Origin of the sequence: Fibrobacter sp., assembly GCF_045131395.1 — a bacterium.
GTDB lineage: Bacteria > Fibrobacterota > Fibrobacteria > Fibrobacterales > Fibrobacteraceae > Fibrobacter.
The window spans coordinates 1-44946 of record NZ_JBGUQY010000051.1; the positions used below are offsets into that span (position 1 = coordinate 1).

General features: G+C 48.5%; 65 protein-coding genes. 36 read left to right on the plus strand and 29 right to left on the minus strand.

The annotated features are described in order from the left end of the window. The first annotated feature begins 15 nt into the window (after positions 1 to 15). From ACJMNB_RS13975 to ACJMNB_RS14085, 23 genes are all read left to right on the plus strand, one after another. Entirely contained in the window at positions 16 to 1053 is a 1038-nt protein-coding gene (locus ACJMNB_RS13975; RefSeq protein WP_405343497.1) for a major capsid protein, read from the plus strand. Positions 1054 to 1062: 9 nt separating this feature from the next. Then, on the plus strand, positions 1063 to 1407 hold the full coding sequence (locus ACJMNB_RS13980; RefSeq protein ID WP_405343499.1) for a hypothetical protein: 345 nt from the start codon (positions 1063 to 1065) through the stop codon (positions 1405 to 1407). Beyond that, complete coding sequence (locus tag ACJMNB_RS13985; protein ID WP_405343501.1) at positions 1404 to 2036, plus strand: hypothetical protein; 633 nt, start codon at positions 1404 to 1406, stop codon at positions 2034 to 2036. The genes ACJMNB_RS13980 and ACJMNB_RS13985 overlap by 4 nt, the downstream gene beginning before the upstream one ends. 3 nt (positions 2037 to 2039) lie before the next feature. Beyond that, positions 2040 to 3848: a hypothetical protein gene (locus ACJMNB_RS13990; protein WP_405343503.1), complete on the plus strand. Its 1809-nt coding sequence runs from the start codon at positions 2040 to 2042 to the stop codon at positions 3846 to 3848. Between the two features lie 11 nt (positions 3849 to 3859). Further along, positions 3860 to 4237 (plus strand): phage tail tube protein, encoded by a 378-nt coding sequence (locus ACJMNB_RS13995; protein ID WP_290956971.1) that lies wholly within the window; start codon positions 3860 to 3862, stop codon positions 4235 to 4237. 135 nt (positions 4238 to 4372) lie between these two features. Continuing rightward, positions 4373 to 4624: a phage tail assembly protein gene (locus ACJMNB_RS14000; RefSeq protein ID WP_405343506.1), complete on the plus strand. Its 252-nt coding sequence runs from the start codon at positions 4373 to 4375 to the stop codon at positions 4622 to 4624. A 253-nt stretch (positions 4625 to 4877) separates the two neighbouring features. After that, the gene (locus ACJMNB_RS14005) at positions 4878 to 5339 is read left to right on the plus strand and encodes a hypothetical protein (protein WP_405343508.1); all 462 of its coding nucleotides are present in this window, start codon (positions 4878 to 4880) and stop codon (positions 5337 to 5339) included. 59 nt (positions 5340 to 5398) lie between these two features. Beyond that, positions 5399 to 7045 carry a hypothetical protein gene (locus ACJMNB_RS14010; RefSeq protein ID WP_405343510.1) on the plus strand — a complete coding sequence of 549 codons (1647 nt, stop codon included), beginning with the start codon at positions 5399 to 5401 and terminating at the stop codon, positions 7043 to 7045. Then, positions 7045 to 8274: a DNA circularization N-terminal domain-containing protein gene (locus ACJMNB_RS14015; protein ID WP_405343512.1), complete on the plus strand. Its 1230-nt coding sequence runs from the start codon at positions 7045 to 7047 to the stop codon at positions 8272 to 8274. The genes ACJMNB_RS14010 and ACJMNB_RS14015 overlap by 1 nt, the downstream gene beginning before the upstream one ends. Beyond that, entirely contained in the window at positions 8271 to 9341 is a 1071-nt protein-coding gene (locus tag ACJMNB_RS14020) for a phage baseplate assembly protein (RefSeq protein ID WP_405343514.1), read from the plus strand. The genes ACJMNB_RS14015 and ACJMNB_RS14020 overlap by 4 nt, the downstream gene beginning before the upstream one ends. Continuing rightward, the gene (locus ACJMNB_RS14025; protein WP_405343516.1) at positions 9338 to 9886 is read left to right on the plus strand and encodes a phage baseplate assembly protein; all 549 of its coding nucleotides are present in this window, start codon (positions 9338 to 9340) and stop codon (positions 9884 to 9886) included. Before ACJMNB_RS14020 ends, ACJMNB_RS14025 begins: the two co-directional genes overlap by 4 nt. Positions 9887 to 9889: 3 nt before the next feature. Further along, a complete protein-coding gene (locus tag ACJMNB_RS14030) occupies positions 9890 to 10135 on the plus strand; it encodes a hypothetical protein (protein ID WP_405343518.1) in 246 nt (81 codons plus the stop codon). 61 nt (positions 10136 to 10196) lie between these two features. Continuing rightward, on the plus strand, positions 10197 to 10655 hold the full coding sequence (locus ACJMNB_RS14035; protein WP_405343520.1) for a phage GP46 family protein: 459 nt from the start codon (positions 10197 to 10199) through the stop codon (positions 10653 to 10655). Then, positions 10645 to 11796: a baseplate J/gp47 family protein gene (locus ACJMNB_RS14040; protein ID WP_405343522.1), complete on the plus strand. Its 1152-nt coding sequence runs from the start codon at positions 10645 to 10647 to the stop codon at positions 11794 to 11796. Before ACJMNB_RS14035 ends, ACJMNB_RS14040 begins: the two co-directional genes overlap by 11 nt. Further along, on the plus strand, positions 11796 to 13004 hold the full coding sequence (locus ACJMNB_RS14045; protein ID WP_405343524.1) for a putative phage tail protein: 1209 nt from the start codon (positions 11796 to 11798) through the stop codon (positions 13002 to 13004). The genes ACJMNB_RS14040 and ACJMNB_RS14045 overlap by 1 nt, the downstream gene beginning before the upstream one ends. A gap of 6 nt (positions 13005 to 13010) precedes the next feature. Next, complete coding sequence (locus ACJMNB_RS14050) at positions 13011 to 15983, plus strand: hypothetical protein (RefSeq protein WP_405343526.1); 2973 nt, start codon at positions 13011 to 13013, stop codon at positions 15981 to 15983. A 57-nt stretch (positions 15984 to 16040) separates the two neighbouring features. Continuing rightward, positions 16041 to 16997, plus strand: a complete 957-nt coding sequence (locus tag ACJMNB_RS14055; RefSeq protein ID WP_405343528.1) for a hypothetical protein — start codon at positions 16041 to 16043, stop codon at positions 16995 to 16997. 20 nt (positions 16998 to 17017) lie between these two features. Next, on the plus strand, positions 17018 to 17266 hold the full coding sequence (locus ACJMNB_RS14060; RefSeq protein WP_405343530.1) for a hypothetical protein: 249 nt from the start codon (positions 17018 to 17020) through the stop codon (positions 17264 to 17266). A gap of 97 nt (positions 17267 to 17363) precedes the next feature. Then, positions 17364 to 17834, plus strand: a complete 471-nt coding sequence (locus ACJMNB_RS14065) for a hypothetical protein (protein ID WP_405343532.1) — start codon at positions 17364 to 17366, stop codon at positions 17832 to 17834. Between the two features lie 2 nt (positions 17835 to 17836). Beyond that, positions 17837 to 18232: a DUF5675 family protein gene (locus ACJMNB_RS14070; RefSeq protein ID WP_405343534.1), complete on the plus strand. Its 396-nt coding sequence runs from the start codon at positions 17837 to 17839 to the stop codon at positions 18230 to 18232. 110 nt (positions 18233 to 18342) lie between these two features. Further along, positions 18343 to 18843: a hypothetical protein gene (locus tag ACJMNB_RS14075; protein WP_405343536.1), complete on the plus strand. Its 501-nt coding sequence runs from the start codon at positions 18343 to 18345 to the stop codon at positions 18841 to 18843. 13 nt (positions 18844 to 18856) lie between these two features. Continuing rightward, the gene (locus tag ACJMNB_RS14080; RefSeq protein ID WP_405343538.1) at positions 18857 to 19192 is read left to right on the plus strand and encodes a hypothetical protein; all 336 of its coding nucleotides are present in this window, start codon (positions 18857 to 18859) and stop codon (positions 19190 to 19192) included. Then, positions 19192 to 19428 (plus strand): hypothetical protein, encoded by a 237-nt coding sequence (locus ACJMNB_RS14085; RefSeq protein WP_405343540.1) that lies wholly within the window; start codon positions 19192 to 19194, stop codon positions 19426 to 19428. Before ACJMNB_RS14080 ends, ACJMNB_RS14085 begins: the two co-directional genes overlap by 1 nt. A 111-nt stretch (positions 19429 to 19539) precedes the next feature. Here ACJMNB_RS14085 and ACJMNB_RS14090 read toward each other — a convergent pair whose 3' ends face one another. The 29 genes from ACJMNB_RS14090 to ACJMNB_RS14230 all read right to left on the minus strand — a co-directional run bounded on the left by ACJMNB_RS14090 (position 19540) and on the right by ACJMNB_RS14230 (position 33010). After that, positions 19540 to 20631: a tyrosine-type recombinase/integrase gene (locus ACJMNB_RS14090; RefSeq protein ID WP_405343542.1), complete on the minus strand. Its 1092-nt coding sequence runs from the start codon at positions 20629 to 20631 to the stop codon at positions 19540 to 19542. Positions 20632 to 20954: 323 nt separating this feature from the next. Then, positions 20955 to 21146 carry a hypothetical protein gene (locus ACJMNB_RS14095; protein WP_405343544.1) on the minus strand — a complete coding sequence of 64 codons (192 nt, stop codon included), beginning with the start codon at positions 21144 to 21146 and terminating at the stop codon, positions 20955 to 20957. 4 nt (positions 21147 to 21150) lie between these two features. Continuing rightward, on the minus strand, positions 21151 to 21399 hold the full coding sequence (locus tag ACJMNB_RS14100; protein ID WP_405343546.1) for a hypothetical protein: 249 nt from the start codon (positions 21397 to 21399) through the stop codon (positions 21151 to 21153). Positions 21400 to 21423: 24 nt separating this feature from the next. After that, positions 21424 to 22083: a hypothetical protein gene (locus ACJMNB_RS14105; RefSeq protein ID WP_405343548.1), complete on the minus strand. Its 660-nt coding sequence runs from the start codon at positions 22081 to 22083 to the stop codon at positions 21424 to 21426. Between the two features lie 123 nt (positions 22084 to 22206). After that, a complete protein-coding gene (locus tag ACJMNB_RS14110) occupies positions 22207 to 22689 on the minus strand; it encodes a hypothetical protein (protein ID WP_405343550.1) in 483 nt (160 codons plus the stop codon). Further along, complete coding sequence (locus ACJMNB_RS14115) at positions 22689 to 22973, minus strand: hypothetical protein (RefSeq protein ID WP_405343552.1); 285 nt, start codon at positions 22971 to 22973, stop codon at positions 22689 to 22691. The genes ACJMNB_RS14110 and ACJMNB_RS14115 overlap by 1 nt, the downstream gene beginning before the upstream one ends. Positions 22974 to 23099: 126 nt before the next feature. Beyond that, positions 23100 to 23354: a hypothetical protein gene (locus ACJMNB_RS14120; RefSeq protein ID WP_405343554.1), complete on the minus strand. Its 255-nt coding sequence runs from the start codon at positions 23352 to 23354 to the stop codon at positions 23100 to 23102. Positions 23355 to 23410: 56 nt separating this feature from the next. Beyond that, complete coding sequence (locus ACJMNB_RS14125; RefSeq protein ID WP_405343556.1) at positions 23411 to 23671, minus strand: hypothetical protein; 261 nt, start codon at positions 23669 to 23671, stop codon at positions 23411 to 23413. 1 nt (position 23672) lies between these two features. Further along, positions 23673 to 24032 carry an ASCH domain-containing protein gene (locus ACJMNB_RS14130; RefSeq protein WP_405343558.1) on the minus strand — a complete coding sequence of 120 codons (360 nt, stop codon included), beginning with the start codon at positions 24030 to 24032 and terminating at the stop codon, positions 23673 to 23675. Further along, a complete protein-coding gene (locus tag ACJMNB_RS14135; RefSeq protein ID WP_405343560.1) occupies positions 24025 to 24171 on the minus strand; it encodes a hypothetical protein in 147 nt (48 codons plus the stop codon). The genes ACJMNB_RS14130 and ACJMNB_RS14135 overlap by 8 nt, the downstream gene beginning before the upstream one ends. Before the next feature lie 15 nt (positions 24172 to 24186). Beyond that, entirely contained in the window at positions 24187 to 24495 is a 309-nt protein-coding gene (locus tag ACJMNB_RS14140; RefSeq protein WP_405343562.1) for a helix-turn-helix domain-containing protein, read from the minus strand. Between the two features lie 11 nt (positions 24496 to 24506). Continuing rightward, on the minus strand, positions 24507 to 24698 hold the full coding sequence (locus ACJMNB_RS14145) for a hypothetical protein (RefSeq protein ID WP_405343564.1): 192 nt from the start codon (positions 24696 to 24698) through the stop codon (positions 24507 to 24509). Then, complete coding sequence (locus ACJMNB_RS14150) at positions 24695 to 25006, minus strand: hypothetical protein (protein WP_405343566.1); 312 nt, start codon at positions 25004 to 25006, stop codon at positions 24695 to 24697. Before ACJMNB_RS14150 ends, ACJMNB_RS14145 begins: the two co-directional genes overlap by 4 nt. Before the next feature lie 3 nt (positions 25007 to 25009). After that, positions 25010 to 25225 carry a hypothetical protein gene (locus ACJMNB_RS14155; RefSeq protein ID WP_405343568.1) on the minus strand — a complete coding sequence of 72 codons (216 nt, stop codon included), beginning with the start codon at positions 25223 to 25225 and terminating at the stop codon, positions 25010 to 25012. Between the two features lie 120 nt (positions 25226 to 25345). Continuing rightward, a complete protein-coding gene (locus tag ACJMNB_RS14160; RefSeq protein ID WP_405343569.1) occupies positions 25346 to 25777 on the minus strand; it encodes a hypothetical protein in 432 nt (143 codons plus the stop codon). Positions 25778 to 25969: 192 nt separating this feature from the next. Then, complete coding sequence (locus ACJMNB_RS14165; protein WP_405343571.1) at positions 25970 to 26149, minus strand: hypothetical protein; 180 nt, start codon at positions 26147 to 26149, stop codon at positions 25970 to 25972. Position 26150: 1 nt separating this feature from the next. Beyond that, on the minus strand, positions 26151 to 26339 hold the full coding sequence (locus ACJMNB_RS14170) for a hypothetical protein (RefSeq protein ID WP_405343573.1): 189 nt from the start codon (positions 26337 to 26339) through the stop codon (positions 26151 to 26153). Positions 26340 to 26342: 3 nt separating this feature from the next. Next, entirely contained in the window at positions 26343 to 27095 is a 753-nt protein-coding gene (locus ACJMNB_RS14175) for a hypothetical protein (protein ID WP_405343575.1), read from the minus strand. After that, positions 27088 to 27771, minus strand: a complete 684-nt coding sequence (locus ACJMNB_RS14180) for an HNH endonuclease signature motif containing protein (RefSeq protein WP_405343577.1) — start codon at positions 27769 to 27771, stop codon at positions 27088 to 27090. Before ACJMNB_RS14180 ends, ACJMNB_RS14175 begins: the two co-directional genes overlap by 8 nt. Then, entirely contained in the window at positions 27771 to 28094 is a 324-nt protein-coding gene (locus tag ACJMNB_RS14185; RefSeq protein WP_405343579.1) for a hypothetical protein, read from the minus strand. Before ACJMNB_RS14185 ends, ACJMNB_RS14180 begins: the two co-directional genes overlap by 1 nt. Further along, entirely contained in the window at positions 28087 to 29826 is a 1740-nt protein-coding gene (locus tag ACJMNB_RS14190) for a ParB/RepB/Spo0J family partition protein (protein WP_405343581.1), read from the minus strand. Before ACJMNB_RS14190 ends, ACJMNB_RS14185 begins: the two co-directional genes overlap by 8 nt. Positions 29827 to 29841: 15 nt before the next feature. Continuing rightward, positions 29842 to 30387 carry a 3'-5' exonuclease gene (locus tag ACJMNB_RS14195; protein WP_405343584.1) on the minus strand — a complete coding sequence of 182 codons (546 nt, stop codon included), beginning with the start codon at positions 30385 to 30387 and terminating at the stop codon, positions 29842 to 29844. Beyond that, entirely contained in the window at positions 30380 to 30613 is a 234-nt protein-coding gene (locus ACJMNB_RS14200) for a hypothetical protein (protein WP_405343586.1), read from the minus strand. The genes ACJMNB_RS14195 and ACJMNB_RS14200 overlap by 8 nt, the downstream gene beginning before the upstream one ends. Next, on the minus strand, positions 30610 to 30900 hold the full coding sequence (locus tag ACJMNB_RS14205; RefSeq protein ID WP_405343588.1) for a hypothetical protein: 291 nt from the start codon (positions 30898 to 30900) through the stop codon (positions 30610 to 30612). Before ACJMNB_RS14205 ends, ACJMNB_RS14200 begins: the two co-directional genes overlap by 4 nt. Before the next feature lie 12 nt (positions 30901 to 30912). Next, positions 30913 to 31077: a hypothetical protein gene (locus ACJMNB_RS14210; protein WP_405343590.1), complete on the minus strand. Its 165-nt coding sequence runs from the start codon at positions 31075 to 31077 to the stop codon at positions 30913 to 30915. A gap of 9 nt (positions 31078 to 31086) precedes the next feature. Next, the gene (locus tag ACJMNB_RS14215; protein ID WP_405343592.1) at positions 31087 to 31497 is read right to left on the minus strand and encodes a single-stranded DNA-binding protein; all 411 of its coding nucleotides are present in this window, start codon (positions 31495 to 31497) and stop codon (positions 31087 to 31089) included. Positions 31498 to 31504: 7 nt separating this feature from the next. Further along, the gene (locus ACJMNB_RS14220) at positions 31505 to 31993 is read right to left on the minus strand and encodes a hypothetical protein (protein ID WP_405343594.1); all 489 of its coding nucleotides are present in this window, start codon (positions 31991 to 31993) and stop codon (positions 31505 to 31507) included. Continuing rightward, positions 31990 to 32889 carry a hypothetical protein gene (locus ACJMNB_RS14225; RefSeq protein ID WP_405343596.1) on the minus strand — a complete coding sequence of 300 codons (900 nt, stop codon included), beginning with the start codon at positions 32887 to 32889 and terminating at the stop codon, positions 31990 to 31992. Before ACJMNB_RS14225 ends, ACJMNB_RS14220 begins: the two co-directional genes overlap by 4 nt. After that, positions 32873 to 33010 (minus strand): hypothetical protein, encoded by a 138-nt coding sequence (locus tag ACJMNB_RS14230; protein ID WP_405343598.1) that lies wholly within the window; start codon positions 33008 to 33010, stop codon positions 32873 to 32875. Before ACJMNB_RS14230 ends, ACJMNB_RS14225 begins: the two co-directional genes overlap by 17 nt. Positions 33011 to 33169: 159 nt before the next feature. Here ACJMNB_RS14230 and ACJMNB_RS14235 point away from each other — a divergent pair, with 159 nt between their 5' ends. The 13 genes from ACJMNB_RS14235 to ACJMNB_RS14295 all read left to right on the plus strand — a co-directional run bounded on the left by ACJMNB_RS14235 (position 33170) and on the right by ACJMNB_RS14295 (position 44854). Further along, positions 33170 to 33598: a hypothetical protein gene (locus tag ACJMNB_RS14235; RefSeq protein ID WP_405343600.1), complete on the plus strand. Its 429-nt coding sequence runs from the start codon at positions 33170 to 33172 to the stop codon at positions 33596 to 33598. 44 nt (positions 33599 to 33642) lie between these two features. After that, entirely contained in the window at positions 33643 to 34527 is an 885-nt protein-coding gene (locus ACJMNB_RS14240; RefSeq protein ID WP_405343602.1) for a hypothetical protein, read from the plus strand. 276 nt (positions 34528 to 34803) lie between these two features. Beyond that, the gene (locus tag ACJMNB_RS14245; RefSeq protein ID WP_173475490.1) at positions 34804 to 35082 is read left to right on the plus strand and encodes a helix-turn-helix transcriptional regulator; all 279 of its coding nucleotides are present in this window, start codon (positions 34804 to 34806) and stop codon (positions 35080 to 35082) included. A gap of 15 nt (positions 35083 to 35097) precedes the next feature. Then, a complete protein-coding gene (locus ACJMNB_RS14250) occupies positions 35098 to 35391 on the plus strand; it encodes a hypothetical protein (protein ID WP_405343604.1) in 294 nt (97 codons plus the stop codon). Beyond that, the gene (locus tag ACJMNB_RS14255; protein ID WP_405343607.1) at positions 35392 to 35709 is read left to right on the plus strand and encodes a hypothetical protein; all 318 of its coding nucleotides are present in this window, start codon (positions 35392 to 35394) and stop codon (positions 35707 to 35709) included. A gap of 286 nt (positions 35710 to 35995) precedes the next feature. After that, positions 35996 to 36766, plus strand: coding sequence for a hypothetical protein (locus tag ACJMNB_RS14260; RefSeq protein WP_405343609.1), 771 nt, complete (start codon positions 35996 to 35998; stop codon positions 36764 to 36766). A 999-nt stretch (positions 36767 to 37765) separates the two neighbouring features. Further along, complete coding sequence (locus ACJMNB_RS14265; RefSeq protein WP_405343612.1) at positions 37766 to 38479, plus strand: hypothetical protein; 714 nt, start codon at positions 37766 to 37768, stop codon at positions 38477 to 38479. Beyond that, positions 38479 to 40365, plus strand: a complete 1887-nt coding sequence (locus ACJMNB_RS14270) for a phage terminase large subunit family protein (protein WP_405343615.1) — start codon at positions 38479 to 38481, stop codon at positions 40363 to 40365. Before ACJMNB_RS14265 ends, ACJMNB_RS14270 begins: the two co-directional genes overlap by 1 nt. Then, positions 40362 to 41027: a hypothetical protein gene (locus ACJMNB_RS14275; protein ID WP_405343617.1), complete on the plus strand. Its 666-nt coding sequence runs from the start codon at positions 40362 to 40364 to the stop codon at positions 41025 to 41027. The genes ACJMNB_RS14270 and ACJMNB_RS14275 overlap by 4 nt, the downstream gene beginning before the upstream one ends. A gap of 61 nt (positions 41028 to 41088) precedes the next feature. After that, positions 41089 to 41316: a hypothetical protein gene (locus ACJMNB_RS14280; RefSeq protein ID WP_405343619.1), complete on the plus strand. Its 228-nt coding sequence runs from the start codon at positions 41089 to 41091 to the stop codon at positions 41314 to 41316. A 5-nt stretch (positions 41317 to 41321) separates the two neighbouring features. After that, on the plus strand, positions 41322 to 42872 hold the full coding sequence (locus ACJMNB_RS14285) for a phage portal protein (RefSeq protein ID WP_405343621.1): 1551 nt from the start codon (positions 41322 to 41324) through the stop codon (positions 42870 to 42872). An 8-nt stretch (positions 42873 to 42880) separates the two neighbouring features. After that, complete coding sequence (locus ACJMNB_RS14290) at positions 42881 to 44179, plus strand: S49 family peptidase (protein WP_405343623.1); 1299 nt, start codon at positions 42881 to 42883, stop codon at positions 44177 to 44179. Positions 44180 to 44182: 3 nt separating this feature from the next. After that, positions 44183 to 44854, plus strand: coding sequence for a hypothetical protein (locus ACJMNB_RS14295; RefSeq protein ID WP_405343625.1), 672 nt, complete (start codon positions 44183 to 44185; stop codon positions 44852 to 44854). Positions 44855 to 44946 lie beyond the last annotated feature (92 nt).

Below are 44946 nucleotides of genomic sequence, written 5' to 3' on the forward strand. Positions count from 1 at the left end.
AAAGGAGTGTAAACAATGCCTGAAGCAATTACTCTCGAAAATCGCCACGAACTGACGAAGCTCCTTGGCGAAAGTTTCAAACCCTCGCAGTTCTTCCGCAAGATGTGTGCGACAGACCTGCACAAGACCAAGAACCTTATTCTCCAGCAGGAAAAGCAGACACGCCTCATCGCGCCGTATGTCTCTGACGATGACGAAGATGGCAAGGTGATGGGTCGCGATGGTTACGAACGCCTGGTCGTGACTGTCCCTACGCTGCATCCGAAACGCAATCTGACTCGCCGTGACGTCGAGGTTGCCGCCAATGCCGAACAGGTATTTACCTACGGCAACGGTGGTGCGACTCCGGAAAAGATTCAGTTCCAGAAGCTGATGAAGGATACTCTCGAACTTCGTCAGTCCATTGAATGTCGTGAAGAACAGCAGATTGTCGAAGCCATGACGACCGGCAAGGTGGAGGTGATTTTTGATGGCGGCAAGCGCACCATCAATCTGAACATTCCTGGAGCTAATTTGACTCCTGCTGCTGCAGCTGACAAGTTTGACGCAAATGATTCCAACCCGATTACTTACCTTCTTGCTCAAAAACGTCTTCTTGCCAAAAATGGTGGTGGCCGTGGATTCCTTTGCGTCATGGGTTCCGATGCCTATGAAGCCTTCATCAAGAACAAGGCTGTCATTGATTACATGGACAACCGTCGCATGAACTTCGGCGAAATCGAACCGGGTGAAATGGATACCGATTACGTGACCCGCATGGCTCACATTCTCGGCATGGACATCGTCACCTATGACGATTTCTTCTATTCCGAATCGGAAAAGAAGGATGTCGAAATGTACCCGAAGGACAAGATCACGATTATCGGTGCCGGGGCTGGCTTCAAGATGCACTACGGTGCCATCGCCGACGGCACTGACGGTTCGCTGAACGTGTGCCAGTCCTACGCCTATACTTGGATCAAGGACGGCAAGTCCAAGATTCTCGAAGAAGAATCTTGTCCGTTGTTTGTCCCGCAGGTCGGCGGCGGCATCATCTCCCGTAAGGTGGTGTAAGGATTGCCGATGTCTTTCAAGGACGACCTCATGCAAGACCTCAACGATTCGTTCTTTAACGAGGACGAATTCGGCGAGTTCGTGACCCTGACTCGCGGTGGCGCAAGTTACCAGATGAAAGGTCTTTTCGATACGCCGGGGGTGTCCAATGAAAGCGTTGGTGAAGTTTCGGTGATTGCCCATGCTCCGCGCCTGTTTGTGCGGTCTTCGGATCTCCCTGATTCGAAACCGCGCAAGGGCGACGTGTTTACGTTGGGCTCTACGCCGTTTCATCGTGCGATGAAACTTTCTGCTATTGATTTTGTGTTTGAAAAAGACGGGACCGTTGTCTACAGCCTGGAGGAATCGAAATGAGCGTGACGCCAAGGACTTTGAATTGCATCAAGGCTTTTCGCCATGCTGTTGTAGATTCTTTAAAGGCTGCGAACCTTTTCGGTATAGGCCAGAATGTTTCTGCGTCTCGCGAAATGAAGGCTTATCCGGATGAAGAATCGTTTATCATAGTCAATGTGCCGAACATCGATTTTGATGACAAAAGTACGAGTCCCCGTTTTTATTTTGCAAAATCGGAACTGCGTATCGATATTTATGCCCGTAGTTTTTTGGACTGCGAAAGCAATATTGAAGGCGTTAGTTCCGGGTCTGATTTGAATGATTTTCTGGACGATACCATGCATGCTGTTGCTGCAGTGATAGACCCTTGCCCGTATTGGGATGGACCCTATCAAGGACTTGTGACGAAGTGCGTCTTGCGTTCTTACGTTAATAATCTTTCGGTTCGCTCTGAAACTACAAGAGGTGCGGCGACGATTACCTTTGAAGTTTCTTTCACTGCGAAAATCGACAGGTCTGCCGCGACGAAAGATTTCTTGCGTGCGAATAACTCGATTAAAACTGGTAGTCAGTCTATGGATTTTCAAACTGTGCTGAGACCTGGCGAACAGGCCGAAGCCGAAACAGCGGATATTTCCGCAGGGAATTAAGAAATGAGTATTTCTTTTGAACAAATTCCTGCCGATAACATGTATCCAATCTTCTCGACGGAATTCGGCGGCTCCATGTCTGCCAAGTCCGGCGCGATGCCTTGGAAAAACCTGATTATTGGCCAGCCGCTCCGCTCCAAGATGAGCGAGAACGGTTCACTTACTCTCATTACCAGCGACGAACAGGCTGACGCCTTGTTTGGTTCTGGCTCGCAGCTTGCCTTGATGTGCAAGGCCTTCCGCAAGAATACAAAATCGAGCGAACTTTGGGCTCTCCCTGTGGCGGATGATTCGACCGCTGATGCGGCCGAAGGTTCCTTGACTTTCGAAATCGAAGGTACGGAAGAAACTCCGAAACTTGCTGCCGGCGGAACGATTCGCCTGATGATTTCTGGACAGCCTTGCCCGGTGAATGTCTCTGCAGGTGATTCTGCCGGTGTTGTTGCCAGCAAGGTTGCGACAGCTATCAATGCGAAGACAAGTCTTCCGGTAATTGCAACTTCAGATCCTGGGGCAAAGGCTAAGTATTCTTTCGCTGTGAGTGCCTATACGGCGGCAGATGACAAAACGGCTACATTGACTGTCGGTTCCTCGGTCTATACCGTAAATTTGTCTTCTTCGGATTCTACGATTGCGTCCGTGCTTTCGAAGATTGCTACGGCTGCTGCGGGCAATTCAAAATTCAACGTTACAGCTGATACTGAGAACAACAAGCTTGTTATCGAAGCGAAGGCTGTTGGTACGGATTCTACGACGGTAACGTTGGAATCTACCGCGACTATCACCATTGGCAACAAGGTTGTCGATGTTGCCGGGTCTAATCCTGGCAATGTTGTCACTCTTACTGCCAAGAACCTCGGTGCTTGCGGCAACGGTCTTGACGTTCGCTGGAACCATAACCAAGGCGAAGTCCTTCCGGATGGCCTGAGTATCACTCTTTCCGCTATGGCAAACGGCGGTGCGGATCCGCTTTACGAAGACGCACAAGTCAAGGAAACCTGTTCCGGAAACTGGTTCAATATGGTCGTTATCGGCTCTGCAGATACCGACAACATTAACTACATCAAGGAAATGCTTGACGAACGCTGGACGGCGGTTGTCCAGCAGACCGGTGTGATGTGCTTCAGCCTTAACGGCGGCGTTGAATCTGATTACACCGATAAGGCGAATGCGCTGAACTCCCAGGAAATTGTTCTTGCTGCCTTGCCGAAGTCCCCGACTTCCGGTGCCGAAAAGGCGTCCGCGCTGTTCGGTTGCGTGGCTCCCAAGGCCCTGAATGACCCTGCGAAGCCGCTGCACAATTACGCTGTCGCTGGCGTGGTCGCCCCGAAGCGTGATGACCGTGAGGACTTTTACGGCAACAATCGCCTTCTCAAGTCTGGTTGTGCACTGATGGTCGCTGCCGAAGACGGTAGCGTGTTTACCAGCCGCATTGTGACGACTTACAAGCGCAATGCCCAGGGAGTCCAGGACAAGAGCTATTTACAGCTCGAAACTGTTTTTACTCTCAGTTACCTGCGTTGGGACTGGAACAACTATCTCGCCCTGAAGTATCCGCATGCAAAACTTGCCCCGGATGGAAGCAAGTTTGGCAAGGGCCAGCAGGTAATGACCCCTTCTCTCGGTAAGGCTGAGCTCATCAAATGCTACAAGGTCTGGGAAGAGAAGGGCCTCGTTTACGACAGTGCGGGTTTTGCCGAAAATGTCGTCGTTGAGCTTGATCCTGAGAATGAATATGCGATGAATTTCTTGATTCCGGCACACCTGATCAAGCAGTTCTTTGTTTCGAAATCCAAAATTGTTCATGACTAAGGAGGATTACGATGGACGAAATTGAAGTTGTCGGCGGAGAGTACGAATTCAAGATAAATGGTTTCATTTACAACTTGAAGGGTCATCCGAATATTGAATATGGTGGCAAGCACTATGAACCGATTATCGGTCCTGGTGGAGTTGTCAACGGTTACAAGTGCGTGGGCGAAAACCCGAGCAAGATTTCTGTCACCTTGACTGATACGAGCGATCTTGACATTGTTGAACTTCAGCAAATCAAGAACGCTACAATCACGCTCAGAAAGCCTCAAGGAAAGACATTCGTTATGACTGGTGCAAGTTGCAGCGCTCCCATTACCGAGTCTTGCGAAGAAGGTGAAGTGACGGTTGAATTCTCCGGAAAACCGGCGGATGACCAAAAGTCGTAGTTCGATGCCTTATCTACGGCTTATATCCGCGTTACTTGGGGGCGGATTGCGGCGAGCTTGATTGCTAACCGCATTCCGGCGGGGATTGAGGCCCCGGCGCGGCTTACCAACTAAACCCATAAAAGGAGTAAAAATATGGAATACAAACTGATTACGCCGGTTACCAAAGCTGACGGCACAAAAATTGAAACCGTGACCGTGAAGGAGTCTTTTATTGGTCGTGACGTCCGAGCTGTTTCGAACAGTAAGGGTGAAGGAGATGCGCAGATTAAGCTTGTTTCTTGCGCGACAGGGCTTTCTGAAAGCGTTGTCGACAATATGGATGCCCGTGACGTCCGTGCTCTCGTGAAGGTAATCAAGCCTTTTTTCGAACCTGGCGAAAATTAGGTCTTGATGACGGTTTTGCGACGTTGGCTGGGGTTTTTCACTGGTCGTATGATCAAATAATGAACCTTAACGCCGAAGAGTTTAAATTCAGCTTGACGGCTGCCGAAAAATTCGCGAAATGGATTAGCACGAAAAAGTGACCTGCTGGTCACTTTTTTTATTACAACTTGGAATAAGAATAATTCAATTTTTACGTAGTTTATTGATTTTTGACATGATTTTTGTATATATTATAGGTGTAGGGAGGCTCAAAATGAAAACGGTAAATGACATGAATGTGGACGCTGTTGGAAAGGCTGTCTTGAAACGCAAAATTTTTATGCTTTGCGCTGTCATTCCGTTCGTTCTGTTTTTGGTGGGTGTTTTGGCTCCTGTATGGACCGACAATTTTATTGTCTATGTGTTCGCTATGCTCCCGTATTATCTTTACACGTTCTATGTGAGTAATGACTGGATTGACGGTAAGCGTCTTTACGACACTAAAATTGGCGAGTATGCGTCCAGTGTGTGGGTGGTCGGTATAGCCGTTTGCGCATTTTTTAGCCTTTTCTTGGCGGTGATGTTTTGGGATCGTCCGGAATCTTTCTTTTACGGGGTATCTTGGATAGCATTGGTAAATTGCGGCCCTGGTTTTGCTTGGGCTTTTTGGACGATGTTCCTTCATAAAACTCGCTATTCTAGGTGGCCAGTTTTGTTTGCGCCTCCTGCAAGCTGAGTTAAAAAAAGTTGTTCCCAAAATAAGTTTTTTAATGGTCGTGCAATTATTTTTGTTGCATGGCCATTTTAAACGTATCTATAAATTTATTATCTAACAATACCTTTGTGAAAACGTCCAATGGTGTCAAGCTACTTAACTCAGAGCTTGGAAAAACGGGCGGAGTGTTAGATAGCCTTAAAAATAAAATAGATTTTTCGCAAAAACTAACGGGATTGGCTTCGGCGTCGACTCTTTTTTCCAATTTCACTTCTGGCGTGAAACGAGTCGTGGATGGCTTTGGAAGTCTTGTCGGTGCCGTTGAAACTTACGCATCTGAAGGTGACAGGATTGCGAAGACGTCACGTTTGGTCGGCTTATCTGTTAAGGATTACCAGGCTTTTGACGATGCTGCACGGCACGCTGGAATGTCTACAGAGGAAATGGATGGAGCCCTTAAACGCTTCAATGTAAATCTTGGTAAGGCCCGTGCTGGAGATGCGAAGGCGTTTAAGGTTTTTGATTCCATTCTTGGGGGGCAAGATCTTTCGAAATTCAAGGATTCTACTTCTCTTTTAAAAGAAATTGCCAATGGTTATAATAGACTTGGTTCTGCTGAAGAAAAGGCTTTTGTTTCGCAAGAATTGTTTGGCAAGTCTGGTCTTAGAATGTCGGAATTGCTTGGTGAAGGCGGTGAATCTTTGCAGAAAAAATTGGATTCTGCTAGAGCAGGATATTCCGAACAGGGGGCGAAAGATGCTGAAGCTTTCGAAGACGCTTTACAAGACGTAAATGGAACTATCAAGTCTATAAAAATTTCGTTGATGGAAGACTTGTTTCCTGTGTTCACGAATTTGTTTAAAACTGTAGAAGGTTTTATAAAAGACAATGGCCCTGAGATAAAAAAGCAGGTCGGTTTTATCATTACGTCTATTTCTGATTTTATTAAAGGGGGACTTCCTTATATTCCAAAAGTATTGAACGTCGTTGTCGGTCTTGTTGATATGATTGGTCCAGGAACGTTGGCAATCTTGGGTGGTGTTACAGCCATTGTTGGCGCTGTAGTTCCGTTGGTGCCTGCATTGATTGCTGCTGCAGGAGTTATTTCTGGTCCTGTTGTGTTGGGTGTAGGCGCGGTATTGGTTGGAATAGTAGCCTGGAAAAATGCGATTTACAGCATTATTGATAATTTAGATATGCTTAAATCATTTATTGTCGACGATGTGTGGGGTGCAATCAAGGATTTTGGAAAACAGTTTGTTGCTGTAGCCGGATGGATGTGGGACGGGTTTGTTTCGATTTTTGTTGATCCGTGGCTGAATTTTTTCAAAGTTTTGCCCGCTGCTATTTCAGATTTGTGGGAAGGGTTCAAGACGGGAATTTCTGAAATAGGAAACCTTCTTTATGACACTTTCATTGGCAGCGTAAAATCGGCTGTTTCCGGAATAAAATCAATTTTAAAAGGTGTTCCTGTTTTGGGAAATCTTCTCGGTGACGACGACCAGCCTTCAATCCGTGACATTTCTTCGGCTTCTTCCGCTCCTGAATCGTCTTCTTCGTCTTCTAGCCTTGGGGCTTCTGTTGCACAGACGATTCGCGAATCCCGCACGACCACTACCAGCCGCTTTGCTGTTGATTTCAAGAACATGCCTCGCGGCGTCCAGGTAACTCCGCCTGAACAGGGTGATTTTGACTGGTCGCGTGGCTATGTGCTGGGAGGTGTCTGATGGCTTGGCGTAACGAATATGCAGACTCTCTGCACAAAGTTCTTATCGATACTCCTAGCGGTACTATCGAGTGTGTCGGCGGTTCCTACGCCGGAGTTCCGTTTTTTGTGGAGGAAACCGCAAGTTCCGGCGGTCGCGAAGTCGTGACCAAGCCGTTGCCTTTTTCTGATGGTCATGTAAACGAAGATGTCGGTAAAAAGGTTCTTTCGATTTCTTGCAACATTTACCTGACTGGAACTGATTGCGAAACCAAGCGCGAACGCCTGGAAGAGGCGTTGAACAAGGAAGGCGCTTTCGAGTTCGTTCATCCGCATTATGGCCGCATGAACGCTCGCTGCACGGCGTACAGCTTTTCTTTCAAAAAGGCTGAGCAGGAATTCATTTCAGGCGAAATCACGTTTGTTCCGGAACAGAATGTAGAGAAGCAGGCGCAAAGTGTTGCGGATCTACGCGGGTCGGCAATAGGTAAATCTGATTCGACGTTGAGTTCTTCTAAGTCGATGTTTACCGAAGTTTTCAGTATTGCGGGCAAGGCAAAATCTGTTGTTGACTCGGTGGCGGCTTCTACCACCAAGATGCTTGACAATATTGAAAATGCGCGTGGTTCTATTCGTAGTGTTTCTGCGTTCGTCAATACGCTTTCGAGAATTCGCGAAAACATTCGGCTAATTATGATGTCTCCAGCAGACTTTGCGAATCGTATCCAAAATCTGTTGACGTTGACTAAAGAAACGGTGTCTGACGATGACGCTAATGGATACGTAAACGAAAGCCTGATCGTGATGCAATCAATAATGGCTAAGCGAAGAGGCTCCGCCTATTCTTCGGCAGATGAATTGAATTCTGAAGTTGACCGATTGGCGCTCATGAGCGCTGCGGCAATGGCGGCCCGATCTGTGGTGGATTGCTCTTTCAAAAGTGTCGAAGAAGCCCGTGAAATGCAAGATTTGCTCAGTTCAGTTTTTGATGATGCGGCCGAACAGGCTGGGTCTGTCGAAGATTACGCAACTCTAATGGATCTGCAAGCGACGGCACTCAAGTATCTGCGTGACGAAATGTCGAAACTTGCAGTGGTCGTAGAATTGCCGTTGAACGGGACTAGAGATATTCTTTCGGTATGCTTTGATTGTTACGGTAACCTGGACCGTGTTGACGAAATCATGGAACGTAACGATGTCGGCGACCCGTTGGTAATGACCCGCGAAAAGTTGAGGGTGCTATCCAAATGATCGAGGTTTTCGCCAACGGCCGTAAGTTTTCGGAGTGGACGGATGCCCGCGTGGTTCGTTCGCTTGACCATATTGCGGCGGCTTTTTCGCTCACCTTGGTTGCCAGAAATTCGGATGGCGACCGTGTGCGTCTTTTCCCTGGGGATTCTGTCGAAGTGGCCGTCAACGGGACCAAGGTGATTTCCGGGTTCGTGGATCGCCTTTCAACCTCGTTTTCGGCCGGTTCGCATTCGGTAAGTGTTTCCGGTAGCGAATGTTCTGCGGATATCGCCGATTGCTGTATTGATAACCCGCTGGAGTGGGAAAATAAGAAAATGGACGAAATCATCCGTATTGTCTGCGCTAATTTCGGTCTTTCTTTTTCGAATCGCATGGGCGTGGATGTTGGCGGCCCGTTCCAGAAGTTTTCTGTCGAGCCTGGAGCCAAGGCGCTTGACACAATCACGAAGCTTTGCAAAGAACGCGGAATCCTGTGCTGTTCCGACGGCATGGGCAAAGTGTATCTGCTAAAGCCTGATTCGTGCCCGCGTGGGCCGGCTTTGAAGCAAGGTGAAAACCTGATGGCGGCGAGCGTGGATTTCTCGCTTGTTGACCGTTTTTCGACCTATACGGTTTACGGAACCGGCAAGGCGAAAAATAAGGTTGTAGCGACATCTTCGGATTCGGACGTTGCCCGAAACCGTCCACTGATTGTCGTGGATTCCAATGCGGTTGAAAAAGACAAGGTGCAAGCCCGCGCGGATTGGGAGTGCCGTGTTCGCAGGGCTAAATCGATGGGATTCAGGGCGACGGTCCATGGTTGGGAACATTCGTCGGGTCTTTGGGTTCCTGGAGTGATTTGCTCCTTTGAAGCCCCGGAGCTTTTTGTTGAGACTCCGATTGATTTGCTTGTGTCTTCTGTAGAATATTCCTGGGGATCTTCGGGTGAAATGACGAATTTGACGCTAGTCCCACCTGAAGTTTTTGAGCCTCAGCCGGAATCCAAGAAGGTCAAGGCGGTAAAATCCGTTAAAAGTCCTAAAGCAGATCCGTGGAAGTCTATCAAGAAGGCGGTGCAAGGGAAATGAATTTCGAGTCTTTGATTGAACCGTTGATGGCGAAACTCCGCCTGATGGTGGGCCGTTGCGTGATATCGGCTAGCCGTTACAAAAACGGTGAGCTGTTGGCTGATATTGAGCTTGTTGCAGGCGAGCGACGCCGAAATGTTGAATTTTTGCAACAGTTCGGCTTTTCTAGCCGTCCAAAGGGAGATGTTGAAGGGGTGGCCCTTTTTATCGGCGGGTCCCGCGACAACGGTGTGGTTATATCTACTCGGGGCGAATGCCCGGACCTGAAAGAAGGCGAAGTGAGGGTGCATTCCCCGTTTGGATCCAGCATTACCTTAAAAAATGACGGGTCTATTGTTTCTGTGCCGGCTTCCGGGAAAAAGTTTATTGTGGCGTCTGATTTGCTTGTTCGTGGAAAAATGCTTGGCACTGGTGATGTTGTTGCTGGCGTTAATGAAGTTGCCGAAGAAGTTGTCGAAACTGGCGGCATAAGTCTTCAAACGCACATGCATCCGACTGCTGTTGTTGGTGCTCCGAGTACGCCTACACCAATTACAGGAGGTTAGTAAATGGCTCTTGACAAGTCGGCGCTCAAGGCGTCTCTTATTGCGATAATGACAACGAAAGGCAACACGCCTGAATCTGCTGCGGAGTCGCTGGCAAACGCCATCGATACCTATGTGCGTGGGGCCGAGGTGACGATTACAGCGCTCCCGAACGAAGTGTCTGTGGTGGGCTCTCCATCTGCACAGGCCAATGCCGTACCGTTAACTTTGAAGGGTGGTGACGCCACCCATACCGGCGGGCTTTCGTAGCTAAAAAAATCTTGTGTCAAAATCGGCCTTTACTATGTAAGGGCTGTTTATTTTTATTGCGATGAGCGACCTTGCTTTGTATCGCAGAAGTTCCGGTGATTTTGACCTTGCCTTCGATGAAGTCAAAGGTGATTTGCTGACTTCCGACAGTCTTGAAAATGCGGTCGTGATATCGATTGGAACTTACGCCCGCGAACGAAAACTTGGTAAAGTTGCGAATATTAAGCCGAATGTCGGTGGATGGTGGGGTGATGCCCTTGACGAGAAGGGAAATCTTGGCGGCTACCTGTATGAAGCTTTTCCTGGAAAACTGACAGAAGTGACGGCACGATCGGTTGAAAACCTGATTTCCGAAGCTCTGTCGTGGATGGTTGAGGATGGCGTTGCTAAGTCTGTCGGCTGTAAAGCTAAAATCGCCGATGAAGAAACGATGAATATTACAGTCACTATTGAACGTCCTGATGGCGGTGATAACGCTTATACTTACGAAATAAAGTGGATGGCTACTGATGGAATTTAAGAGCTTGCAGGAACTTGTCCGTATCGTCGAAAATGCCTTGGCGGTTCAGTTTTTCGGCCAGTCTACAGTGTTGCGCAAGACCGTGCTGAAGGTGCTTGCGCATGTGCTTGGCGGGGCCTTGTACATGGTAATTTTGATTGCAAAACGGATCTGGAAAAATCGTTTCGTCTCTACTTGCGATGTGTCGGCTCTTGAAGGCTTTGGTGCTGAATACGGAATCCCGCACAAGGTGCCGTTGAAATCTTCCGGAACGGCTGCTGTTACTTTGGAAGAAGGTGTTTCTACGGTCACGATTCCGCAGGGGACTGTTTTGGTCGATGAGGAGTCGGGGATTGAGTATGAAGTGCCTAATGATGTTATAGTTGATTCTGAACATGTCGGTATCCCTGTTGTTGCGTTGGATGTCGGTAAGGACTCTGACCTGGGCAATGGCGTGCCTTTGGTGTTTAGGGATGGTGCAGTTGCTGGCGTCGCTTCTGTTGTGTCCGAGTTGATATCCGGTGGCGTTGCGGATCCTGTTGAAGTTGATGGTGATATCCAGGTGTGGGGTGAATTGGCGGAAGACTATCGTGCCCGCCTTTTGAATCGAATCCAAAATCCTGTGCATGGCGGTGCCGCGAACGACTATTATGGTTGGGCGACAAGGTTTTCTTTCGTTACGGATGCGTTTATTTTCCCAAATCAGCCTGAAACCAACTCAGTAAGCGTCGCTTTGGCGAATTATAATTCAGCAAACATCGTGCCGACGGAAGATCAAGTTGCTGAAGTGAAGTCTTATATCGAAGATGATGCCCGTAGACCGGTCACTGCCGATGTGCGTGTGTTTGCGGTGACGCCGGTTCCCGTTACGATTACCGCCTCGGTAGCTCCTTACAATCAGTATGTCCGCGAAAGCGTTACGACTGCGATTAAACAGTATTTGCAAAAAATGCAACCTGGAACTTCTGTTGATTTCGAAACGTTGCGGTTGCATGTGCGGTCGAACTCTGCTGCGAAAAATTTCTTTATTCAGTCGGTGACAAAAAGCGGTTCCCAGGTCCAGGTGCTTGAAATGGATTTGGATTTCTCTGGCGAAAGTCCGGTTGCCGAAGTTTCGAAAATTGAAGCTGGTGGAATCAATCTTCTGAACGGAGATGTGTAGTGCTTTCGGTTCAGCAAATAAGTCCGCTGCGTGTAAACCAAGGTGGCTCGGTCTATGTCTTTGGATCGGGCTTTGATTACAAGTGCAAGGTTTTGGCTGGCAACGGGACTCCTTCTCAGATTGCCGAACTATCCATTCTTAATTACGACGAAGCGTCTCTTGAATTTGTTGCGCCGAAAGAATCAGGCTCTTACGATGTACTTGTCGTTCGCGAAAATATCTTGTTTGGTCGATTCGCGCTTACTGTAGTTGCTCTGCGAGAATTGAATGTTTGGAATGTTGCTCGGCGTGATAATGTCGTGCGTGACGGTGTTGATTACGAAAACGAAGAATTTCGAAGCGCCCTTTTGGGATTGCTACCGCGCGGGTTCGCCTGGTTTAAGGGCAAAGCTGGAAACTGGTGGAAACTTTTTGCAGGTTTTTCTCTTGGCTTTTCTGCGGTGTACAAAATTTTGCGAGACCTTGTCTTTGAATCTAGCCCTGCAAAAACGACGTCCTATGAAACATGGGAACGTGAGCTGGGACTCCCGATTAAGGGGGCTGAACGGGATTCTGCGTCTGGAAAACTTGCCGAAATTTATCGTGTATCGCGCAAAAAAGGCGGCGTTACAGTCTCGTATTTTAAAAGCCTTTCGTCACTTTTTGGACTGAATGTTAGTATCTACGAGTATTGGAAAGGTGAAGACCGTCCTAAGTTTGAGGGCGTTGACTTTGGTGATGACGATCCAAATTTTTACTGGATGATTGAAATTGAGGCTGAATCCAGTGATTGGCATTATTGCACTTGTAATGACACGTGCAACGATTATTTGCAGTTTTGGTGGAATGAACCGGTAGAAACTCTGTATGATACGATTAAACCAGCGCATACGAAATTGCTGTATGCTTACAAGGAAGTTGAACGCGAACTTGTTGTTGTTGATGACAGTAATAATGTAGTCGTGGTAAATGATAATACGCCTATTGTAGCATCTGTTCTTAGCGGCCATATTGTGAATCCTGTACCTATAGAGCTGCCGTCTGGCGAAAAGGTACTTGGCATACGAGTCAAGGACCTGCCGGACGCACAGAACGACGAAGCCTACATGTTGCGCGACAGCGACGTGGGCGGCACCACGAAGGCTGCCGGAGTCGGAGAATCCGCATTCGACAACTTGTGGGAGAACACCCCTGCCGACCCTGCCGAAACCGAAAGTGAAGGAGATTAGTGTACCATGGCCGTGAACCCAGACAAGAATATCGTCGAGCAGTCCTTAATCGCTCGCCTCATCGGCAAGATCAAGCGAATTGCGATTGACATCTCCGATGATGTATCCGCAGAAGAAACGAGAGCCATGGCCGCAGAAGCCGCCGCCAAGACCGTTGTCACGGCTGGCGAGAACTGCACGGTGGATAAGACCATCGCAGCGGACGGCCACGATGTGTACACCATCAACGCCGACGGAAAACCGCAGATTCCCGCTGATTGGGACCAGCAAGATTCCAGTAAGCCTGACTTCATCAAGAACAAGCCAAACCTCGCGCTGAAAGAGGACGTCGCAAACAAAAAACAGTCCATCGACCCGACGTCCACGACGGAGTTCGGATCCAGCAAGGCTGTCGCGGATTTCGTCAACTCCAGCGTGGCGACCAATACGGCAAACTTTCTCGGCAGTTTCAGCCTATCCGATTTGAGCCTTACTTACCCTGCCACGGACGTGCAGATAGCCGCTGCGCTCAATAGCCACACGTGGCCTTCGGGCGTCACGCCTACTAACAACGACTACGTTTATGTCGAAATCCAGAACCCGCAGACTACGGGCGTCGATGACAAGGTGGAGCGTTTCAAGTTCTCCGAACTGCTGGAATCGTGGGGCTACGAATACACCCTTAACAACAGCTCTTTTACTGCCGCCGAAATGGCAACGCTCGAAAGCGGCGTCACTGCCAGCGACAAGACCGCTTGGAACAGCCACGTAAGCAACACCAGCAATCCGCACAACGTGACTACTGCACAGATAGGTGCCGAGCCTTCTTTCTCCGTGCTCCCGATTAACAAGGGCGGAACGGGCAAGACTAGCGGTAATGCTGCTACGAACAACTTGTTCTCGGACATTAACAGCGTAAACACCGACCCCGATGATACCGCTAGAATAGTATTCAAGTACGGCACTCCATCTGATAGTAACGGAATTTTCTTCGCAAGAGCCATTACAAATCTTTGGAACTACATCAAGGGCAAGATTAGCTCGGTGCTAGGATTGTCGGAAAACGGCTACACGGGCAATGCAGCGACGGCGACCTCGGCTACTACCGCTACCAACTACGCAAGCGGTGGCGGTATTGCGGACGCATTGGCGAACAAGCAAGATTCTCTCGGTATCAACAGTTCTAGCGGAGACACGGGCAAGTTCCTTAACGAGCGTGGTGTATTTGCTACGCCTAGCTACCCTAGCGTCCCGTCCGTAGTCAATAGTCTTACTTCTTCTAGTACAACAGATGCCCTTAGTGCTGCAATGGGCAAGTCGCTGGATGATGGAAAGTTAGCTAAAGCTGACGCATCCATATCTGTAGATGGTTTATCCGGCTATCGGTGGTATAAGGTTGCCGAAACAAGTTTTACAGGTGCTTATGGCAATAAGTCGGCTGCTTTTGAAATAAATTACACAGATTCAGATTGGAAAATTACTACACTACTCATTGATTTCAACATACGCTCACAGAATGCAAATAAGCCTTACGCAGTATCTATGACTGCTGTAGCAACAAAAGTCTTGTCGGAATGCGATGTTCGCATCGTATCTCGTGGTGCTATATCAAGCAGAAAAGTTGAAATTTGGGTTAAGTGCGGTTCTTCAGAATCAAGAAGCTCTGCTTTCATTGGCGAACACGCTTCGGGTGGGTATCTGTACAATACAACAAGTACGTTTACATACACATCATATTCAGCTACAGCAGGGCAGGTAGAGCCTACGACTGACGAGCCTAATAATGTATATGTGTACACACCGACGATAGTGTCATTTGATTTAACACGTGCCGCATCATGGATAAACAGCGGCACGTTTGACGTGGCGAGAATTCCGACAGCAAGTTCCGTTACGAACGACGCCACGAGGGTTCCGACGAGTCAGGCGGTGTATAATTATGCGTGTCCTGCACCACGACCGAGAGAATTATTGACGGGTCACACAGACTCATTCCTTATATATCGTGAGGCCACAGGAAATGTATATCGTTGCCAGAATTTCAGATTATACTCTGATGCGCAAAATGGATTCATTTTTATAGCAGGTGATGACTCGAATACTTCTGGATTCGGTAATAATAACCGAGTGGTGTTTAGATTATATAGGAATGGCGGTAAGCTGACGACGCTAAGAAATACTGCACCATCAACAGATGCTGATAATACACTTACGTTACCATCGGTAGCTTCTGGTTATTTACCAGTTGCGGATGCTAATGGCGTAGGCTCCACATCCATTCCCGTGTACGTTGATTCAAACGGGGAAGTCAAGGCTTGCGACCCGTCTCAGATGAGTGTCGGCAGCGCATCATTCGCAACTAACGCAGACTATGCTGCAACATCTTTAGCAATGGTTGATGGTGGCGGTGCACATCTCAATACAGGCGGTTACAATGTACCTGTTTACTTTAACAACGGGGTTCCTACTCCTTGTACTACGATTCCTCATGTATTGAACGGCAGCTTTGCTAGAGAATCGGGCAGCACACTAGACTTTACCCATAATCTTGCACGTCTTAATGGTGCGGGGACAAGTCCTCTTTCGTTCCAATTTTGGGTGTACAATCTTAACAACAAAGTTATTGTCCGTGTGTACACGAATCTTGGTGGAGCTAAAAACTCGCGGTACGCTGGGCAACCTATCAAGGGTGTTGTTTCTATAACTTGCAGAGACCAATATCAAGGTTTAGACAACAAGCTAACCGTAGAGGATGTTGATATAGCTTCTCTCGGCTCCACTATCTCAGGTTCCAATACATACAGCGACATTTTTGAATACCTTTTGAGTAGCGGCCACAAGTGCGACTGCATGATTAACGGACTACTGAAAGTAGGAAACATCAATGGGCGAACATTCATGTGGAAGTTTGACATTACAGCACAAAAGCCATCTTCTAGCACAACTGTGACCTTCATTGTTCGTTCAGAAGTGAAATTGAATTGGGCGTATGAAAACTAATTGCCCAACTTGCAAGGCGTCTATTGACGTATGGAAATTCTTATAGGAGAAAGGCAAATGAAAAGAATATCTACACCGACTGCAGTCAATAACATGTTCGTTGATGGCAACAGGACTCTTGGCCGAAAGGCGACCCAGTTCAGTTCTGAGTGGTGCAATCAAGTCCAGGAAGAGCTCTGTAATGCGATCGAATCGATTACAGGTAGTCCTGTAACCGGCATGTCTGATCATGAACTTGCCGATGCCTTAAAAGGTGACCGCGTTTTTGTGTCCGTAACTATCGGAGCGAATGGTGGGCTGCTCCGAGTCGTGCAGGGCACTGGCCCCACGATCTCGAACTTTGCAGTAATTTCCGCAGGCATCATCGAGGCCCTACAGAAGTTCGTCGTCGGTAACTCGAAATGGGAGCACGGAACGCATGGCGATTCGATTACCAACCTTGTCGGAATGGAGTCCGCTACAGTCTCCGCTGACAAGCTGGCCGAAAAGACCTCGGGCGGCAATATCCAGGTGCTGAACAAGCTGGTGGGCGACAGCGACGATACTGACCCGAAGGTTCAGATGGGCGCTGTGGCCGCCGACTCGCTAGAAGTGAGCGGCGGAGCGTCTGTTGGCGGCGATATGTCTGTTACTGGAGATGTGTCTGCTGAAGACATGATTGCGACAGGCAAGGTTACTGCCGACGGAGGCGTGGAAACCAGCAATGGCGACATCAAGTCCGTCAACGGAGAGGTGTCCGGCAACACTGTCAAGGCGACGGGCAAGCTGACGCTTGGCGACGCACTGCGATTTGTTATCGACGAAACTTCGGGTCACACGGCGTCAGATGCGGAAACATGGCTTGCCAGCACAGCCCCTGCAAACTCAGTTCTGTGCGTAATCAATGAAAATACTTCTGGTGTCGTGTTGTGGAGCGGAACAACAAAGCAGACGAGTATCATTGGCAAGTGCGCGCTGCTGGTAATGAAGTTCGGTAATAACGTTTATCCCGTAATTGCAAGCCCGAATTACTAATTGGATGTGGGAGTTTTAGAATGAAAGAGTTCTTTAAGTTGCTTGCGCCTTACGCCACGACTATTGCGTCCGCGATTGCACTTTATGCGTCGTTCCAGACGCGTCTTGGCGTGCTTGAATATCGAACAGACGCTATCGAAGAGCGGTCTACCAATTTGCAGAACGACATTGGAAGCATAAAGGATTTGCTTTATAGCATCGATACGAAAATCGGTGTTTATGCGGCAATTCTTGACGAACGTACATCAAAGAATATGAGGCGCAAATGAAAGCTTTGTTGACGATTTCTTTTGTCATGGTGGTTATATTTGTCGGCTGTTGGCTTTTTGACGCCGACGATTGGGGCGAATTGTAGCGGGGTAGTGCATGGCAAGCAAAGTTGTTCTTGAAAGAGCGACAATCATCAAGCCTTTGGCCGTTAGCCAGGCAAAGATTGGCGATGACATTGTCTATCCGTTTGAACGGCAATTCCAAATGGAATTGTTTACAAACGTTGGAAATTATCTGTGGACAGTAGAGCCTGGTTATGTAAGCAACTGCGGTTCGATTCCGTGGCTCGGTCAAAAGCTGCTTCGGGTTAAATCCTACGATCCAAAGAATCCTCTGCAGAACGCTTTCTTTTTTCTGCATGATGACCTTTATCAAAAAAAAGGTTACGATATATTTAGTCGTGATGATTCTGATGCGCTTTGCCGTGGCGGTCTCCGCGAAGCTGGATGCAGCCGGTTCCAGGCGTCGACTATCGACTTCTGCTTGATGATCGGGGCTTGTGGCCATTGGGGTGATAACTCATACGGTAATTTTGACTTTTTGAGCAAACTTGAAAAGGTAGGGTAGTTGTGAAACCTGAACTTGTTTTAATTCGTACTGGTTTGACTGAAGACAAAAAAGGCGTATTTGGCGAACTTTGCCTGAATAATCATTTTATCTGCTGGACATTAGAGAATCGTTCGAAATTGATTCCTGTAGGTGGTTATTGTGTAAAGAACTCGCAAAGTCCGAAATTCAAGCGGGAACTTCCTTTGTTGTACAACAAATCTGTTCCGTCGTCTCGCGGAATACGTATTCATGTTGGAAACGATGCGGTCAAGGATTCGCGGGGTTGCGTCCTTGTCGGCATGATGCGCGACGAAAAAAAACTTATGGAGTCTGCGCCGGCTGAAACAATGGTCGCAATGTTATGTCGGAATTGCGATTATCTTTTAATCGTCGAGCCTTATTCTTTAACAAACTAAATTTACACAAATTTTCCTAAAATACGATTCGAGCCGAATCTTCTTTTAGCTTTGATGTAGACCGCTGGGAAACTCCCGGCGGTTTTCATTTATCCCAAAAGGAGATTGTTATGGCTACTTACGAAAACGATAGCTACGCCAGCAAGGGCGTGGGAACCGCCGGTCTTACTCTCGGCGTTATCGGCACGGCACTTGCTAGCGGCGTGCTCAACGGCAACGGCATCGGAGGCCTTTTTGGCAACCAGAACCCGACAGCTAACCCGGTTTACCAGTTGGCCCAAAAGGACAACGAAATCGCTCAGCTCAAGTCCGAAAAGTATGCTGACGCCAAGGTTGCAGCACTGACCGAACGTGTCGCAAACCTTGAAGCTCGCGTTCTCGCCGACGAAAAGACTGACCCGCTGCGCGACCAAATCCTGGGTGACCGCATCGCCGGGCTTTCTGCAATCGTGAACCGCATCAGCGCTCCGTTCGTGCCGAACTACGCTGTCGCTCCGGGCTGGGGGCCCGCTTTCGTGTCCCCGTTTCCGCCCGTCCCTCCCGTCGCCGCCGGTAGCGGAACCGTCACCCCGACTCCCGCCACTTCCACCAGCACGTCGCAGGCTGCGTAAAAAGAGGTAGCTTATGCATATTTCTCTCGAAAAGGCTGTTGACGGCTTCATTGGTTTCATGGCTGACCAGGTGGCAATGATCCCGAAAATGGGTGACCGTTTTCTGGGCTTCGCCGCTCTTGGCGCTCTTAAGAGCAATCCAGCTGCACTTGTATCCAAGGTCAAGCCCTGGATGGAAATGTCCGGGATTCTTGATGCCGACGGCATGGTGAACTTGGATTCCGCCAAAGCTGCTCTCGACATGGCTTTCGCCAATGTGCCGAAAGTAAGCTATTTCGGATTCTCGTTTACCAACGAAGACGTTCCGGTCCTTCTTGCGAAGATGCAGGGCACCACGGAGGTTGCGTAATGAATGAACGCGTGAAAATGGTCCTGGAGCGTACCGAAAAAACGCTTTGCCGCCACCTTGAAGACCTGAATGATCAGGTGGAACAGGATGGCGGTCGAATCAAGGATCACATGGTTCTCGATGGCTTCAAGGATTCTGTCAAGACTCTTCGATGCATCAATGAACTGATGGATCATGGCAACGGTGAAACTGTTGCTTCCAAGATGGCAGCAAAGACTGTGCCCGGCATTGTCTAGTAGCCAATCTTTCCTTCAAGGCGGCTCGCGTCGGTGCGGGTCGCCTTTCTATGTATAAAAATTCTCGATTTTTATACATTATGTTTAATTCGTGTCTAAAAATTGCAAAAATTATAACTCTGGAATTGCATCGACGGCCTTGCGTCTGCCTTCGTCAAGAACCTTTGCGTAAATCTGCGTTGTCGTAATTTTGGTATGGCCCAAAAGCTTGCTGACTGTAAACAAATCGGCCCCGTTTGCCAGCGTCAATGTAGCGAATGTGTGGCGGGCGACGTGAAAAGAAATGTGCTTTGTGATTCCAGCTTTTTCGGCCCATTCACGGATTTTGCGGTTGTGCCATTCTTCGCAAGTGGGGTGGTCATGGAAAACTCGGTCGTTCCCAGGGATTTTTTTCGGCATAAATCGTTTGGCGTTCGAGTTCAGCGGGATCTGAACGATTTCCTTGGTCTTTTGCTGCCGTAAAAAAATTACGTCGTTATCGATGTCCGACCATTTCAGGTTTCGAACGTCTGAAAGCCGGAGACCTGTGAAGCATGAAAAAAGAAATGGCCTTTTGACCCGTTCCCACATTTCGGCGTCTTTTTCAAATTTCACACCGGCCATTGCTCTCAGCTCGTCGATGCTAAGAAAATTACGCTTGCTTTGTATCTTGGCAGGGGTGAGACCGGAAAAGTCTGGCATCATGGCTATCACGCCGTCAAGCTTTGCTATGTGCAGAATTGCCTTCAATACGTTGCATCGATGCAGAATCGTATTATTGGCGTATTTCTTTTCGTCTTCCATATGCTTGACAAAATCGCGGTAAACATCGCGGGTAATGTCTACAACGCGGAGTCCTGGTCTGAATTCTTCAAAACCCACCAGCAATTCCATTCGGGCGTGCTTTAGACCATCCGTCTTGGCGTCGTCGATAGTCTTTTTTGCGAAATCACGAAAAAGGTCGTGGCGGCTCTTGGCGATCTGGATGCCGTGGTCTGCCTGGTCCAGTTCGTCAGAACGTTTCCTTGCGATGGCTTCTGCCAGCGCAAACGTGTTCATATTTTTTATCTTTGTGGCGGAATTTTTGGCCGGCTCTAGAAAAAGATTCAACGCCTCCCGATGACGCTTTCCGTCGATGCGGTAGTTTAGCCAAAGACTGCTGCCGCCATTTTTCATGGGCCTTTCAAATACCGTTACCCGGCGTTTCTGCGTGCCTGATGCCATAAGACACTACTCCTAAATTTTGCGGTCACGCGTGACCAAGGTGTGACCGAAAACTTAGCAAAATGTATGCAAACGCAACGTTTTAAAATGTGGCAGGCTTTGATTATTAGTTGATATTATGCGGTTTATTGCGTTTTAATTTATTTCATTACGTTAATAGCGCCATGAGTCCCTTTGGCACTATAAAAAGCAAGAAAACGGCTTCAATCCCTTTATTTAAGCGGGTTGGAGCCGTTTCTGTTTTTATGTAAAAATGTGTACGCGTGACCAAAACGTGACCAAATTCCGAAAAAAAGGCCCTGACATAACAAAAAAGACGCTTTTTAGCGTCTTTTGAAATTGGTCACTTGTCTTGGTCTGAGGGCCAAATAGTCTCGATCAACGTGATTTGCTTTTGGAAACTTTTTAAAATCGTTCAGAATTTCATTTGCGGCTTTTCTGACAGACGGTTTTATTCCTTCCATCAAATATCCTTCCATTACGGCTAATTCGGCTTCTCTTACTATATCGTGCATGATTTTAATCCTGGAAATGGTTGATTAAAGGCTCGAAATCTTCTTCAATTTCAATTGTGCGTTCGTCGCTGACGCTGGCAAGAGCTTGAATCGTCTTTGCAGTTTCTTCGCTAAATCCGCGAAGCTGCATTAATCGACTTTCAATTTTCTCTTCATCAAAGATTTTCATTTCTTGCTCTCTGTAATCGGCGGCAGAAATGCCACCTGCTATAAATAACTCGTAGAGGTCTTTAAGTCTTTGGGCAGTGTTCATGATTTGGAATATAGTTAAAAGTTTTTATTTTTTTCCCGGATGACCGTCGAAAATTTTTCCGTATTCGCGGCCGAGGATGTCGTTGAATGCGTTGGCGAGGATCGTCGCTGTATCGAATTCGCCTTTGTAGCAGCCTTTCTGCTTGCGAATTTCAATCGATTCGTTTATTCCCCTGGCTAACCACAAAAGACGCTCCTGGAGCCGATTCTGAATGATTTCTGCGATTTCTTTCCGGACGTCCTGGAAAGCGCTGTTTTCGTCGATGCTTATCAAAGAATGGTTGACAAGGTAGTCCTGGATCCCTTTGAGATCGTTGAATCGGTCGCGGGTGTAGTGCAGCTGTGTTGACGCAAATCCGGCTTCGTCTTTTTGAAGGCTTTCGAGAATGGCATTATAGCTTCTGTTTAGGTGTTCAAAGTGTTCGTTCATTTTCGTCCTTATAGTGGTTTTGTTCGCCGCCTTTGAATCCGGCGATATAGTACGATTGTCGCCAAGTCCCATAAGATCAACCCCTTCTCCGCATACGACGCAATTTCTTCCTATCCTTACCGGGCTTACTTCCTCCAAGGCGATGACCTGCCACGCTCCGCATTTTCCGCAACGGCCATCCTTATTCGTTGGTGTAGGGTCTTGACCGCACTTAGGGCATGGCGTGAATAATTTTACAAACGGCTTTTCGCTCATTTCGCCTCCTTGATTACATTACCACAATGATAACAGCGGTGGCGACAATCACGGCGGCGGCCATGATTCCGAACGCCTTTGCGTCCTGGCGCAGCTCGTACATGATGTGGTCTACATGTTTTTTCATTTCACCTCCGGTGCTTCCGGCAGCGGCAGCCAAAACTTATATTCGTCTACATCATAAAAGACTTCGTCAACATTCCAAGTATAGTCGTACATTAGAGCGCCTACCATTCTAACAAAACCGTCACTAATAAGGACGCTTGCTCCAACGGCAGGAAATCCCTTGCTTACATTGATCCACCTAGTAGCCTCGCGGAGTTCGGCGTTGTTCTTACGCAGCAAGGCGTTATCGTCTTCAAGCTGGGCGATTCTTGCTTTGAGTTCCGATATTTCGTCATACATCGCATTAACTTTTCCCCATGCGATGTCTGTTTGCTTTTGAATTTCCTCGTTCTTGTCCTTGAGCTCCCCGATGGCATCGTCAACATCTTCCTTAATGTAGACTCTAGTGCATGACGTCACTTGCCCATGCTTCGCATTCTTAACGCGTTCATCGTCTATTGCTTCAATGTCTTTAATGTCGTAGTGTTTCAGTTCTACCATTATTTTTCTCCAAACGGGTCGAGGAATTCCTTGGCAAGCCATTTCCCGGTTCTTGCGCGGTGGATGTAGTTTTCTGCCTTCATTAGGTCAAGCTCGATAGGAGTGTCGGCTTTTGCACCAAGACGAGGGGATGGGTACTTTAGGGCTGCAACGACATCGTATGCCGTTTTTGGGGCAACCCCGTTCTTTATGAGCGATTCGGTCATAAATTCGAGATAATCGATAGTTTCGATTTTACCGTCGTAATATTCGCCGGTTGCTGTTTTGTTGTTCGGTTGACTCATTTCCCTCTTGTGTTTTAAAATACTTGTTTATGTTCTCGCATTTTTTACAGAGCCAGCGGTGATGACCGTCAACAGATGTCTGTAAAACCTTCTTCTGTTTATCACAGAGCCAGCATATCCCCAGCTTCATCGGGTTGCCTCCGTTTCAGCCATTTCCTCGTCGATTTCCTTCATGCAACGTTCACAGAATACTCCGAAGCTGTTGTCTGCGGCGGAATACGGGTAGTGACGGACGATTTTAAGACTGCGGCAATGGTTGCATACGCCCTTAAACGGAGACGTTGGGGCTATGATAATGCCTTTGCCTAGACGGCCTCCCTGTTTTGAATGGTCGCGGCGCGTAATGAACATGTAGTCGTCATTCCAGTAAATAAATGTCATAGTTTGTGTCTCAGTGCCTTTTGGTCTTGGCATGCAATATTGTTGCTTAAGGCATATTATTTGTCCTTAGCCATTTTTAATCCAATGAGAAGTCCGCTGCAGAAGTTATACAGGGTTTCTGATCCGAATTCTTTGCGCATTTCGCGCTCTTTTTCGGATTCGGAAACAATGATTGTTCGGCTATCTTTATAAATATTTAATACTCTGGAAAGTTCGTTTTTGAGGCTAAATTCTGGTATTACGGGTCTAGCGAATGAATTAGCCATTGCGTCTATAAACGGATCTTGAATGTGTTCGTTTGAATCTGATTTATGCATTTCAATTCTCCCATGTGATAACGAAATAAATTATGCCAGGTACCGCGCCCCATTCGGGCTTGCCGAAATCGTAGCGGGCTCTTGGATTCTTGAATCTTATCTTTGGCGCGTTCTTGGCGTAACCGTTTCGGAATTCAACAAAGTCGTATCGACGCATCTTTTGAATAGCCAGGTGGTTGACGCCTCCGATGATGTTACCGCCGTAAATCAGGTCGTAAGAGTCTTTTTCCTGATCTTCGGTCTGGCAAATAAGTCGTGACTGATAATAAGGTGTATCGTCGCGGTATTCTTCCGTCTTGATGCCAGCTTTTATTAAATCAAACCATTGCTTTTTAATCGGTAAACAAAGTGTCTTAGGCATTTGCGACGGCCTCCACCAAATACCATACAATTGCGGCGAGAATTGCCATTATTACAAAGACTTTCACGAATGCCTTTATAGCGTTCCAAAGCAGGCTGCAGATGACGATCAAATCAAAGCTGTTGAAAGTTTTGCTCATTGGCCATTCTCCGGGTTACCGGTTGTTTGCAGCGCTTTCGAGCTCTGCAGAGCTGCTGACGCGGTGCTGGAAAAGGTAGTTGTCAAGGTCTGCTTTCAAGAACTTCGGTTCCTTGCCGAAACGGACATGCGGGATTTCCTTGGCGCGGACAAGGTCGCCCAGCTTGCGCGGCTTTACGCCGATATAATCGGCAGCGGCTTTCAGCGTGAACGTTTGCTTTTCGGCCTTTGCGGATTGCGGTGCCTTGAGCTTTGCAAGAAGGCGCTGCTCGAATTCGGAGAACATTTGGGCTAAGTCTCCTTTAGTTGCGAGTTCTACGGTCATGGAGGTCTCCTTTACCAGATCCAAATGATGGTTATGATAGCTGCGAAAAGAACGTCTAGCGTTGACGCTGCGGTCACGGCGATGTCGCGTTCGGTAGGCTTGAGCTTTTCGATGGTGGTATCGTCGCGGGTCCAGGCGAAAATCTGGGTGACGGCGATGAAAACAACGATGATTGCGAGCGGTAAAACTGCGGATTCTGTCATTGTTCCTCCAGTTCGGTTTCGATGATTTCCATCACGCGCATGATTGCGGCTCCGCTTTCGGCGAATTCCTTAAGCGCTTGGTTTTTGCTGCCGATTTTGTAATTGTTCATGGCGCTTGCAATTTTTCCGAAAAGAATGTTTTCGGCATAAACCGGCTGCATCTCACTGCTTTTCATGATGGGAACAATTTTTTCCCAGCTTGTCGCAGTGTTCACGATTTTGTCGCAGAATCGCGGGTCCTTTTCTTCAGATTCCCTGGCGGCATTCAGGAATCTGTCGATGATTTTGAATTTGTGAATGTCGGTCATTGTTTACCTCTTTTTAAATTCGTTGATGTGGCGAATGATTCGTTTAATCTTGTTGTGGAAAAGCTGTTTATCTCGTTGATAGAGTTCTGCGATTCTGATGCATTCCTTTTGACAGATGTCGAGCTTTCGCTTGAGCGCGTCATATTCTGCTTTGGGTACTGTTGCATAGAGCGGTGCGGGGTGGTGGTTGGGTAGAAGGTGCTGTTTATCGATTGCCATAGGTGTTTGAATCTCGGGAAATTGCCGTGGTCGCAGGCGTAGCAGATGAACTTTTTGCCGTCCTCCCTGCAGAACTTCGTGAGCTTGCAGGTCGAACAGATGACGTATTCTTTATACTCCTTATGAAACAACGCCATTTTTCTTTTTCCATTCGTTCAGGATCTTCTTGAATCTTTCCGGAACGTCTTCAGGCTTAACCTTGCCGCTGTTTAAACGAGTGAGCCAGTAAAGCCAAGAATTCAGCTTGCATCCGTATTTTGTTTCAAATTTTTCCTTGTACCTTGCGACATATCCCTTGGCCCGTTCTGGGTGATTTTGGTAGTATTGTCGGCAGCTCTTGCGGTTGTTGGCCTTTCCCTTTTCGGTGTGATAGTAACGGTTGACGGCTTCGCGATTCCTTTTCCTGGTGTTTTCGCTAGTCTTGAATTCGCCAGCTTCGCGGTCCAACTTTTTCGGCATCTGGCGCTCGATAGCCTCGTCTGCAAGCCTGGCCATCTTTTCGCGCAAGAGTTCGTTAAAGCTTTTCTTTTTCGGTCTGCCACGTTTTGCCATGTTGTTCTCCGTTAAAAGTTTGCCCTCCGGCGGCGGTTTTGCTTGTTTACGGTTTAGAAGAAGAAAGTTTTGGGGTTTCACTTTCAGTTTATGCTGCCATCGGGCTAAAGGGTTGCCTGCGCACGGTTGTTATCATAGGGGAGTATTTACCGTTGTGTTGTGGTAAAATGCGGCCGTGCACGGGCTTAAGGTCTATTCGTTTGTTTCGTTGATTTTGGCAAGATGCCTTCTAAACTTATTTCTTGCGATTCCGCGTGGGAAACTGTATTGTTCAGACAGCTCTTTCATTGTTTCTTCCATAGCCAAAGCGATATTATCTATTGGCGTAGAGTCTTCCAGGTTGTACAGGCTTTTTGCGCATGTGGGATTCATTTTATTTTTCTCCTTTTGCAGATTCTTCTTTAAGAACTTTGTCAATCCAATTGGACGCTGCTGCAACTCCGTGAATAAGAATTCCGGTTTGGTCTTTCCCGAGTAAAAAAGGACCGACAGCGTTGAAAACATCTTTTGCGTTTTTAAGACATTCAATAACGTCTTCTTGGTGGTTTGTTGGCAATGGCATGGTTTAGTCCTCGTTTTTGTCTTCGGTGGATTCGTTGTCTTCGGGCTCTTCGATGTGGGTTTCGGTTACTTCCAATCCGCTTTCGTGTTCTTCAGGATCCTTTTCCGGAGCGAAGCGGATTGCGTTGTAGTAATCGGTGTCAGTCGGCATTTCTTCGAGGTTTTCTTCCGGGATGTGTAGCGGAACGAGGCCGACGATCAGGCGGCTGTAAAATGCGAGGTGAAGGCCGGGACGTCCCTTCTTGTTCTTCTTGCCGTAAAGGCGGATTGCAACAGAGTTGCTTGTGTTTTGCTCCATTGCAGTGACTACCTTGTCGATGGCGTTGAGCCCGCTGGGGATAAATACGGCCCCGGTTTCGGACACGTGCTGCAAGCCTTCGGCCTTCGGCAAAATGTTTTCTACGTTCGGATAATCGAAAGTCTGATTCGGATCCAACGTGTCGAGCATTCCCTGGCCGCAATTACTGATGAAGAATTCCTTTTTCTTTGCCGAAATCAAGGCGAAACCGTTGGCGTATTCAATCGCCTGCATGTCTGCATAGAAAGCGAGTTCTTCGATTTCCTTATGTTCCATGTGGCCGTTCAGGTCGAGAATTGCGAGCCGGTGACCGTCACAAGCGTAAGCCAGCTGAGTCTTGAAGCTTACGAAAATTGCGGTGAGTGCAGCGCGGCCGAACTTGACCTTGGCGGTGCATTGTTTGTTCATTGCCTTCAAAGTGTTAGCAAGAATTTCGAATTCAGTTTTTTCTTTAGCCATTTTTAGCTCTCCTTGAGTTCCACATTTTTTCCATTCTTTTCTTTTTGAGTTCTGGGTCGATTGTTTCGTTGATTTGAGTGTTTAGCCTCCCGAGCGCGAGTGCTGCGAGGCATTGCGCACGGTAAAGCGGGTCTTCGGCATAGCGCTTGCGGCTTTGCTCATTCGGCGTCATGCACACCAGGTTTTCGACGTCGAGATTGTACTTGTTGCCGTCCTTGAACGTCACAATCATGCGGCCGTTGATTGGCCCGTGTGCGCGTTCGTAGATCAACCGTGCGAGACTCTCGCGTTTTCCGGTCGTGCATCTCCAGTAGTAACCGGAATCATGCCAGGCGTAGTTCCTACCTTCAAACACTATGGTTTCGTTGCGTTTTGCGACGGAATCTGGGTTCACCTGGATGCCGGCTTTCCTTGCGATATCCATTACCGTGGTGTAGGATATACCGTACATCCTGGCGGTAGCCCGCACCTTACCCGTCTTCTGCAGTTCCCTGATGACGGAGCCCGTGACGTAGGCGGCCTGGGCACGCTGCGCCTTGAAGGACTTCTTCGTGACCGGGCAAAAGCTGATTCCGAGGCGGAATGCCTTGTTGTTGGCGCTGTAAAGCGTCCTTCCTTCCGGAAGGATGTTGTTGCGCAACATGGCGATTTCAGCATCTGTCCACTTGTTAATCATCAGAATTCTCCGCTTGCGCGATTGGAGGGAAGAAGCGTACATCCTTTAGCTTCCAGGCGGACTTTCTGCTCTGCAAGAGCTTCGCGGGTTACCTTCGGTTCGATGTCGCGGAAAGTGGATCCAAAAGCGCTGTCTGTCGGAATCATTCCAGTTGCACGGACGAAGTTCGTGGCTTCGCGGGCCATGTCGGTGATGCCCTTGCCGAGCAAGGCAATGGAATTCGCCTCCTGCGGGGTGATCTTCTTTTCCTTGAGGTCGCGCATGGCTTCGAGCATCATCGAGGTTGCCTGGAACATGGGGGAGCTGGATTTCTCGTTACTCATCATCGTCCTCCTTGTTTTCGGAATCTTCGTTGCTGCTTTGGTTGTTTTCTTCGTTTTTCTTTTCGTGAATGCGCTTGATTTCGTCTTCGACCTCATCGTCTACGGGTTCCGCGTCTTTCGGATTTCCATACGTGATGATGGAGTACATTTTCCTGAGGGTGTCTATTTCGTACATTCTTTTGAGAATGTGTTCGACACTTCCGAGAATGGCGTCGTGGATATCGCAAGGCCTTACTTGGTCGTCAATGTCGGAAAAGCCTATGCATTCATCTATGTTTTTCTTGATTCCCAAAACATCGAATTGCGATTCGTGAATGGTGTCGTCGAGGTCGTAAACGCAGAATAAAAGCAGTGCAATGATGTCGTCCTTATCTCCGTCTTTTTCAATCTTTGCCTTGATAGCTTTGCGGATGCGTGACTTCGTCATGTCTTCTTTGGTGCTTCGGAATTGAAAATCCTTTCTTTCTTTTTCTTCTTCGGCCTTCCGTTCTTCCTCAGTTTCTTCGTGGTAATCGGGCAGGTCGCGCTTGTCGTAATACTTAAGGACTTTTGCAGTCTTGCTGTCAACGATGGCACGCTGATTGATCCCGGATTCCTTAGCTTTTTCAAGTTCTTTTTTTTGCCAACTCTCGATTCTATAATTGTATGCTTCGTCATCGTAAGTAATGTGGCCGTTTTCCATCTTTCCGATTCTAGCATTCATGCCTTCGGCCTGCAATTCCTTAACCTTGCCGTTTGCTGCTGCCCTTGTCTTTTTAGCCCAGCAATTCGGATCCAGACAGTAGGCTTTCGGTTCGTCCTCGAAAAGGTCTTTCTGGCAAGCACTGCACTTTGCACACTTGAGACATTCTTCGTGTGCGAAAGGGGCACGGCTTAAATCCTTGTGGTAACGTTCCAAAACTCCGTCAACAAAGTATTTGTCGGTGCGGTAGCAGCTGGTCATTTCCTTCTTGAAGACGTCATCGGGCAAGTCTGCAAGCCTTGCAGCTGCAGCGAGTTCAATTGTGCCTTCCTTGACTTTATTCAAAACCTTATCGCCGGCGTCCGCGAGCTTCTTGCGTACCAAAACCCAGCGGAGAGTGCGGCCAAACTTGCGGGCGATCTGCTGCACCGTATTCTTCTTGTTTACCAGGTTCTTGACTGCCTTGCATTCTTCGTAAGGCGTCATGTTGATGCGGTTCACGTTTTCGCTCAGGGCGATTTCCGGGGTTTCGTCGTTGCCTTCGATTACGTGGCAGGGAATCTTTTCGATTCCGAGCTTCTGGGCTGCGGCAAAACGGCGGAAGCCTGCGACGATGTGGAATACGCTGGGCATTCCGGGCTGAGGCGTGACGGTAATCGGGTTGATGATGCCGAGAGCCTCGATGCTTGCGACCAGGTCAGAAATATCGTTGACGGCCCTGATGTTGTTGCCGTTCAGGATCTTGTCGGCAGAGATAGTGCGGAAGCTGTAGGAGCGTTCCTTGCCCTGTTTCGGTTTTTCAGGCTTTGCATCCTTGATGCTCGCCGTGATGGTTTTGTTTTCCTTTTTCATTTCGATGCCTTTGGATTGGGGTGAATAGCGTTCGTCGAGCCTTTCGATGAGTTTGTTGTTTTCGTCGATGACTTTCTTGCCAGGGAAATCGATTCCGTTGCGCGTGCAAAAAACTCGGCAAGCCCTGACGGATCTGTTCTGCGGGAGAATGCCCATCTTGATAAACTTGATGTCAATCGTTTTCCAGGGCTTATACATCGGCGGTCAACTCCTCTAAATTCGGTTTTCGACCATCTTGTAAAATGCCCGGAGCCCGCGCATCTGAGCCTTGGCGTCTTCTAGCGCGGTGTGCTTCAGGGTGTTGCCTTCTTCGTTCTTGATGATAGGGAACACGTTCTTGATGGTACGGTAATCGTACTGGTCCCAGAATTTCCAGGGGAATGCAAATCCATAGACGCGCATGAATTCCTGGAGGATGGGGAAATCGAAATCAAGGCCACAACACCATACGCGGAATCCGCTGAACCTGTCGGTGTTAAAATTGTCGTAGAACCACTTTTTAAAGTTGCAAAGACCTTCTTTAGGGTCCACGGTGCCGCCAAAAGCTTCGGTGTATGCGGCGTTGCTTTGCTTGTGCCACCATGCCATCGTGGACGGATCGTCGGTGAATCCTGTTTCGCCCATCTTCTTTTCGTCGAAGCGCACGTAGAATTCTACCTGGTTGCCGTTCTTGTCGAAGCCAAATGCTCCAAGAGTGAGTACTTTGCATCCGGGCTTCTGTCCTGTGGTTTCGATGTCTATCATGAGTTCGTTAATCATTGGTGTAACCTCTATATTCGTTATGCTTGGCCATCGTGAGCTTGATTGCCTTGATGGATTCGTCGATGAGTTTCGTGTGGGAATTGGCAAGAGTGTTGCAGATTTCGGTGACGCTCGGGTGCGGCTTGCCGCTGACATCGATTTTGTAAATCTTGCCGAGCATCTCGGTAACGCTCACCACGTAGGTCCCGAAGCTGGTTGCTCCTTTCAGTCTTGTGACGCTCATTTTTCTTCCTTCTTCCATTCGGGTGGGTATCTTAAATCTTCGGCTCCCTGCTTGTCGGAGGGCTTCAGCCTTGCGTTGAAAATCGGGTTAGGGCAGCGGTGGACATCGTAATTGAATGCCAGGAGTCTGACCATCTTTTTCTTGAAATCGGCGATCTGGCTGATGGTCGCGTCGGGATTGCGACGGCGGATATACCAGAAAAACTCCCTGGTTTTTCCGACCTTGGCACAGAGCATTTCGAGTGCCAGGTTGAAGTTCTGTCGTTTCACAATCTTGTCGGCGTCCATCGTTGGCCTCTTCTATGCCTTCGCCTTGTGGGCTTGCTTGGGCGATACGCGCTGCATCTGGAGCGCGGGGTGGCCATGGTCCCACGCCCAGCAGATAGCGTCGGTGCGAGTCATGATGCCGAGCGGTTCCCATTCGCCACGGTTGTTCTTGAATTCCACGAAATACTTGTTGGCCATATTTCCTCCTTAGAACGGCAAGTCTTCGTCGACTGCGGTGTTTGATTCCGGATTGGTAGCGGCGGCACCTTCCTGTGCAGCCTGGTTCTTGTCGGTGGTACGGTGGCCCGTGAGTTCGATGCCGGTGCAGTTCAGGGCTCCCGTCGTGCGCGGAATGCCGTCGTTGTCGGTCCAGTTGTTGATTTCCCAGCGGCCCGTGACACACACCTTGTCTCCCTTGCCCAGGTGGACCTTGCGGGCGTAATTTGCGGAACCCCAAATGACGACCGGGATCCAGTCGGTGGGGCGGCTGCCGTCTTCGCGCTTGTAGTTGCGATCCACGGCGATGGAAAAACGCACGCGTTCCTTGCCGTTCGGCATGGTAGTGATTTCCGGGTTGTCGCCGAGGCGGCCGACAAAAGTGCATACATTCGTTGACATAAAACTCCTATGCGGTGATTGCGTTAGAAACTTGGTTGATGATTGCCTGGGCCTCGCTCATGACGGCCTTGCGGTCGACTGGAGGGAGTATTTTCTTGCCGGCCTGGATAAGCGGCGCGTAAATTTGCGCGAGCTGCTTGAATGCGGGGAGTCTGCGCAAATCTTCGTCTTCCTTGTACGGGATCCACGAATGCGCAATGCGCTGTTCGCACTGGAAGCCGATGCAGCGCTGCTTCATGCAGAATTCAAGGTCGGCGATGGTGGCAGCGTGCGGCATCATTCCGATGTCTTCGTGGTACTGGTGCGCGTCGGCGAATAGCGACCGCAGCTTGCGGGTGCAGCATGGAATCTTGTCGATGAACATGACGGTCATTGCGAGGTCGGCGTCGTTCAGACGCTCGCCGCGATACTTGAACACGTCTTCCTTGACAAGGAATTCTATGACTTGCATCCTGAGCAGTTTGGAAAACTTGTTTACCTGTTCTTGGGTGTTCATTGAACGTCTCCGTTGTCAAAGATGGAGTGGCTGAAGAATTCGGTGCGTGCGTCAAGGTCCTGCTGCTTGAAGCTCTTGGCGTTCTTTGGTGCGTTCGCATTTTCGAGTCGCTTGGCGGTGAGCTTGTTCTCTTGCACCTTTTGCCAAACCCAGTTGCCCTTGCGGAGCACGGCCGCGTGGTTCTTGTATTTCTTGAGCGCCTTCGGATTGTTTTCGAGGTAGGCGTCAAGGATTTCGATGGCGAGTGCCAAGTCCTGGCCGTAGACTTCGCGCAAGTGGTGCCCCTCGGCGTCGGTAAGCATCACGTGCTTGCAGGTGCCGTAAGGTTTCTTGGCGGTATCTTCGGGGAAAAGGTCGGCAGGGGAATCTGCACCGGGCTGTGGTGCTTTCGTCAACCTTCTTACGGTTGAGCCCGATGCAGACCCTTGGTTTACCAGAGCCTCTCCGGAAGGAGAATCTTGGTGGCTTTGCCGAGCCTCGTCTAAATGTTCCTCGCAGGAAGTAGCTAGATTCCAGGTTAGTCCGTTTCCGGACTTAGTCAGTTCATCCCCGGCCTTACGGGTAGGGGCCTCCTGCGAGGGGTTTGCGCTTATCGTACAGGCACAGGATGTGGTAGCAGTGCCGTTGTTGGTTTCTTGGTCGTTAAGTCTGTTCTTGCGGTTTTGATACATTTTGGCGTTGTGCTCTTGAGCGTCGGTCATTCGTGTCGCGGCAATCCCATATTGTTCTTTGATGAAAAAATCTGTCTTAGGGTCAATGCAGCCCGAACAGCAGTCTATGACGGCCTTGCGCCACCAAGCGCCAAGCTTTGCGTCGGTCATTCCCTGGATTCTTGCTGCCATCGCCTGCATATCGAAGCTCACGAATTGAGCGATTGTGTTACGCCTGCGTGCCATACTGCGACTCCTTGAGCCTGGAGTGCATTTCCTTGAGCGCGTCAATGATTATCGATTTCGTAGATGTTGGTTCTAGATTCTTTTCGCGCTGAACTTTGATCTCGTTAACAATCTTTGTCATTTCAGCCGGTAATCTAGCTTGAATTGTTTCTGCCATTATGAGCCTCTTTCTTTGTATCAAAGAATTTAGTTCTTGATATGAAGAATATAGTATTTGAATGAAAGAAATGCAAGAAGTTTTTTCTTTTTTTTAAAGAATTATTTTTTTTATTTTGTAGAAATGGCTATTTTTGAATATATGAGCGAAACCGAAAACAAATATTTACAGAAAGTAAACCTTGAAACTCTTCAAAAAGAGACTGGTTTAGATATGAAAGGTCTCGCTGATCTTGCTGGAATCGGCCCTAAAGTTGTTTACAAGTGGGCATATCTGCATAAAGACAGTAGCCGTCCAGATTACAACGCCATTGTCCGCCTGCTGCAAAAAGGCGCAACCGTTGAAACCCTCTTCGGCGTGGACTACGCCGCCACCCACAAGCTCGCCCCCGAACCTGTATCGGCGGCTCCGTCTCCGGAATTCATTAAAGCGCACCCTGAACTACTCGAAGGTATGCGCGAACAACTCCTGGAAATGGGATTTGTTTCGAAAGATCAAATCGAGGACCTTATTCGCCAGGCGATTGAACGCAAGTCGGGCGGCAAAGTTTAGATTGTTACTTTTGGCAGCCCGCTGACAAAAATAAATGGTATATTATGGAATCGAACGAAATCTCTTTGCCAATGCCTTTTTTCTTCGACAGGAGAACGACGCCGTCATTGCAGGAAGTTGTCGATTCTCTTCAGGGATTTGATGGGATTGCAAAGAGGTTCCCTAAAATTCTTTCCGCTCTGCTCGACGCGCCAATCAAATCGGTCACGGTTGATGTCAACAAGATTGAAATCGGATCGCTTTACGATGACCTGGTTGTGAAGTTCGGCTTTGGCGGACAAGAGCAAATGGATTTATTCATGAAGGAAATGCACGAGAAGTTTATGAATCACAAAGCAGTACCGTTCATTCTTTTCTTCGCGCTGCTGATTGCTGGCGGCATTATTGCATACAATGTCGTTGCTCCCGACGAAGCGTCTTCGTCTGCAATAATCAATTCAAACAATACGACAATCATAAACATGATATCTGCCGACGTGGGGAAGGATGCCGATGCCGTTCGCGAAATCATAGAGCGTGCGATTCCTCGCTCGGACTCGATTAAACTGGCGAAGGATTCCTACAAGATTTTCAGCGCCTTCGGTGACAGCAATTCTCTCAGGTTTAAGGATTTTGACGCGTATAAACTACCAAAAGATGTCGTAGATACTTTGCCCAGCAGCTTGGACTTTGATTCCGTGCAAGATCTGAAAGATTTTGAAAAAGTCGATGTACAGATTCGTGCGGCAGACCTTGACTCCGTAAAGAGCGGATGGGCTGCGAAAGTCCCGGCCGTGTCAGAACATAGGATCAAGGTAAAGGTCGCTGACGGAGTCGACGTAACCAAGGTGCAGATTGGTGCAAACGTCAAGGCCGATATTACGGTCGTCTACAAGTCAAAGGAAAGCAAGCTGGTTCCTGGATACTGCGTAATCCGCAAAATCCACTGATCTTTTTTTGCTGACGATAAAAGCCCGGATTTATTCCGGGCCTTTTCACATCATCAGAATCTTGCGGATTGCTTCCAGGGCCTCTTCGGCGCTGATGCGGGCGGTAAAGCATTCAAGTAAAACTGCGTATATTCGTCCGATAGTTTTCATGCGTCCCCTGCGAATTCCTAGTGTTTTGGTGTAAATATAATACATTTTGTCAAATAATTAGACATTTTGTCAAATTTTTTATTAAAAAATTAGACATTTTGTCAAATTATGTACTATATTTAGGGCATGGTAAACATTCAAGGATTTATCGACCGCGTCGGAATCGCGGACCACACCGAGCTTGCCGCGAAGCTCGGCACCAAAAAGTCTACGGTGGACTCCTGGTCTGCCGGATCGCGAACTCCGACTTATGACATGTGCGTAAAGATGCTGGAACTCGGCATGACCGTGGAGGAGCTCTTCGGCAAGCCGTACCTGTCGAGCGTAGGCAAGGCCCACGAGGCGCTTGACAGCAAGGTGGAAGACGCACTCAAGCGCATGTTTGCGAAGATTGGAAACTTTTAACTGAAGGAGACCTCTATGGACCACAAGGAATACGAAGCCGCCCTGGAAAAGGGCATGACTATCGCTGCAGACCATTTTGCCGAAACAGAGCTCGCCATCTGCAAGGGCAAACGCCTCGCGCTCGAAAACGTGCTGGACTGGCTCACGGTATGCGTGGCGACCGCACGCAAAGACCTGGAATCGAGCAATGATCCTGCCGGAGTGCTTGCGACGACATTGAATGCCATGGACGCCATGCGTGCCGTCTACGAGAAGAAACTTGCGAGCGATGTGCGCCTGATTTCAAAGTCCGTCGCCGAGAAACCCTAGATGCAGGATAGGCCACTTTTCTGCATCGTGGCGAGTCGCGCCGAGGCTGCCAAGGCTAAGCCCGACCTGGGCAAGTACAGCCCCAAGGAACTCGCCGCCAAGGAAGGCGTCAAACCCAAGACCGTCTACGCCTGGGTGCGCGATGGGCTCCCGGCGCTACGCCACGGGCCCAAGGGCGACATCGAGATTTATTACCAGGATTACGTCCGCTGGATGATCGAGTGCGCCCGCCAGCCCGATTGCAAGGTCAAGGGTGTGCCCGTGTGGGCGTACTGGTTTGTCCGCGCCGAAGGCTGGAAAAGCCCGGTTGTCCGATAATTGTTAAAAATCGTCAAACAAAAGCGTAAATCCATACATTTTGTATGGATTTTTGTTTTTAATTTCAAAATTTTTCTTGTGACTTTTTGGCTAAATTTTGATTATTTTAAATTATTTTTAAAAATTTTTGATTTTTTTTATTTTATTTGACAATCATAGAGAAAAAATTGATATATTTGTAAATGAAACGGAGGTTTTAACTATGGATACGGATTCCTAATGTGAATCAGCCTAGAAGAACTTTTTATCTGAAAGGAGATGTTAATCATGGGAACTGATATGTAATATGGCTACGAAAGCCTTTTCTTTTTTATCCGTATTATTCAGATCTACGCTAGGTGTTATTTGTCAGGCGTCTTCTGTAATTGGACTTATAGTCTTGTTTGTCGACAAACCTTGGGCCGTTTACGTGGCCCTTTCTTTTGTTTGTTTGTCGCTGATTTTGTTTGTTGTTGCGTTTTTGTATTTGGTCTCGAAAAGGGCTGAAAACAAGTATCCTGAAGGATTCAAAAGAATTGCGTCATTTTGTTTTTACAGGACTGAAGATTGTGAAAATATCACTTGCACGACAAAAAGAATTATCCAAAGCAAGAGTCTGTGCTTGTCAGAAATAGAGCATAAGTTTAAATGGACTGGCAGGCGTCTTCCTGAAGTCACGGCGGGAAAACACAAAGTCGTTTCAAAAGTTACTGCAAATAACTCTGGCGATTATGATTTTGACGTTGCAAAAATTAAACTTGCCGAACCGTTGCTTTATGATGAATCGAGTGTCATTTGTGTGAAAACTGTTGTAAATGATTCGGACCAGGTGTCTAAGCCTTTTCTTGGGACAATGGTTGAGCATCCGGTAGGTCATCTTGTTTTTAGCATTCTCCTGGGGTACAAGCCAGACTCCTTTACGGAACCGGCTACTTTGCATCGTAAAAAATTAAAATGCGATTTAGCGGAGTTTGAATTTGTGGAAGAAATTCCTTTTGACACAAAACATAAAAGGTATTACGCGGAATACGAAAATCCCGAAATAGGGTATTTGTATAAGATTGAATGGAAAAGGTGAAAAATATTCAATCTATGCTTTACTGGTCGCCACTTGGCGGCCTTTTCTGTTTGCGGTCGGTTCGGCTACCGATTGTCCGACCACCGCAAGAAAGAAAAAGTATCAAAAAGAAAGAAGTATTATCAAATACTTTATTTTTCTTTATATAAATAAATATTATCCTTTACTATAAGTAATATAGTTAAGAGTCAACCCCCTATTTCAACCAGTTGAAATTTTAAATTTAAAGCTTTGTGTTGCTCGAAAATTGTCGTTTTTGTGTAAAAAGTGAAAGAATTTAAATTTATTTCAACAGGTTTAAATTTTGCAATTGTCAAAAATTGGCGGTGTTGTATTTATGGACGGTGTTTGTGGTGTGCGGGCGACGTCCTTCCTGGTTCGATACCCTGTTAGCAAGGGCCTCGTGAAGCTCATGGCAAATTATATGCATATACGCGCGTTCTGCGGCCATTTTGCATTTGGGCATGGTGCTAGGCGGGCGGGGTAAAAAGAGAACGCTGCGGGCCGCGCTGGGTGCCGCGAGCGAGTGCGTGACGATGGTTTTCCGCGGTTAACTGGTTAATCAAGTGGTCGCGCACGGTAGCGTTTTCGTGGGTTAACGGCCCAAATAACCCCTCGATTGCGTTGGTTCTAGGCCCAAAACTTAACCTTGGTTGACGGTTATCTATCCCGAGCGGTTAATCGTCTGTTTGGTCTTGTACGGAACGGCTTTGCGCTTGGTGAAAACGGCTGTCAGTAGGCGGGTCGGATAGTCTAAAGTTAAGTGGTTAAACTCAAAGTTAAGCGGTTCAGGGCACCCCACCCCGCCCAGGGTACCCCCGTCAAAAAGGGTTGCTAAGCCTGGGCGAGCAAATGGGGTTTTTGGCGACCCACTTTCGCCACAATTTTTTGAGATTTTCGGCTGGGTTAACGGGGTCCTGGGTTGCGCTCGTTTTTTTCTTGTGTCATTGCTTAACCTTTAAGGTTGTCTTTTGGTTAATCTTGGTTTAGAGGTTACAAATGGACTACCAACGCCACCAACATTCATACACGGACGAAGAACTTGAATCAGGGGCCCAGTTCGCCAAACAAATGGGGGTCTCTGGTGCGGCGGTATCAAAGGCGACCGCCAAGGGGCGTCTCGATACCTTCCGGAATTCGCGTGGCGAAAAGTGCTACCACAAGGTAGTCTCTGCGCAGCAGTGGACGCTCAAGAAGAATCGCAGCAAGGTAACAACGCCGACACGCGGGCAAATGGCCGCCGGTTACGACAATATCGATGCCCAGGCGACGGCCCACATTCTCGGTAACGAGAATCCGGTAGCCCCGAAGCCTATTTCGGCACCGGTTCAGGGAATCGATTTCGGATCCGTGATGCAGGAACGCCAAGAATTTGAAGTTTCGAGAGCGGAAAAAGAATTCCATAATGCCAGAGTCGCCAAGTTTAAGGCCGACGAACTGGAAGGTCGCCTTGTCGACAAGCAGACTGTGTTCCTGAAGGCTTACCAGATGGGTGCCATGATTCAGGAAAAGGTCATGAACATGTATGTGCAGCTTGCTCCGAAGATTGTTGGCCATATCCAGGAGCAGCTAAGCATGTCCGGAATCGAAGCTGAAAAGCTCCGCGTGGCCATGAAGGACTCTAACCACGAAATAGGCGAAATCATCCGCAAGGAATCGATTACGGTGCTCAAGGACTTGAGCGGACGTACTCCGGAGAACTTTTTCGACTGATGGCTGAACAGCTGACAGAACCGACTGCCGTTGCGCAGAAATTCGAAAACACGCTGCCTTATACAGGCAACGTGGATTTCTGCCTTGGCGGGTTGATTCAGGGGCTCACGCCGCCCAAAGATCAGACGATTAGCCAGTGGGCTGCAGAAAACCGACTCTTGGCTGGCGAGGCGTCCGCTTCGAAGGGCAAGTGGACTAATGACCGCACGCCTTACCTGGTCGAAATCATGGACATGCTCAGCCCGCAGAGTCCCTGCAGCGATGTGGCCTTTATGAAGGGCTCGCAGATTGGCGGCACCGAGTGCATGATCAACACGGCGCTTTACTACATGCTGCAAAGCCCTTGCCCAATAGGCCTTTATCAGACCACCGACGATGCCGCCGCCGATTTTGAACGCCAGCGCCTTGCTCCGACATTTGCCGCCATGAAGATGGACAAGTATTTCACGGGCGACACTGCCGGCTGCAAAGAGTACCCGGGTGGCATCTTCTTTCTCGGTTCAGGTGGATCCGCTTCGCAGCTTCGCTCGAAGCCACTGCAGGTGGTGCTCTGTGACGAAATATCGGGTTGGCCTCTCGACTGCAACGGCGAAGGTGACCCGTGCGACCTGGTGAAGCGCAGAACGACAAACTTTCCGCGCAGAAAGCGATTCTGGAACTCGACTCCGACCATCAAGGGCAAATGCCGCATTACCAAGAAATTCGAAATTGGCGACCAGCGCTACTACAATGTTCCTTGCCCGCATTGCGGTGAGTTGCACGTGTGGGAATTCAAGAACTTGGTGTGGGACAAGGATGCTGATGGCAATAACTTGCCGTACACCGTGCGCATGAAGTGCCCACATTGCAGTGGTGAATATCAGGAATGGCGAAAGACTGAACTGATGGCGCAGGGGCAGTGGGTGCCCACGAATCCGAATGGAGCTTACCCGAGCTACCATTTGAGCGCTTTCTATAGCCCGCTTGGGTGGTATTCCTGGGAAGAGGCCGTGACGGAGTTCCTGGAAGCAAAGGGTGACCCGCAAAAATTAAAGGTATGGACCAACAACGTCGAGGGACGTGCATGGGATGAAGAAAACCAGGTCCGACACGATTTCTCGGAATTGTTCTTGCGTCGCGAAGAATATGGATGCGAAGTTCCGGATGATGTCGTGATTTTGACTGCTGGCGTAGATACCCAGGATGACCGTTTGGAAGTGGAAATTGTCGGCTGGGGCCGAGGGCTCGAAAGCTGGAGCATTGACTACAGAATTATTCCTGGAGACCCTGACCGCTCGGAAGTGTGGGAAACTCTTGATGAAATCCTTATGGAATCGCATTACGAGAAAATGGACGGTACGCAGCTTTACATCGCGTCGGCTCTTGTGGACTCGGGTGGCCATAAAACTACGTCCGTGTACAAGTATTGCGCAAAGCGTGAATGGCGTCGAATTTATGCCAGTATCGGCGCGCGTGGTCCGAATAGGCCTGTCATCAGTCGCCCGGGATCCACGAAAAAATCCTCTGCAGAGAACGCCAAGCTTATTACCGTTGGCACTGATACTGTCAAGGATTGGTTCTTCAATGTTCTTGCGTACAATAATCCTGGTCCGGGATATTGCCATTTCCCGATGAAAGATGTCTATGATCAGGAACATTTCAAGCAGCTTGCCGAATCGGAAGTGAAAAAATCACACATGAGTCGCGGTTTTCTGACCTATTCTTACGAAAAGGTCAGAGACCGTAACGAGGCTCTTGACTGTAGGGTGTATTCGCGTGCAGCCCTCAATTTGGTTGGCGTCGATGTGGACAAGATGGCTGCTGCTGGTGTCAGTTATACAAGGAATCCGGCCCGAAAAGCGCCGGTTCGTAGAGGTTTTGTTGTCAACCAAGGGATGAAACTATGAGTACAATCAACTGCACTTTGGGAAATCTGGCGAAAACGCTGGAAAAAGAAATCAAAAAGGAAATAAAGCAGGTTCAGTTTGCTGCTGTCGGTGCCCTGAATAGGTGCGCTTTTGATTCCCAAAAGGCCTTGCGCGAGGCTTACCCGAAAGCGTTTCATGTCCGTAACAAGACATTGCCGCGAAAAATTGAGGTAAAAAAGGCGACGAAAGAGAATCCTGTGGCTGTTGTGGCCCTGAACGCTCCGAATACTGAATTTATGGAAATCCATACGACCGGAGGTGTGGCTAAACCGACCAAAAGTAAGAGCATGGCTATTCCGGACAAGTCGATTCAGGAACCTGGAAGAACGGCGACCGGCCACATGAAGCAATCGCTTAAACCGTCAAACTTGCTCAAGTATGCCGACACTCACCAGTCGAAAAAGCGTGGAAAAGTTGCGACACCGCACGCCTTCAAGATGACAACAAAAGGTGGAGAGGTTGTTGTTGCTCGCAGGAATAAGGCTGACCGTTCGAAAATGGATTGGCTGTACCGTGAAGAAAAGGAAGCCAAGATCAAGAAAAGCTGGGATTTTAAGGGGGTGGTCCAAAAAGTGGTTGACCAAAAGATGGAAAAGTATTTTGATGAAAACCTGAAAAAAGCGATGGCGACTGCAAAATAATCAAAAAAAATCTTGTGTCATTTTAGCCCTTTTGCTCTTGCAATAGGGCTATTTTATGTGTATGGCCAAAATTTATCCTGTTGAACTTTGCCAGCGCATGGTTGATAAAGCGCAGGCCGCTCTTGAAAAAGCGATGGATGCGGAAAGCTATTCCATTGGCGGGCGGTCTCTTAACCGTGCAAAGGTTAAGGAATGCCAGGAAGTTCTTGACTTGTGGTTGGGTCGTCTTGCCACGGCGAAAGGTTTGCGTCGTGGCAAGGCGTTCTGCGTTGCGTCTATTCCGCATTAGGGCTTATGGCAAAGAATATTGTAGGTGCTCATGGAATCGCGTGGAAGGGAGCTTCGATTGTAACAGAAGCTCTCCGGGCGTTCTTTGCTCCGAACGGTTCTGCAGACCGCGATATTGCCGCCGACCTCGACATCTTGCGTCGCCGTAGCCGCCAACTTTTCCAGAACAACACTTTCAGCCGGGCAATGATTTCGAGTTTCGACACAAATGTCGTGGGAACTGGAATCAAGGCCCGTCCGGTTTTGATGCGGCCCGAAATGCTCGGGCTCACTAGCGAAGATGCTGAAAATTGGGCCGATAAGACCAAGGTGCTGTTCAATCTTTGGGCGACCGATAAAAAGTGCGATGCCGAAAAGACTAACAATTTCATGCAGCTGCAGGACCTTGCGCTCAAGACTTCGCTTCTGGGCGGAGACTGCTTTGCCTTGTCTTGTTTCGACAAGAGTTTTGAATCTTTCGGCATGAATATCAAGCTGCTGGAAGGTGAACGCTGTCAAAATCCGATTGGCCAAATGAACTGCGATGCCATCGCCGAAGGTATTGAGGTTGACCGGAATCATGCGCCGGTGGCTTACCATTTTACCCAGAAGCCTGTCTGGAGTTTTGACGATTATACGAATTTTGTGGATTCCGTTCGGGTTCCTGCGTTCGATGCGTTTGGCAATCCGAACGTAATCCACGTTTTTACTTCCGACCGTACAGACCAGCGTCGAGGTGTTCCGCTGCTTGCGCCGATTATCTGTCAGCTCAAGCAACAGGAACGTTACCAGGATGCGGAACTCATGGCAGCTGTCATCAGCGCCTGCTTTACGGCCGTGCTCGAAAACAATGTCCCGGACGAAGCGGAAGATCTGTACGGCAATGTCCCTGAAGATGAACGAGTCGAAAAGACCGACAGTTATGGCAATGTTATTCCTGGCGGAGAGCAGTCGGCTCTTGAAATGAAGCCTGGGGCCGTTTGGTCGCTTGCCCAGGGGCAGAAAATTAGCAGCCTGAACCCGCAACGTCCGAATGTCAATTACCAGCCGTTTGTCGAGAGCATTTTTGCCGAAGCTGCTGCCGCATGTGGCGTTAGCTTTGAAGTCGTGCTCCGGAAATTTAATAGCAGCTATAACGCCGTGCGTGCGGCGCTACTTGAAAGCCAAAAGACTTTCAATAAGATGTGCATGAACTTTGTCGCTGATTTTTGCAAGCCGATTTACGAAAAGTGGCTTGCGAATGCGGTTATCCTAGGAATAGTCGATGCGCCGGGCTTTTTCGAAAATCCGATAAAGCGTAAACTGTGGAGTCAGTGCCTTTGGATTGGTGACGCTCCGTTCCTGCTTGATCCGAAGAAGGAGACGGAAGCCATCAAGATGCAGATTGACGAGCAGCTTATTTCTCGTGATATGGCGTGCGCTAAGATTAACGGTGGTGACTACAGGACCGTTGCCGAAGCTCTGTCTTCGGAATACGCTCTGCGTAAGGAACTCAACCTTGGCGAACCTGGTTCTGTATCCAAGACTGAAAATTTCAGCGTGACAAGCGACAATCCCGAGGAATCGGCTTTGCAGTAGGTTTGATAATGAAAAAAGGAATGTTGAATAGAATCTTGAGTGCCCGTTTGGCTATCCGCAAGGAAGATGCGAAATTGTTGGCGTCTTCGGATTTCAAGCCGTTATTTGACGATAATGGAAATTACGAAGGTGTGTGGAAGGCTGACGGCGAACCGAATCAGGTAAACAATATCACGTACCGCGAAGATGGGATTGCCGTGATTCACGTCGATGGTGCACTTTCGTTCCGCTCTGATTTTTTTACGGCTTGGCTTGGCTGGGATACTTACAATAGCATCGAAGCTGCTTTTGAAGAATGCCTTGAAAACGATTCTGTAAAGGGTATCATTTTTGATATCAACAGCCCTGGCGGTGAAGTTAACGGCGTTGCTGATCTTGCCGACAAGATTTTCAACGCTCGCGGTTCGAAACCTTACGGTATTGTTGCCCGTACCGGTGGCATGATGTGTTCTGCGGCCTATTGGATTGGTTCTAGTTGCGAAAAGATTTATACCGCAAGCAACGGAACTCTTGGTTCTATTGGTACGCTGTGTGCGTTTACCAATTTCAAGGATTCCGTTCTTGAAACGACTGTCGTCGTTTCTGACTTGAGCCCGAATAAAGCACCGACTCCGGATGACCCGAAGGGCTTGCAGTTGATTAAAGAAGAATTGAACTCCCTTACCGAAGTGTTCGTTGATGCAGTTGCTCGAAATCGTGGTACTACTGCAGAAGATGTTAAACAGAACTACGGCCAGGGAGGCGTGTTTATCGGTGACAAGGCTGTCGCCGCTAACCTTGCGGACGGCGTTATGTCCCTTGATGACGTCTGCGAAGAAATGAAACGCCAAGGGATCAGTAATGGAGGTGCCGTCATGGCAACTAACGTTAAAGGAGCCGAGGGTGCAGCAAAACCCGAAGCTGTTGATATGGAAGCCGTGAAGGCCCAGGCTGTCGCCGATTACAAGGCCCGCGTCGCTTCTATCGAAGATGTCTTTGCTGGTCTCGATATTACCGGCGAAGAAAAGGCCGGATTCGTCGATGGCGACAAGACTGTTGCCGAGGCGACGACTTTTGCTCTTGCTAAAGCGAAGGAAAAAATCAAGACCCAGGCTGAAGACCTTGTGAAGGTGCGTGCCGAACTTGACGAAGCCAAGAAAAAGCCTTCCGAAGCGAGCGAGAGAGAGCGTGCGATTGATGCGCTTGAAAAGAGTAACGCTGCGCAGAACTCTGTTCAGGGTGGCTCTGATGCGTCCGCTTCCGACGAAACCAAGAAGCATTCCGAATGGGCTGCTGAAGTAAGTAACGAATTTTTCAAAAAGGGGTAAGACATGTCTGAACTCAAATTCGACAATGATATCGCTGGTGAATTTCCGATCCAGCGCGAAACTGTAAAAATCGGGAAGAACCAGAACCTCAAGCGTGGAACCATCCTTGTCGAACACATCGAGAGCGATGGCGCAAAGGCTAAGTATTCCTTCGCCTTGTCTGCGTACACTGCCGCTGCAGACAAGACCGTGACTCTCACAATCGGTGCTGCCGAATATGTTGCAAACATCGGTGCTAGCGACACGACTGTTGCGGCCGTGCTTGGCAAGGTCGTGACCGCTGCAGCCGCAGACACGAAGTTCACCGTGACTGCCGACACTACGAACGGCAAGTTGGTTCTCGAGGCCAAGGCTGTTGGTACCGATTCCACCACCATCACGCTCGAAACGACTGCGACCCTCACCATCGGCAATAAGTCCGAAGATGTCAAGGGTGCAGACGCCGTCGAAGGTGGCTTCTTCCCGATTGCCGACGCAACCGAGGAACCTGTCGGCTACCTTCTCAAGGACATCAAGACCGCTGCTGATGAAGCGGGCTATGCCGATATGGCACGCACCGGCTGCTTTGCCGATGCCGCTGCCATCATCGACGAAAACATCGATGCAAAAACCGTCAAGGACAAGCTTGCCGCACGTTGCCTTTTCTTCAAGGGCGTGGTCGCTGTCAAGGACTAACAACAAAAGGAGTGTAAACAATGCCTGAAGCAATTACTCTCGAAAATCGCCACGAACTGACGAAGCTCCTTGGCGAAAGTTTCAAACCCTCG

Coding starts and splice junctions, on each gene's coding strand:
- ACJMNB_RS14185 (WP_405343579.1), bottom strand. CDS start 28,094: ATGAGTAACGAGAAATCCAGCTCCCCCATGTTCCAGGCAACCTCGATG.
- ACJMNB_RS14220 (WP_405343594.1), bottom strand. CDS start 31,993: ATGAACACCCAAGAACAGGTAAACAAGTTTTCCAAACTGCTCAGGATG.
- ACJMNB_RS14180 (WP_405343577.1), bottom strand. CDS start 27,771: ATGATTAACAAGTGGACAGATGCTGAAATCGCCATGTTGCGCAACAAC.
- ACJMNB_RS14005 (WP_405343508.1), top strand. CDS start 4,878: ATGAAAACGGTAAATGACATGAATGTGGACGCTGTTGGAAAGGCTGTC.
- ACJMNB_RS14210 (WP_405343590.1), bottom strand. CDS start 31,077: ATGGCCAACAAGTATTTCGTGGAATTCAAGAACAACCGTGGCGAATGG.
- ACJMNB_RS14170 (WP_405343573.1), bottom strand. CDS start 26,339: ATGCCATTGCCAACAAACCACCAAGAAGACGTTATTGAATGTCTTAAA.
- ACJMNB_RS14190 (WP_405343581.1), bottom strand. CDS start 29,826: ATGTATAAGCCCTGGAAAACGATTGACATCAAGTTTATCAAGATGGGC.
- ACJMNB_RS14040 (WP_405343522.1), top strand. CDS start 10,645: ATGGAATTTAAGAGCTTGCAGGAACTTGTCCGTATCGTCGAAAATGCC.
- ACJMNB_RS14290 (WP_405343623.1), top strand. CDS start 42,881: ATGAAAAAAGGAATGTTGAATAGAATCTTGAGTGCCCGTTTGGCTATC.
- ACJMNB_RS14100 (WP_405343546.1), bottom strand. CDS start 21,399: ATGAACACTGCCCAAAGACTTAAAGACCTCTACGAGTTATTTATAGCA.
- ACJMNB_RS14295 (WP_405343625.1), top strand. CDS start 44,183: ATGTCTGAACTCAAATTCGACAATGATATCGCTGGTGAATTTCCGATC.
- ACJMNB_RS14260 (WP_405343609.1), top strand. CDS start 35,996: ATGGCTACGAAAGCCTTTTCTTTTTTATCCGTATTATTCAGATCTACG.
- ACJMNB_RS14080 (WP_405343538.1), top strand. CDS start 18,857: ATGCATATTTCTCTCGAAAAGGCTGTTGACGGCTTCATTGGTTTCATG.
- ACJMNB_RS14035 (WP_405343520.1), top strand. CDS start 10,197: ATGAGCGACCTTGCTTTGTATCGCAGAAGTTCCGGTGATTTTGACCTT.
- ACJMNB_RS14255 (WP_405343607.1), top strand. CDS start 35,392: ATGCAGGATAGGCCACTTTTCTGCATCGTGGCGAGTCGCGCCGAGGCT.
- ACJMNB_RS14275 (WP_405343617.1), top strand. CDS start 40,362: ATGAGTACAATCAACTGCACTTTGGGAAATCTGGCGAAAACGCTGGAA.
- ACJMNB_RS14145 (WP_405343564.1), bottom strand. CDS start 24,698: ATGACAGAATCCGCAGTTTTACCGCTCGCAATCATCGTTGTTTTCATC.
- ACJMNB_RS14015 (WP_405343512.1), top strand. CDS start 7,045: ATGGCTTGGCGTAACGAATATGCAGACTCTCTGCACAAAGTTCTTATC.
- ACJMNB_RS13980 (WP_405343499.1), top strand. CDS start 1,063: ATGTCTTTCAAGGACGACCTCATGCAAGACCTCAACGATTCGTTCTTT.
- ACJMNB_RS14130 (WP_405343558.1), bottom strand. CDS start 24,032: ATGCCTAAGACACTTTGTTTACCGATTAAAAAGCAATGGTTTGATTTA.
- ACJMNB_RS14125 (WP_405343556.1), bottom strand. CDS start 23,671: ATGCATAAATCAGATTCAAACGAACACATTCAAGATCCGTTTATAGAC.
- ACJMNB_RS14135 (WP_405343560.1), bottom strand. CDS start 24,171: ATGAGCAAAACTTTCAACAGCTTTGATTTGATCGTCATCTGCAGCCTG.
- ACJMNB_RS14055 (WP_405343528.1), top strand. CDS start 16,041: ATGAAAAGAATATCTACACCGACTGCAGTCAATAACATGTTCGTTGAT.
- ACJMNB_RS14245 (WP_173475490.1), top strand. CDS start 34,804: ATGGTAAACATTCAAGGATTTATCGACCGCGTCGGAATCGCGGACCAC.
- ACJMNB_RS14250 (WP_405343604.1), top strand. CDS start 35,098: ATGGACCACAAGGAATACGAAGCCGCCCTGGAAAAGGGCATGACTATC.
- ACJMNB_RS14085 (WP_405343540.1), top strand. CDS start 19,192: ATGAATGAACGCGTGAAAATGGTCCTGGAGCGTACCGAAAAAACGCTT.
- ACJMNB_RS14240 (WP_405343602.1), top strand. CDS start 33,643: ATGGAATCGAACGAAATCTCTTTGCCAATGCCTTTTTTCTTCGACAGG.
- ACJMNB_RS14195 (WP_405343584.1), bottom strand. CDS start 30,387: ATGATTAACGAACTCATGATAGACATCGAAACCACAGGACAGAAGCCC.
- ACJMNB_RS14095 (WP_405343544.1), bottom strand. CDS start 21,146: ATGCACGATATAGTAAGAGAAGCCGAATTAGCCGTAATGGAAGGATAT.
- ACJMNB_RS14175 (WP_405343575.1), bottom strand. CDS start 27,095: ATGGCTAAAGAAAAAACTGAATTCGAAATTCTTGCTAACACTTTGAAG.
- ACJMNB_RS14280 (WP_405343619.1), top strand. CDS start 41,089: ATGGCCAAAATTTATCCTGTTGAACTTTGCCAGCGCATGGTTGATAAA.
- ACJMNB_RS14000 (WP_405343506.1), top strand. CDS start 4,373: ATGGAATACAAACTGATTACGCCGGTTACCAAAGCTGACGGCACAAAA.
- ACJMNB_RS14020 (WP_405343514.1), top strand. CDS start 8,271: ATGATCGAGGTTTTCGCCAACGGCCGTAAGTTTTCGGAGTGGACGGAT.
- ACJMNB_RS14200 (WP_405343586.1), bottom strand. CDS start 30,613: ATGAGCGTCACAAGACTGAAAGGAGCAACCAGCTTCGGGACCTACGTG.
- ACJMNB_RS13975 (WP_405343497.1), top strand. CDS start 16: ATGCCTGAAGCAATTACTCTCGAAAATCGCCACGAACTGACGAAGCTC.
- ACJMNB_RS14285 (WP_405343621.1), top strand. CDS start 41,322: ATGGCAAAGAATATTGTAGGTGCTCATGGAATCGCGTGGAAGGGAGCT.
- ACJMNB_RS13990 (WP_405343503.1), top strand. CDS start 2,040: ATGAGTATTTCTTTTGAACAAATTCCTGCCGATAACATGTATCCAATC.
- ACJMNB_RS14060 (WP_405343530.1), top strand. CDS start 17,018: ATGAAAGAGTTCTTTAAGTTGCTTGCGCCTTACGCCACGACTATTGCG.
- ACJMNB_RS14120 (WP_405343554.1), bottom strand. CDS start 23,354: ATGACATTTATTTACTGGAATGACGACTACATGTTCATTACGCGCCGC.
- ACJMNB_RS14065 (WP_405343532.1), top strand. CDS start 17,364: ATGGCAAGCAAAGTTGTTCTTGAAAGAGCGACAATCATCAAGCCTTTG.
- ACJMNB_RS14230 (WP_405343598.1), bottom strand. CDS start 33,010: ATGACAAAGATTGTTAACGAGATCAAAGTTCAGCGCGAAAAGAATCTA.
- ACJMNB_RS14225 (WP_405343596.1), bottom strand. CDS start 32,889: ATGGCACGCAGGCGTAACACAATCGCTCAATTCGTGAGCTTCGATATG.
- ACJMNB_RS14010 (WP_405343510.1), top strand. CDS start 5,399: ATGGCCATTTTAAACGTATCTATAAATTTATTATCTAACAATACCTTT.
- ACJMNB_RS13995 (WP_290956971.1), top strand. CDS start 3,860: ATGGACGAAATTGAAGTTGTCGGCGGAGAGTACGAATTCAAGATAAAT.
- ACJMNB_RS14140 (WP_405343562.1), bottom strand. CDS start 24,495: ATGACCGTAGAACTCGCAACTAAAGGAGACTTAGCCCAAATGTTCTCC.
- ACJMNB_RS14115 (WP_405343552.1), bottom strand. CDS start 22,973: ATGAGTCAACCGAACAACAAAACAGCAACCGGCGAATATTACGACGGT.
- ACJMNB_RS13985 (WP_405343501.1), top strand. CDS start 1,404: ATGAGCGTGACGCCAAGGACTTTGAATTGCATCAAGGCTTTTCGCCAT.
- ACJMNB_RS14215 (WP_405343592.1), bottom strand. CDS start 31,497: ATGTCAACGAATGTATGCACTTTTGTCGGCCGCCTCGGCGACAACCCG.
- ACJMNB_RS14105 (WP_405343548.1), bottom strand. CDS start 22,083: ATGAGCGAAAAGCCGTTTGTAAAATTATTCACGCCATGCCCTAAGTGC.
- ACJMNB_RS14235 (WP_405343600.1), top strand. CDS start 33,170: ATGGCTATTTTTGAATATATGAGCGAAACCGAAAACAAATATTTACAG.
- ACJMNB_RS14265 (WP_405343612.1), top strand. CDS start 37,766: ATGGACTACCAACGCCACCAACATTCATACACGGACGAAGAACTTGAA.
- ACJMNB_RS14270 (WP_405343615.1), top strand. CDS start 38,479: ATGGCTGAACAGCTGACAGAACCGACTGCCGTTGCGCAGAAATTCGAA.
- ACJMNB_RS14165 (WP_405343571.1), bottom strand. CDS start 26,149: ATGAATCCCACATGCGCAAAAAGCCTGTACAACCTGGAAGACTCTACG.
- ACJMNB_RS14030 (WP_405343518.1), top strand. CDS start 9,890: ATGGCTCTTGACAAGTCGGCGCTCAAGGCGTCTCTTATTGCGATAATG.
- ACJMNB_RS14150 (WP_405343566.1), bottom strand. CDS start 25,006: ATGACCGACATTCACAAATTCAAAATCATCGACAGATTCCTGAATGCC.
- ACJMNB_RS14160 (WP_405343569.1), bottom strand. CDS start 25,777: ATGGCAAAACGTGGCAGACCGAAAAAGAAAAGCTTTAACGAACTCTTG.
- ACJMNB_RS14205 (WP_405343588.1), bottom strand. CDS start 30,900: ATGGACGCCGACAAGATTGTGAAACGACAGAACTTCAACCTGGCACTC.
- ACJMNB_RS14025 (WP_405343516.1), top strand. CDS start 9,338: ATGAATTTCGAGTCTTTGATTGAACCGTTGATGGCGAAACTCCGCCTG.
- ACJMNB_RS14155 (WP_405343568.1), bottom strand. CDS start 25,225: ATGGCAATCGATAAACAGCACCTTCTACCCAACCACCACCCCGCACCG.
- ACJMNB_RS14050 (WP_405343526.1), top strand. CDS start 13,011: ATGGCCGTGAACCCAGACAAGAATATCGTCGAGCAGTCCTTAATCGCT.
- ACJMNB_RS14110 (WP_405343550.1), bottom strand. CDS start 22,689: ATGGTAGAACTGAAACACTACGACATTAAAGACATTGAAGCAATAGAC.
- ACJMNB_RS14090 (WP_405343542.1), bottom strand. CDS start 20,631: ATGGCATCAGGCACGCAGAAACGCCGGGTAACGGTATTTGAAAGGCCC.
- ACJMNB_RS14075 (WP_405343536.1), top strand. CDS start 18,343: ATGGCTACTTACGAAAACGATAGCTACGCCAGCAAGGGCGTGGGAACC.